This window comes from Streptomyces sp. NRRL S-37 (genome assembly GCF_000721605.1).
Taxonomy (GTDB): domain Bacteria; phylum Actinomycetota; class Actinomycetes; order Streptomycetales; family Streptomycetaceae; genus Streptomyces.
In genome coordinates, this window is the sequence record NZ_JOIZ01000024.1 from 1 (window position 1) to 56,064 (window position 56,064).

Sequence of the window (56,064 nt, forward strand, 5' to 3'; positions counted from 1 at the left end):
GCTCCGGCCTCAACAAGCCCGCCGCCGTGATCGTCGAGACCGTGCAGGGCGAGGGCGGCATCAACGTCGCCCGGCCCGAGTGGCTGCGCGCCCTGGCCGGGCTGTGCGAGCGCCAGGACATGCTGCTGATCGTCGACGACATCCAGATGGGCTGCGGCCGTACCGGCGCCTTCTTCTCCTTCGAGGAGGCCGGCATCACGCCCGACATCGTCACCGTCTCCAAGTCGATCAGCGGCTACGGACTGCCGATGGCGCTGACCCTGTTCAAGCCCGAACTGGACGTCTGGGAGCCGGGCGAGCACAACGGCACCTTCCGCGGCAACAACCCCGCCTTCGTCACCGCCACCGCGGCCCTGGACACGTACTGGGCCGACGACCAGCTGGAAAAGCAGACCAGGGCACGGGGCGAGCAGATCGAGCAGGCACTGCTGGCTCTCTGCGACGAGAACGCCGCCGACGGAGCGCGTTACCGGGGCCGCGGCCTGGTCTGGGGCGTGGAATTCACCCGCACGGAACGTGCGGCGGAAGTCTGCCGACGCGCCTTCGAGCTCGGACTGCTGCTGGAAACCTCCGGTCCGCAGGACGAAGTCGTCAAGCTTCTGCCGCCCCTCACCATCACCGTCGGTGAAGCAGACGAAGGACTGCGCATGCTCGCCCGGGCTGTCCGCGAGACCACCTGACCCACACACCACTCGGCTCTGATGGAGTCCCATGCCTGAGCAAACGTCTCTACGTGACACCGTACTCAGCCGCGCCGCACGCATCCTCGAAGTGGCGCCAGGCGAACTGCGCACCCAGCCCGCCCTGGACGCCCACCCCACCTTCAGCTCCTTCCGTATGGTCGACCTCGTCGAGGAGCTCGAACAGGACCTGGACGTCACATTCGACGCAGCCGACCTCACCATCGACAATCTGCGTCACCTCGACCGTCTGACGGACCTCGCCGCACGCGCCGTCGAAGCCCGCACCACACAGGCGGTCTGACATGGAGACGACACTGCTGCACCATCTGCTGGACCAGCCGCGGACGGCTGCCGCCCCACAGGCACTGACAGCCGGCAACAGCACACTCGGCTACGAGCAACTCATCGCGGCCAGCCACCGCATGGCCCACGTCCTGCAAGATCACGGCCTGCGGCGCGGGGACCGCATCGTTGTGACCGGCGCATGCGACGTGCACCTGCCGTCTCTCCTGTTCGCCGCCTCCCGGCTGGGAGCCGTCTTCTCGGTGATCCATGAGGAGGTACGCGGCGATGTTCTCGCGCACATCCTGAACGACAGCGACCCGCGACTGTTCGTCACCGACGACACCCGCAGTCGTGACCTGGCCACAGGCAAGGCCATCTCCACAGCGAGCCTGAGTCAACTGACGCGCGAGGCGACAGCCGCCCCTGGAACACCCGTCGCCGTGACGCCGTCCCTGCCCGTGGACCCGGTCTGCCTGATCTACACCTCGGGCACCACGGCCATGCCCAAAGCCGTCGTCTCCACGCATGAACAGGTCTCCTTCGTCACCCGCGCCATCGCCCGGCGCCTTCGCTACGCCTCCAGCGATGTCATCTACAGTCCGCTGCCGCTGTCCTTCGACTACGGCCTTTACCAGGTGTTCCTCGCCGCGGAAGCCGGCGCTCACCTGTATCTGGCGACGGCTGCGGAGACCGGCCCGGGATTCTCGAAGAACCTGAAGACGGCAGGCGCCACGGTGCTGCCTGCCGTGCCGCCCATGGCCGCAGGACTGCTGCGCCTCCTGCGGCGCCGGCCTCAGGAGCGGCCCGAACTCCGTCTGATGACCAACACCGGGGCAGCGATGCCCACGGAAGTGCTGGCCGGTCTCCGGGAGCTGCTGCCGGACCTGCGAGTTCAGTTGATGTACGGCCTGACGGAGTGCAAACGAGTCTCCATCCTCGAACCCGACGAGGACCTGCTGCGGCCCGGCACCGTCGGCCGGCCGCTGGACGGCACGGAGGTCTTCACCGTCGACGAGGACGGTGAGCGCCTGCCGGCCGGATGCCAGGGTGAGATCACGGTTCGCGGGCCCCACGTGATGGCCGGTTATTGGAAGCGCCCCGATCCCACGAGCGAGCGCTTCGTCCGCCGCGACGGGCTGTTCCCCGAACTGCGCACCGGTGACTACGGCTTCGTCGACAAGGACGGCTACCTCTACTTCGACGGACGCCGTGACGACGTCTACAAGCAACAGGGTTTTCGGGTGAGCGCCATCGAGGTCGAGGAGGCGGCCCGCCGGCTTCCCGGTGTCGACACGGCGGCGGTTCTCGTCCCTACGGCCGAGCGGCCCGATGCCCTCTTGGTCACCAGCGGAACGGCCGAACCGCACGAAGTCCTCCACATGCTGCGCGAGCACATCGAGGGATACAAAGTGCCCGGTTCCTGCCGCCGGATGGCGGCCCTGCCGACGAACGCGAACGGAAAGATCGACAAGAAGCGTCTCACCGAGCTGACAAGGGAGGCCGCGAGTGTCTGACCTCCCCGACGCAGCCGGCTACCAAGGACCCACCCCTGCCTACGTGTACGACGTGGCGGCGGTACGAGACGCGTGTGACCAGTTGCGGGCTCAGCTACCCGCCCCCAGCGTCCTCTACTACTCCCTCAAGGCCAACCCCCACCCGGCCGTGGTGTCCGCACTGCACGCACGCGGCTGCCGCGCGGAGATCAGCTCCGCAGGAGAGCTCGAGGACGCACTGGCCGCCGGCGTCCCACCGAAGGACATCCTGTTCTCCGGGCCCGGCAAGCGCGACTGCGACCTGGACGCGGCTCTCACCAAAGGGGTCCGGAACTTCTCCCTGGACTCGGCGCACGCCGCCCGCCAGCTGAACGCAGCCGCCCGGCGCAACGGAACCACCGCACGTTTCCTCCTCCGGGTGAACACCGAGGTCGCCGCTCCCGGAGCCGGACTGGCGATGACGGGACTGCCCTCGCCCTTCGGCGCCGACATCGCAGCCATCGAAGCGGACCCGGCCGCCTTCACCCAACAGTCCCACGCCCGCATGGAGGGACTGCATCTCTATCTCGCCACCAACCTCAGCGACGAAGACTCCTTGATGGAGCAGTTCACCGTCGCGATCGACACCGCGGAGCGTGTCCAAGACCTACTGGGCGCACCGCTACGGACGCTGGATCTGGGAGGCGGCTTCGGAGCCCCCTACGCGCATGAGGGCCGACTGCCCCTCTTCCCGACCCTGGCCGACCGGCTCGCTCGAAAACTCGACAGCGCCTTTCCCGGCTGGCGCCACGGGCAACCTGTCATCGCTTTCGAATCAGGACGCTACCTTGCCGCCACATGCGGCCGGCTGTACACCCGCGTCCTCGACGTCAAGCAGGCGCACGGTCAGCGTGTACTCGTCCTGGACACCGGTATCCACCACCTCGGCGGCATGTCGGGCCTGCGTCGCGTTCCGGCCATCCGGCCGCAACTGCACCACCATGGGGCCACGGGGCATGCGCCGCAGACGCCGGCCATGGTGTGCGGCCCCCTCTGTACTCCCTTGGACACCTGGGCCCGGTCCGCTCCGATGGACCAGATGACACCCGGCGACATCCTCAGCGTCCCCAACGTCGGCGCCTACGGTCTGCACGCGAGCCTCGTCCTGTTCCTGGGACATCCGCTCCCCGCCGAAGTCGTCATGGACGGCACGGCCCACGTGGACAGTAGCCGGCTGCGCGTACACCGCACCGCCACCCACTCACCCGTCTGAACCGTCACGAAAGGACTCCACCCATGGACAACTCCTTCACCGACCTCCTCCGCCGCCACCTGCGGTTCCTGCCCTCCGACCAGCCCCTTGAGGCGGACGCCTCCCTACGTGACCTCGGCCTGACCTCCATGCAGGCCATCGAAGTGCTGTTCGACATCGAGGACCTCTACGGCGTCAGCCTGGAGGACGATCAGCTCAACGACACGACCTTCTCCACGGCCGGGCACCTTTGGCAGGCCGTGGACGACGCCCGCACCCGCACGGCAGCGTCGACGCGATGACCACCATCGACCGGCCCGGCCACCTGGCCCAGGACGCCGCAGTGAAGCCGCCCGAGGCCATCTGCCTGGAAGCGGTCCTGGCCCGCGTCCGTGATCACGCTGCCCGGACAGACCACGAAGCGATCTTTCCAACCGCCGCCCTGGACGAACTCCGCCGGAGCCGTCTGCTGGGCCTCCTCATCCCCACCGCCTACGGCGGACTGGGCGGGACCCTGACGGACATGCTCGAGGCCGCCTCCCGCCTCTCGCGTGAGTGCATGTCCGTGGGCATGATCTTCGCCATGCACTGCCAGCAGGTCGCCGCCGTCCTGCACCACGGCTCCGAGCGCCTGCGCGACGAGTTGCTTCCCGCCATCGCCTGCGGCGACCTCTACCTGGCGTCCGTTACCACGGAAGCCGGCACCGGCGGGCACCTCCTCACCTCCGACACCCCCCTCACCGGCGACCTCGATCACCTCAGGATCGACCGGACGGCGCCAGTGGTCACAGGAGGGATGTACGCCGACGGCTTCCTGATCACCACCCAGGCCCCCGACGCGGCCTCACCCCACCAAGTGTCCCTCATCTACGCACACCGCTCACAGATCGATGTAGAGCCCACGGGCCGCTGGAACCCGCTCGGCATGCGCGGCACCGACAGCCGGCCAGTGCGTCTGCGGGGAGCCGTACCCGCTCACCAGGTCGTCGGGGACCACGGCGGCTTCCGTGACATCACGGTGCGCACCTTCGCTCCCCTCGCTCACCTGGGCTGGTCCTCCTGCTGGCTCGGCACGGCGTCCGGCGCCCTGGCCCGCACGGTGTCCTGGCTCCGCAGCCCCGCTGAACGGCGCCGACGGGACATGCGAAGTGAACTGTTGCTCAGCCGCCTTGCCACCGTCCGGCAGCGGCTGGAGACGACTCACGCCCTGATCCAGCACGCCGCGTGTGTCTACCAGGAGGCCGACCGTGACCCGGCGGCACCTGCCGTGCAAACGCTGCTGAACACTGTCAAGGTGACGGCCTCGGAACAGTGTTTCACGGCCGTGGATGAACTCGTCGAACTCGCTGGGCTGCGCCACGGGTACATGCGCGACGCGCCCCTGGGCCTGGAACGAGCCTGGCGTGACCTGCGCTCGGCCTCACTGAACTACGGCAACGACCGGCTCCGGCTGGCCAACGGCACCCTGACCCTCATGGACCAGGAAGTCACGTATGCCTGAGACGCCCTCTGCCACCGCGGCCCTTCAGGAGGCCCTGCTCCCCTTCGGCGCGGACGCCTGCCCACACGCACGGGACGTCTGGAAGACGCTCGCCGCCTCCGGCCTCGTCAGCGCCCTCTACAACGACCCCAGTCCGGACGCCCGTTGGGGACTCGACCCCGAGCGCCTGCGGACCACGCTGACCGCCCTGGACGCGGTGCTTCCCCTGGGCGTCACGCTTAGCTTCTGCGTCCAAGCCGCCACCGCTTTGCCCCTCCTGCTTGACGCACCGCCCGACAGCCTGGCCGGGCGCACAGCGGCAGAGGCAACGGCTGGCCAGCTCACTCTGGCCCTGGCCGCCACAGACAGCGACGCCGCCGGCTCGGACCTGACCGCCATGGGCACACGCCTCGAGCAGGAGGGCGACACACTCGTCCTCACCGGGGGCAAACGCTGGATCGTCAACGCGCTCACCGCCGACCAGGCCCTCGTTCTGGCACGCCGCCGGCCCGGCAAGCACTTCACCCACTTCTCCCTCCTGCTCGTTCCGCTCACCGCCTCCGGCGTACGGGTGGAACCGGCCGACACCCTGTGGTTCGACGGCGCCGGCATCGGCTCCCTCCACTTCGACGGAGTACGGCTGCCCACCGACCACCTCATCGGCTCCCCGTCACGAGGGCTCGCGGCCTTCGCCCGCCGCATCAACACCGAGCGCCTGGCAAGCGGCCTGTGGGCCAATGCCCTCGCCGCACGCGTCCTCTCCCAAACACGTCAGATGCTCACCCGGCGCCGTATCGCCGGAGCCCCGCAGTGGGACAACGCCGCGGTACGCCAGGAGTTCGCCACAGTCCTGCTCGACCAGCAACGTCTCGACGCCCTCTGCGAAAAGACGTACTCACCCGCACCGGACGCCCCTCCACCCGCCGCGGCCGCCGCGCTGCTCAAAGCGGCCGGAGCCGAAACCCTCGACCGGGTCCTGACCGTCTGTGCGCGCCTTCAGGGCGCTCAGGCCTTCGCACGCGACGGCCTGCACCACCTGCGGACCGAGGCGGCGATGTTCGGCATCGCCGGCGGCACCAGCCACACGCTCCGGGACCTGATCGCCGACCACGCCGAAACCCTGCTGGACACACGAAACACCGCATCATGATCACGCCGGTCAGCCCACGCCCAGGACTGCACTTCGCGGTCGCCTCAATGGAGGAGGCCCTCGACGTTCTGCAGCCTTCCGACATCAGCCCGGCGGCGCGCACCATGCCGGCGTGGCGGGCCAGGGAACACCTGGCGGGCCGTGCCCTCGCACGCTTCCTCCTCAACGACCTCGGGGTCGACCTGCTCGCCCCCCTGAGCACTCGGGCTACAGGGCAACCCCATGTGCCCGCACATCCGTGCCTGTCGGTCAGCATCTCCCACAGCGGGGACACGGTCGCTGCCGCTGTCGCCGATCACCCGGTCGGCATCGACGTACAGGTCCCCGTACCACCGAGCCGGGCACTCCTACGCCGGTGCTGCTCCCCTTCGGCCGCCACCGCACTGCGGCGTCTTCCCCGCGCTGAGCAAGCCCGGCAGTTCGCGTACATCTGGACGGCTCAGGAGGCGTGCAGCAAGGCCGCCGGCACCGGCATCGCCGGCGCACCGTGGCGGATCAGAGTCGAGGCCGGCGCACGGGAAGGACGCTGGCGAGATCTCACCTGGCGGCACCTCACCGGCACAGCCAGCCCGTATCCGATCTGTCTTGCTCATCCCAGCCGACCCGCATACAGGAAGGAGGAGACGTGGTCGACGGACATGACGACACGAGCTGTGGCGCGATGGCAGCCGGTGCAGGCTTGAGCTGCTACACCAGCGCTCTCCTGGCCTACCTGGCCGAAGAGGACCCCACCGCGCCCGCCCGTCTCGCGTACTCCGCACGTCTCGCGCTCCAGCCCGCCGCCCGACCTGAGCCACCCGCGTTCCGCCACCATGCCACCGCCCTCGACCAACTGCCGGATGGCACAGCGCTCCGACCGAAAGGCGCGGAACAGCTTGACACGGCACTGGAGGCACTCGCTGACGAGGTCGAGGCGCGTGGCCGGGTCCTGTTCACAGCCGACGCGGCCCGGCTTCCCTGGGCACCTCCGGGTCAGGAGCCAGCCCCTCACTTCCTGGTGGCGACCGGCCACCGGAACGGCGAACTCTGGCAGCTGCATGATCACTTCAGCGGCCTCTTCCCCAACGGACAGGAACAAGTCCCCTTCAGCGGTTGGGTGTCGTCCCCGGACATGGCGGCGCTGTTCACCACGGACGACGCCTTCAGTCCCGTGCAGCGCAGGCGCAGCCGTGAGGTGTTCGGGCATGTTGTGCCCGCCTCACCGGTCGGAACCCGTCAGTGGTTCACCCGGGTGCCGGCAGGGGACACCGACGACACGGCGGAAGACGGCGTGTGGATCACCGACCCGGACGACGTGAGCGGCTACCTGGTCGAGCACCTGGACGCCGTCTGTGCGCACGCGGACGAGCCTGCGGTTCTGGAAGACCTCTGGGCCGCCTCCCGTCATCACCAGTACAAATACCATCTTCTTCTCGCCTCCCCCTGCCCGGAGTGGCTCCCGCAGCGTGAACAAGCCCTGCGCCGTGCTCTTTCCTGCTGGTCCGGCCTGCCCAAGGCGCTGCGTTTCGCGGTGAACTCCGCCCGTCGCGGCCGGCCACGAACCTCCCTCATCGACACGGCCCTGCAGGGCCTGGCAGCGGCCGAAACCGAGGCTCGGAGCTTGCTCGGGCAGGAGGACAAGGAGCAACTGTGGCCACTCACCACCCCCTCCACGACCACTTCCGACGAGCAGCGCTCCACCACCCGGAACACGAGGCACTGCGCACCGGTCCGTACCGCCTGACCTACGCCCAACTGCAGGCTGCCGCGGAGTACATCGCTCAGACTCTTCGGGCCGAAGGGATGTCCCCCGGGGCGAGGATCGGGCTGCTGGCTGACCGGACCGTCACCAGCTACTCGGGCTACCTGGCCATCCAGATGGTCGGCGCCACCGTCATCCCCCTCAACCCGTCCTTCCCCGCCGCCCGCAACACCGCCATCGCCTCCGCTGCCGGCCTCAGCGCCGTGGTGGCGGACGGCACAGCAGGCGGCGAACAACGCCTGCCGGCCCCCGTCATCCACTTCAACAGCGAGTCCTTGTCCTCCACCACGCCCGGCGGGCCGTTCACGCCCGCGCCGGTTCGTCCTGACGACCTCGCGTACATCCTGTTCACCTCGGGCTCCACCGGCACGCCAAAGGGCGTCCCCATAAAGCACCGCAACGTCGCCTCCTACGTCCAGTACACGCGTGAACGCTACGGAATCGGGCCCGGAAGCCGGATCTCCCAGACCTTCGACCTGACCTTCGACCCGTCGGTGTTCGACATGTCCAGCGCCTGGACCACCGGGGCGACACTCGTCGTGCCCAGCCGCGAGGACGTGCTGGACCCTGTCCGCTTCGTCAACGATCAGGCGCTGAGCCACTGGTTCTCCGTACCGTCCCTGATCTCTCTCGCCTCGCGCCTGCGCAAGCTGACCCCGTCGGCCATGCCGACCCTGCGACACAGTTTGTTCGCGGGGGAAGCCCTGACCCTCACCCAGGCACGGGCCTGGCAGACCGCGGCGCCGCACAGCGAAATCACCAACCTGTACGGCCCCACCGAAATGACCGTCACCTGCACCGAGTACCGCCTGCCGGCCGACCCGGCCGAGTGGCCGATCACGCCCAACGGCACAGTGCCCATCGGCACCCCGCACCCCGGTCACGACATCGACATACTGGACCAGGACCTACGGCGTGCGGACGAAGGGGAACTTGTCATCCGCGGCCCTCAGCGTTTCCCCGGCTATCTCGACCCTACGGCCGACACAGGGCGCTTCGCCGACCCGAGCAGTGCTCGCCCCTTCCACTCCCAGCGGCATCAGGCGCCCGACAACAACTGGTACTACCGCACAGGGGACCGTGTTCGGTGGCACGACGGGGTGCTTCTCCATCTGGGCCGCCTCGATGAGCAAGTGAAGATCCACGGCTACCGGATCGAACTCGGGGAGATCGAGGCAGCGCTTCGCGAGCAGCCCGGGATCCACGACGCGATCGTGGTGAGCGTGAAAAGGTCTGCCGTGCGGACGGAGTTGCGTGCCGCCTATGTCGGAGAAGCCGACTCCTCGACCGCGACCGAGCGGCTACGGCAGCGACTGCCCGCCTACATGATGCCGTCGACCATGACACGGCTCGACGCCCTCCCGCTCAACGCCAACGGCAAGGTGGACCGCCGTGCGATCGCCGCAGCCCTGAACTCCGCTGCCTGAACGAGGGACAACGTGTGACTACTTCACTGCGCGAGCACGAACCGCTTCACATCGCGGCAGACTTCCGCTGCGCCATGGCCCATCTGCCCACCTCCGTCACCGTCATCACCACTACCACCGACACCGGCCCGGTCGGATGCACCGCCAGCGCCGTGCTCTCCCTGTCGATGGACCCTCCCAGCATGCTGGTCTCCCTGGCCGCCGACAGCCACACGGCCCAGCACATCGAGCGCCGGGGCGCCTTCGCCGTCAACGCACTCAGCTGGCAGCAGCGTGCCCTGACACAACAGTTCGCCGGCGGCGACCCTCACCACCGTTTCGACGGGGTGGCGCACACACTGCTCCACGGACAGCCCGTCCTGACCGACACCGCGGTAGGCGTGGTCTGCACGGTCGAAGCAGTCCAGCACGCTCTCGACCACCTCCTGCTGGTCGGCCGCGTCATCTGGAGCGATCACCACACCGAGCACACCCCGCTCGTTTATCACCAGCACCGCACGCACCCCGGCCCCTCGGCATCATGACCATCTCACGCCACTCATCCGGCGGCCAACGCGTTGATGTCACTGCGCGACGCGGCGGCTCGGCGCAACGCCGCGAGCCCGCGTGCCACTGCCGGCTGCCCGTGGCTGCCCTTGCGGATGCACGTCACCAGGCGCCTAACCGGTATGGGGGAGCCACGCAAGGGAACGCGTACGACCGGAACTCCCAACGGGACGGGAGCCAATCGGGGCAGCAGACTCACGCCGAAGCCATGCGCGACCAGCGACAGGATGGCGTTCCATTCCTGTGCCCGGTGCACGATGTGGGGCGAGAAGCCGGCCGCCTGGCACGCGGCCAGGATCAGCTGGTGCTGGTCGATGCTGCCCGGAGCGGCGATGAAGGCTTCAGTCGCCGCCTCCGCCAGCTCGATCGGGCCCCGGTCGGCCAGACGGTGCCCTTCGGGGACGATGAGGTCTTGTGGGTCATCGGCGAGCGGCTGCTGGTCGAAACGCTGGTCCATCGGTGTCGGACTGCCGGGCAGTGGTACGACCACCGCGATGTCGATGCGGTCGCCCAGCAGCAAGTCGAAGCATTCCGAGGACTCCGCCTCGCTCATCTCGACCCTGATCGCCGGATCCTCCTGCTGAATGGACAGCGCTGCCGGCACCAGCAACGCCGTCAACGCCGTCGGGAAGGCACTCATCCGGACCAGGCCGCCCGTGCCCCGCCCGTAGCCGGCGAGTTCGGCGGTGGCTTCCTCCCACTGGGCGTAGAGGACATCGGCGTGCCGCAGCAGCGCATGAGCGGCTTGCGTCAACCGCACCCGCCGCCCGTCGCGCTCCAGCAGAACGACCTGGAGATCTTTGGAGAGCGCCTGGATCTGCTGTGAGACAGCCGAAGGTGTCAGATGTAGTGCCGACGCCGCGTCCGTGACCGTCCCGTGCTGATGAACAGCCCGCAGAACCTGTAGCCGCCGCAAGTCGATCATGACTCCACTAGTACACGACCCTGGGCCAGGTCTCCAGACCGCTTCGCCCGCACATGGAGGACAACGTGACAACGACCACTCCGCGACGGACCGACCTCTACCCGACCCGCACCGTCGCCGAACCTCGGCCTCAGCGCCGTCAGGACCCGACCGTCTGGTCCACCGCCGAAGGCCCTCTCGACCGGGATCGGCTCGAACAGTACGACCGCGACGGCTACCTCGTCCTGGACAGCCTCCTCTCACCTGAGGAGGTGGAGCACTACCGTGCCGAACTGCGGCGCCTCAGCCAGGACACGAGCCTTCACGGAACCGACCGTGTAGTACGTGAACCGGACTCCAACGAGATCCGCTCGGTCTTCGAGGCGCAGAAGATCAGCCCTGTCTTCGCCGACCTCATCCACTCGCCACGGCTGGCCGACATCGCCAGGCAGGTACTCGGCTCGGATGTGTACGTGCACCAGAGCCGTGTCAACTACAAGCCCGCCTTCGGAGGAGCTGAGTTCGACTGGCACTCGGACTTCGAAACGTGGCACTCCGAGGACGGTATGCCCCGCCCCAGGGCCTTCAGCATCTCCATCGGCCTCACGGACAACTACGACTTCAATGGGCCTCTCATGGTCATGCCCGGGTCCCACAAGACGTTCATCCCGTCCGTCGGCGAAACCCCGCCCGACTACCACAAGGAATCCCTGCGGGTCCACCGTCTCACCGTGGGCTCGGTCGACCACGACAGTCTGACCCGCATGGCGAACGAGCACGGCATCCACCAGGTGACCGGCCCGGCGGGCTCCGCCGTCATGTTCGACTGCAACATCCTGCACGGCTCCAACGGCAACATCACCCCCTACCCGCGCTCCAATATCTTCATCGTCTACAACAGCACCGAAAACACCCTGGAAGAGCCCTACGCGGCCCCGCAGCCCCGGCCGCAGTACCTCGGCAACCGCGACTTCACTCCGATTCCTCGGTGAGCAGGTGACGGGCGTGCCCCCTCCCGGGGGCACGCCCGCGGCGTCCGCGACGCGGTACTTGCCGGGGCCGGTGACGTCGGGTTAGGCACGGTAGCAGCGCCGTCCGCGTCGTTGGGACGCCGAGAAAGACAGCTCACCGGCGTTTCACCGAGTGGTCGAAGACCACCAGGACGTGGGTGAAGCTCAACCGTCTGGTCCTCGGCGAACCCAGTTCCTGTGGTGAGCCCCGCTGCCTTATCGCTTCGATTTCTTCTGGGGCGTGCATACAGCGCCGATCGACGCAGCGACCACGCACGCGATGGCCACCCACTGCACTGCGGCGAGGATCTCACCCAGCACCACCGTTGCGGCCAGGCCCGCAACAGCCGGCTCCAGACTCTCCAGTACAGCTACGGTCCGCGGCGGCAGGCGCCGCAGGGCAGCCATGTCCAGGGTGTACGGAATCGCTGCCGACAGCAGCGCCACGCCCAGACCCGCCGCCAGCACCCACGGTTCGAGCAGTTCCGCGCCGCCCTCCCACACACCGGTCGGCAAGGAGAGAACAGCCGCCCACGCGACGGCATACGTCAGGTAGCTGCCATCGGATGTCCTCGTACCGGCCCTCTTGTTCAGCACCACATAGATCGCCATGGAGGCACCGGACACCAACGCGAAGATCGTCCCCGACACGGTGAGCTCGCTCCCACCACCGGGGTTCGTGAACAAGAAGACCCCGATCCACGCCAAGACGGCCCAGAAGAAGTCCATGAGGCGCCGCGAGCCGATCAGTGCCAGTGCCAGTGGTCCCAAGAACTGCAGCGTGACGGCTACCCCCACGTCAAGACGTTCTAGCGCCAAATAGATGACGTTCATACCGGCGATCGCGGTGCCCAGCGCCACGATCAGCCCCCGAGCCCGCCAGCTCTTGGGTAAAGCCGGCCGCCACACCAGACCGAGCACCACTGCGGTCAAAGCCAGCCTGAGGAAGACGACTCCCAAAGGACCAACGGCCCCGAACAGATGCTTTCCGCATGCCTGTCCGACTTGGATGCTCACGACGCTGCCCACCACGAGGAGCGGGGCCGGAACACGGGTGGTCATGGCCCGCTGAGGAAGTGCTGTGCTCACCGTGGGTTCGCGCTGCTCTTCTGGTGCCGTGTGTGTGCCCATACCAGCCGCGTCCCCGTGACGAGAGCTAAGGAATCTCTAAAGCTTCTAAACGGAAACGTTCAGTTTGATCTAAATCGTGCGGTGTCGCTGTGTCGGACTCCAGGACACGATCCGAACCCTGCGGGCTGTCTTCCCATGGTCGGGACACGGCGAGGGGAAGTACCTGTACTGCGGCTGGGCGTCCGACGAGGGACACTTCACCACGTTCACCGAGGCGGAGCCGGAGACGTACGGCATCACGTCGTACATGGTGGTGGGACCACCCCTCTCCGCCCTGCCAGGTGCCATCCGCCGGCTGGAGGAGACCGCCCTCGCCCGGGCGGCTCAGGATCTGTCCCGTCCCGCCGTGCAGTCCTTCCCCTCTCCCACGCCGCGAAGGCCCACCTGGCGCCGGAGACCCGGGCCACCATGGGCAAGGTGGTGCTGCGACCGGAGGCCGACAGCCGTCCGTGCCCCGTGCTCGTCGCATCAGGGCGCGAGCAGCGGCAGACCCGTCTGCTCGTGCTGCCACGGCCTTTCCTCAATGCGCGAGGTCGCGGTCGCCAGATGCCGGCGATAGGTGCTGTACGACATGCTCAACCGCCGCGCCGTCGCCTCCTGGGTCGGTGCCCCTCCAGAAACGCGAGGGTGGCGGCCTGGTGCGCCTTGTCGCCGCCACGCCTGGTGACAAGGCCGGCGATGGCGTTGGACAACACGTCCCGTAGGGGCATGCCGTGGTCGACGAAGAGTCGGCTGCGGCTGAGCGGGTTCGCTTCCAACGCCCGCGGTCGCCGCAGGTCGCGCGGGGCCGAGCGGACCGCGGCGGCGAACTCCGGCCGGGTCGTCATCGGCGGGGGCGGCGCGAGTGCCGGGAATCGGCCCTTGACGTAGGGGCCGGAGTTGCCGTCCGTTTCATGACCACTTGCGGTGCAGGGAGCACGAGCGGACGGTTCCTGTCTCATGTCCCTTGCGCCTCGGTGGCCTGTGTCTCCGCGCACCGTCGGGCGGAGCCGGCCGACAGTGCCGGGGGACGATCCCCTGCGTGGCTGAAGAGACAGGTGCAGATGCGGACGACGCTCGTGCACGGGATGAGCGGCTGGGCTGGGCGTTCGGGCTGACAGCGGATGATCCGGCTGCGAGGAGTGCGGCACGCGCTGGCCGTCGCCCTCGACCTGACCGCGTGCGCGGACCGACAGCGCACCCCGCGCTATGGCGACCTGACGCAACCTCGCGGTCGGCGCCCTGCGACTGAACGGCGCGGAGAACATCGCCTCCGGCCGTCGCCGCAATGCGCGTGACGCCCGCCGACCCCTCACACTTCTCCACTTCGCCTGAACGCGAAGTGGACGTGACTTGACCATGCCGAAGCCCTGAGTGCTGTCGCAGGACAACTTCAGGATTTGGTCTTGGTCAGGCGGGCTGTCTCGCGAGGTCATCGAGTGGAACGGCGCTTCGGCGTTCGTGAGTTGTTTTCCGACGGCTCCCTGGGTTGCTCAGGGGTCGACGGGGTCCGGAGCATCCGTTCTTGACGTTCCCTCAGGCCGAGACGAGGGGTAGCGCCTCCTCAGAGGGCGGTATGCGAGTTGTTAGGTGATTTGCCGTCACCTGAACGTGTGGGACTGCGGCATCTCAGCCGGTGGGCGTGCTCGGGCGTGCTGGGCTGAACACCGTGAGCGAGCGCAAGCCGTACAAGACCGACCTGTCCGACGAGCAGTGGGTGCTGGTTGAACCGGTGATCGCCGCCTGGAAGGCCGCACACCGCTCGGTCAGCGGCCATCAGGGCCGGTACGAGATGCGGGAGATCGTCAACGCGCTCCTCTACCAGGGCCGCACCGGATGCCAGTGGGACCTGCTTCCGCACGACCTGCCGCCACGTGGCGCGGTGATGTACTACTTCACCAAGTGGCGCGACGACGGCACCGACCGGACCATCCATGACCTGCTGCGCTGGCAGGTGCGGGAGAAAGCCCGACGGAAAGCGGACCCGAGCCTGGTGGTGCTCGACACCCAGAGCGTGCACGCGGCGGCCGGGGTGCCCGCACAGTCGACGGGGCGTGATGCGGCAAAAAAGTACCGGGCCGCAAGCGCGGCCTGGCCGTTGACGTGTTGGGCCTGGTGATCGCGGTCGTGGTGCTCGCCGTGTCCGTGCACGACAACGCCGCCGGCATCGCACTGCTGGACAAGGTCGCCGCCGACACCGACACCGTTCAGAAGGCCCTGGTCGACCAGGGCTTCAAGAACGCCGTCGTCGCGCACGGCCAGAAGGTGGGCATCGAGGTGGAGATCGTCGAGCGCAACCCTGCCCAGAGGGGGTTCGTGCCGATTCCCAAACGGTGGATCGTGGAGCGCGCCTACGGGATCTTGATGCTGCACCGCAGGCTGGTGCGCGACTACGAGCACCTGCCGCGCAGTTCGGAGTCACGGGTGTACTGGGCGATGACCGCGGTGATACTGCGCCGGCTGACCGGAACCACCGCCGCGGGTTGGCGCACCGCATGACCGGCGGAGAGCTGACCCTCGGGGCGGTGCTGGTGCGGCTGGAGGAGCGGGAGGGGGAGATCAGCGCGCAGGCCGATGCGACGAGAGAGCAGATCGCGCAGCTGACCGCACGGCTGGACGACCTCAGCCGGGCCGCCGAGGAGGTCCGGATCACCCGCAAGACACTGCTGGAGCTGCCCGATCCGCAGCCGCCTGCGCCGCCGGCCCCAGAACTACCGGACCATCCGGCCTACCAGCAGATCATGGCGGTGTTCGCCACGGCCGACGCGCCGCTGCGGGCGCGGCAGGTGTGCGAGGCGATGGACCTGGAGATCGCACCCAACAACATCAACAACACCCGCCTGAAGCTCAAACGGCTGGCCGAGCGCAGAATCCTGGTCGAGACCGAGCAGGGCTTGTTCACCCAGCCACGGCCGTAGCCGCCCGGCGACACCGCAGCCAGCGCCTCTACCCCTCCCGAAACAGCGAAACGGACATCAACTCACGTACCGCCCTCTCAGATCCCGTCGAGATCGTGCGTCGTACGGCCGAGGCAGACGACCGAGTCGTCCATCGGCGCGTCGATCTCCTCGAAGCCCATACGGTCGTAGAAGGCCCGGGCGGGCTTGTTGGCCGTCGCCATGACGAGGTGGACGGACGGCACTCCCCCGTCCCGCAGGGCCTCCAGGAAGGTCCGCATCAACCGCCGGCCGTACCCGCGCCCCTGCCAGTCGGGCAGCAGGTCGATGTGGAGGTGGGCCGGCCAGGGGGCCAGTTCCGGGACGATCATCCGTTCGGGGTGGTGCAGCAGCCAGGCGATGGCCTCGTCCGGGGTGGCCGGCGGCCCGGACGGCTCGGGGTGGCGGTCGCCGACCAGGGGCAGCCACGCGGCCCGGAAGGTCCTGGCGAAGCGGACGGTGTCGGCGGTACCGACGATGTAGCCGACCGCCCGGCCCCGGCCGTCGTCCAGCACGAACGCCAGCTCCGGCTCCAGATGGACGTACGGCGCGGCGAAGGTGTCGGGGAAGACGGTGGGGTCGGTGTAATGGGGGCGGCTGTCCTGGCCGTTGTGCGCGGTGCGGATGCAGATGTCGTCGAGGGCCTGCCGGTCCTCGCGACGGTACGGGCGGATCCTGGGGGACTCGGTCATGCCTGGCATCCTGCAACCTTGGGAGCGCTCCCACAACCCCTTTCCGGTCAGGTCGGGGCGCGGATCCCTGGCTTAGCCCTCCGGTCCCCGGTTACCCGAGGGGCATGAAGCTGCATATCCCGGGGCGGAACGACCGGCAGACCCATGAGAGCGCGACGGACGAGCCCCGTCCGGATCACCGGACCGACGCGGCGGACGAGCCCCGTCCGGGTCACGGGACCGACGTGACGGACGAGCCCGGTCCCAGCGACGAGGTGGAGCGGGCAGCACCGGACACGCCGGGCAAGCTGCCGAAGGGGGCGTGGGGCGCGGCGTTCAAAGGCAGTCTGCGCGAGTTCAAGGACGACGAGCTCACCGACCGGGCCGCCGCCCTGACCTACTACGGCGTGCTGGCGCTGTTCCCGGCGCTGCTGGCCCTGGTCTCGATCCTGGGCCTCACCGGCAGGTCCACCACGAACAAGGTGCTGGAGAACCTCCAGCAGCTCACCGCCCCCGGCGCGGCCCGCGACATCATCACCCAGGCGGTGCGGCAGCTGCAGGGCACCGCGGGCGTCGGCTCGATCGTGGCGGTGATCGGTCTGGTGCTGGCCGTCTGGTCGGCGTCGGGCTACGTGGCGGCGTTCATGCGCGCGGCGAACGCGGTCTACGACATCCCCGAGGGGCGTCCGGTGTGGAAGGTGCTGCCGGTACGGCTCGGGGTGACGGTCGCGCTGATGGTGATGGCTGTGATCAGCGCGCTGATCGTGGTGTTCACCGGCGGGCTGGCCCGTCAGGCCGGCGACCTGCTGGGTCTGGGCGACACCGCGCTGACCGTGTGGTCGATCGCCAAGTGGCCGGTGCTGGTCGTCCTGGTCACCGCCATGATCGCGCTGCTGTACTGGGCGGCCCCGAACGCCAAGGTCAAGGGGTTCCGGTGGATCACTCCGGGCAGTTTCCTGGCGCTGGTGATCTGGCTGGCCGCCTCCGCCGGGTTCGCCCTCTACGTCGCCAACTTCGGGTCGTACAACAAGACGTACGGCACGATGGCCGGTGTCATCGTGTTCCTGATCTGGCTGTGGATCACCAACCTGGCCATTCTGCTGGGGCTGGAGTTCGACGCGGAGATCGCCCGGCAGCGGGCCATCGCCGGGGGCCATCCGCCGGAGGCGGAGCCGTACACGCAGCCGCGCGACACCCGGGCCTGGGACGAGCAGGACCGACGGCGCATGGACGAGACCTGAGGGCGCCACGGTCGTCGGCGGGACTCAGTCCATCAGGCCCGCGGCGACCGTGGCGCCCAGCTCCCAGCACCGCTCGACGGCGGCCCGGTCCGGTTCGCCGGTGACGGTCACTCCGTCGGCGGCACGGCGCCAGCCGAGGCCCGTCGTGATCGACTCGATGCCCCGCACCGCGCCCGTGACGTCGTTCCCGCCGTGCACGTAGTACCCGAAGGGCCGGCCCCGGGTGGTGTCCAGGCACGGGTAGTAGACCTGGTCGAAGAAGTGCTTGAGCGCCCCTGACATGTAACCGAGGTTGGCCGGGGTGCCGAGGAGGTAGCCGTCGGCGTCCAGGACGTCGGCGGCGGTGGCGGAGAGCGCCGCGCGCCGCACCACCCGGACGCCCTCGATCTCCTCGGTGGTGGCGCCCGAGAGGACGGCCTCGAACATCGCCTGGCAGTTCGGCGAGGGCGTGTGGTGGACGATCAGCAGAGTCGGCACGCCCCCGACCCTGCCGTGCCGGTCCGCGTGCCCGCAAGCCGCCACGGCCGGTGTCCCGTTGTGGCGGCGGGGCGGGAGTGGCACGATGCCCCGCATCGGTACGCGACGGACGGGGTGCGTCTTGGTCGACGAGGATCACGGGTCACCGGCGGCGGCGGTGTTCGACGCGCTGGGCGGCGAGTACGAGAAGGCGTTCGCCTCCTCACCGGCGCACCGGGCGTCGCTGGACCGGCTGCTCGAGGGGCTGGCGCCCGGCAGCCGGGTGCTGGACGTGGGCAGCGGGACGGGCCGTCCCACGGCCGCCGCGCTCGCCGGGGCCGGCCACCGGGTGCTGGGCGTCGACGTGTCCCCGGTGATGGTGGGGATCGCCTCCCGGCAGGTGCCCGGGGCGGAGTTCCGGTGTGCCGACATCCGCCGGATGCCGCTCGAGGACGGTGCGTTCGACGCGGTCTGCGTGTACTTCGCGCTGCTGCAGATGACCCGGGCGGAGCAGTCGGACCTCGTGCGCCGGCTGGCGCGGGCGCTGCGGCCGGGCGGCCTGCTGGCGCTGGCCACCGTGCCGCTGGACGTCGAGGGGTTCGACGGCGTCTTCATGGGACAGGACGTGCGCGTCACCAGTTTCGCGGCCGAGGACGTCGTCGCCCTCGTGCACGGGGCGGGCCTGGCGGTGGAGTCGCAGGAGAGCGTGATGTTCGCCCCTGACCATCCCGACGCCCGGCCGGAACCGCAGCTCTTCCTGCACTGCCGCCGCGAGGAGGCGTGACCCCTCGGCCGGCCGGTGTGACGGATCGTCGGGAATGACCGGCGCGGAATCAGGTACTCGCATTCCGTTCCCCCATCGGAAAGCGAGGTAGCCGACGCATGTCACAGGTAGAGGAATCGATCGAGGTCGACGTCCCGGTCCGCACCGCCTACAACCAGTGGACCCAGTTCGAGAGCTTCCCGGAGTTCATGAGCGGGGTCGAACGCATCGAGCAGCGCGGTGACACGCTGACCCACTGGGTGACCAAGGTCGGGGGTGTGGAGCGGGAGTTCGACGCCGAGATCACCGAGCAGATACCGGACGAGCGGGTCGCCTGGACCACGGTCGACGGCGAGGCGCGGCAGGCCGGGGTCGTCACCTTCCACCGGGTGCGGGACACCACCACCAAGGTGATGCTGCAGATGGACTTCGACCCGCAGGGGATGGCCGAGAACGTGGGCGACAAGCTCGGCTTCGTCAAGCGGCAGGTCGGTGGTGACCTGAAGCGGTTCAAGGAGTTCATCGAGCGGCGCGGCCTGGAGACGGGCGCCTGGCGCGGCGAGGTCTGACCCCGGTGGGGGCGCGCCGCCCCCACCGGGTACGACGCCTTCGTGGTCCCGGCCCGCGGGCCGGGACCACCGTCGTCTACGGCAGCGGTTTCGGCCCGCCCTGTGCGGCCTGGAGGTCGGCGAGCAGTTCGGCCTGCCCCGCGAGCACGCCGGACAGGATGGTGCGCGCCACCCGCAGCAGCTCCGCCACGTGCGGGCTGGTCAGCGAGTAGTACACGGTAGAGCCCTCCTTGCGGCCGACCACCAGGTTCGCCCGTCGCAGCACCGCCAGCTGCTGCGAGAGGTGGGCCGGCTCGATGCCCACCTCGGGAAGCATCTCCCCGACCGCGTGCTCGCGCTCGCTGAGCAGTTCCAGCACGCGGATGCGGGCGGGATGGCCCAGTGTCTTGAAGAACTCGGCCTTCAGCTGGTACAGCGGCGTGGTCATCGTGCCGTCCCCTTTCCGGCGCGGCAGCGCGGCCCGGGCGGCCGGTCCTCGGTCCATCGCCTCGTCTGTTCGTCGGCGTCCGCCTCGACGCTTTCCGACATTAGCAACTCGGTACATCCCCGCCGCCGGGTGGTCGCGGGCGGCGGACTCACAGGGGGAGCGTGATCCAGACGCTCTTTCCCCGGCCGTCGTCGTCGCCCCGGACCACGGCGGTGCCGCCCAGCCCGTGGGTCAGTTCGACGACCGTGGCCAGGCCGCCCGTCCCGGCGCCGTCCGGCCCGGACAGGCGCGGCCGGTGGGGGTGGCGGTCGTGCACGGCGAACACCAGACAGTCGGCGCTCGCCGCGTAGACCACCGTCGTCTGCGGGGAGACCTCGGCCGCGTGCCGGACGCTGTTGGCGACCAGTTCGCTCAGGATCAGCAGGGCCGGGCCCACCACCGGGTGGTGCTCGCCGACGCCCCACTCCGCCAGGGCCCGCTCGGCCGTCTCGCGGGCGAGGCGCACGGCGCCGGGCCCGGTGGGCAGGGTGAGCACATGGCGGTGCGGCAGGGTGTGCGGCACGGAGGTCGTCACGACGTCTCCCGGGCGGGCGCGGGCACCGTGACCGGGGAGTCCGCCGCCCGCAGGACACCGTCGCGTTCCAGATGGTCGCGGGCGGCGCGGATCGCCTCGGGGGTCGTGGCGTACTCCCGGCCCTCGTGCCGCAGCAGTTCCAGAACGCCCACGGAGTCGAGGGCCCGGCGGTGCGCCGGGCGGACGCCGGACACCATCACGGTGATGCCGCGCCGCCTCAGCTTCGTCACCGCGTCCTTGAGGACCAGGGCCCCGGTGGCGTCGACCACGCTCACATGGGACATGCGCAGGACGACCACGCGTACGTCGGCGAGTTCGGTCAGCTCCAGCAGGAAGCGGTGGGCGGCGGCGAAGAACAGGGGGCCGTCGAGGCGGTAGGCGACGATGTGCTCGGCCAGCAGTTCGTGCTCCTCGTCCGTGTGGTCGCCCCGGTCGAGCGGCAGCGGGGCGAGCCGGGCCTGCCGGGCGACGGCGCGCAGGGCGAGGACGCCGGCGACGACCAGGCCGATGATCACCGCCTGGACGAGGTCGAGCGCGAGCGTGGCGACGGCGGTCAGGACGAGGATCAGCGCGTCGGAACGGGTGGCGCGGGCCATCGCGCGCAGCGAGCCGACCTCGACCATGCGGACCGCGGTGGCCAGCAGTACGCCGGCGAGGGCGGCGAGCGGGATCCGCGACACCAGCGGGGCGGCCGCGAAGACGATCACGGCGAGGACGGCGGCGTGCGTGAGCGAGGCCAGCCGGGAGGTCGCGCCGGTGCGGACGTTGACGGCGGTGCGGGCGATGGCGCCGGTCGCGGGGACGCCGCCGAACAGCGGGGCGGCGATGTTGGCGAGGCCCTGGCCGAACAGTTCGCGGTCGGGGTCGTGCCGCTGTCCGACGGTCATGCCGTCGGCGACGGAGGCGGACAGCAGCGACTCCAGGGCGGCCAGCGCCGCCACGGCCAGGGCGGGCGCGAGCAGGCCGCCCAGGGCGCCGGTGTCGACGAAGGAGAGCGAGGGGGCGGGCAGGCCCGGGGGCAGGTCGCCGATCGGACGCACCCCGTCCAGGCCGGCCGCCTCCGTCACGACGGTGGCCGCGATCACCGCCAGGACGGAGAAGGGGACGGTCGGCTTCCAGCGCGCCCCGAGCAGCATCACGGCCGCCACGGCGAGCGCCAGGGCCGGGGCCGTCCAGCCGGGGTCGCGGACGAATTCCCCGCCCGCCCGCCAGGCCACCACCAGGACCCGCTCCCCCTCGGGCACGGGCACACCGAGGGCGTTCGGGATCTGCTGCAGTCCGATCACGCACGCGATGCCGAGGGTGAAGCCCTCCACCACCGGCGCGGGCACGTACCGCATGCTTCCCCCGGCCCGCAGCAGCGCCAGCGCGACCAGGATCACGCCCGCCATCAGACCGACGGTGAGCACGCCCGCGGGTCCGTGGTCGGCGACGATGGGCACCAGGACCACGGTCATCGCCCCGGTCGGCCCGCTCACCTGCAGGTTGGAGCCGCCGAACACGGCCGCCAGGGCCCCGGCGACCACGGCGGTGGCCAGCCCCGCCTCGGCGCCGAGCCCGGAGGAGACACCGAAACCGAGCGCGAGCGGCAGCGCGACGACCGCGACGGTCAGGCCGGCGAGCAGGTCCCGGCGGGGATGGCGCCGCACCTGGTCCGCGTCGGCGCGGGTGGGCAGCAGCGAGGTGATCCGGGACCGGATTCCGGCCTGCGGCAGCGGTACGGACACGGATACGAACCCTCGGCTTCGGATGCGACTGTATGACGGATACAGCATGTAGCCAATTGCTAAATTTTGCAATTCCGCAGGTCAATGGGGGTCCGGCCGCTGAGTCGCTCCGTCCTCAGCCCGTCATGCGCCTGCGCCACGACGGTTCGACCCGGCGCCACTCGGTCTCCCAGGCGTCCAGGCGCCGCAGTCGCAGCCGGGCGCGGACGAGCCATCCGCCGAACAGGACCGCTCCCCCGGCGGCGACGGCGACCGTGATCCCGGCCATGACGGTCTGGAACCGCGCCTCCGCGCCCTCGGGCGGTGCGGGGACCAGCCGGCCCGCGGGATCCGTCCACACGATGACCCCGGTGCCCGCCGGGCTCCCCGGGTCGACCTCGGCCCGGCCCGTGCGGCCGGTGCCGTCGGGGGCGGTCCACCGCACCTCGGCCCATACGCCGCCGTCCCCGCCCCCGTTCTCCGTCACCGCCGCGGACGGCCCGGCGGCGTCCTCGGCCAGTACGGCGGGGACGGGGACGGCCCGCTCCCGGCGCTCGGCGAGCGACCCGTCCACGGCCCCGGCCGCCGTCAGGCCGCAGAGCGCCCCGAGCAGCAGGGCGAGGACGACCGCGGCGAGCCCCAGCCAGGCCTCGGCCAGATCGCTGCGGCGGCGCAGCGGATTCCTCCGCCACCGCCACAGCCGCACCCTTCGCGGCCTCGCACCCTGCGTCCTCGCCATCGGAGGTCACCTCCTCGCGTGGGTGACGAACGGCGCCTCACTCCAGGGTGGACCCGGCCGCCCCGCTTCCGCACGGGCCGGACGGCCCGGTCCTCCGGTCCGTCCGTCAGACCGTCGGGTGCACGGGCACCACCTCGTGCCGCGGAACGCCGAGGACGACCTTGAGCGCCCCGGTCTCGGCGGCGTTGCCGAAGACGTCGTAGGCCTCCTGCATGTGGTCGAGCGGGAACGTGTGGGTGACCAGCCGGCGGGTGGGCAGCCGGCCGGCGGCCGCCATCCGCAGCAGGGTGGGGGTGGAGCGGGTGTCGACGAGTCCGGTGGTGATGGTGATGTTCTTGATCCACAGGTCCTCGAGGTGGAGTGTGGCGGGCGCGCCGTGCACGCCGACGTTGGCCAGGTGTCCGCCGGGCCGCACCATACGGGCGCACAGCTCGAAGGTCTCGGGGACGCCCACCGCCTCGATGACCACGTCCGCGCCGAGCTCGCCGGTGAGATCCGCGACGAGCTGCTCGGGGCCCTCGCCCGCGTCGGCGACGACATCGGCGCCGAACTCCTTCGCGGCCTGGAGCCGGGAGGCGGCCACATCCACGGCGACGACGCGTTCGGGACCGAACAGCCGGGCGGTGGCGATCGCGGCGAGTCCGACGGGTCCGGCGCCGACCACGACGACGGTGTCGCCGGGACGGACCCGCCCGTTGAGCACGCCCACCTCGTAGGCGGTGGGGAAGATGTCGGCCAGCAGCACGGCGTCCTCGTTGTCGACGGCGCCGGGCAGCGGGTACACCGAGAGATCCGCGTACGGGACCCGTACGTACTCGGCCTGGGTGCCGTCGATCAAGTGTCCGAGGACCCAGCCCCCGCCGCCCCGGCACTGGCCGTACACGCTCTCGCGGCAGTAGGCGCAGCGCCCGCAGGCGGAGACGCAGGAGACCAGGACGCGGTCCCCGGGACGTACGGTGCGGACGTCGCCGCCGGTCTCGACGATCTCGCCGACCGCCTCGTGGCCGAGGACGGTGCCCGGACGGACCTCGGGCACATCGCCCTTGAGGATGTGCAGGTCCGTGCCGCAGATGGTGACGGCGTCGACGCGCACGATGGCGTCGCCGGGTTCCTTGACGGCCGGGTCGGGGACCTCCTCCCAGGCGGACTGCCCGGGGCCGTGGAAGACGTAGCCCTTCATGCCGATCCTCACCCCTTCTCGCTGCTGCGGCGGGTTTCGGCGCCGGGTGCGGTGGCCCGTGCGTCGGCGGGGTGCCGGGTGGGTGCGGCGGGGCGCCCCGCACTTCCAGTCTGGGCGCGGGGCGGCGGATTCGCTCGGGGCGGTTCTCCGTCGGGCGGGCGGCGCCCCCTTGTCGTTCCGCCTCGCGCGCCGTCGGGGTGGGCGGGTCTTTTTTCGCCCCCGCCGCCCCTTCCCTTCCCGTTCCTGGGGGCTTCGCCCCCAGACCCCCTTTGCGCAGTTCCCCGCGCCCCTTTGGGCTGATCCCCCTTTTCACGTCCCAGGGGGTCAGGCCACCGGGCGGGCGATGCCGTCGGTCAGGAGGTGGCGGGTTCGCCTCGCGGAGTCGCCCAGGAGTGGGGCGAGGCGGGAGACGAGGTCGTACAGGTGGCGTACCGCTTCGAGGCGTTCCAGGCGGGGGGCGAGGGCCGACAGGGTGATGGCCAGGGCGACGCCCGCCCAGGCGACGGGGCCGAGCGGGGCGCAGCCGAAGAAGTGGCTGACACCCGGGGTCTGGACGAGGGCGGCGAGCACGGCGGCGGAGCCCAGGGCCGTCACCCACACCAGGGGGCTGTGGCGGCGCCCGGAGAGGGTCTGCACCAGCTGGGCGCCGACCACCCCGCACAGGGCCATCGTGGTGGAGCGGCGTTCGGTGCCGGGGGTGAGGCGGCCGATCAGATAGGCGGTGACCGCGCCGAGGCAGGTGGTGACGCCCCGGCGCCGGATGGAGCGCAGCAGGGGCGCGCCGAGGACGTCGAGGCCCATCGGGCCGGTCGCGGCGTGCGCCGCCGTCGACGGGTCGTCGCTCGGGGTCACCGCCACCGCCATGGCGGGGAACATGTCGGTGAGCAGGTTGACCAGGAGGAGCTGACGGGTCGACAGCGGGGAGGAGCCGGCGAGCAGGGTGCCCAGCACACTGAAGCCGACCTCGCCCGCGTTGCCGCCGATGAGGATGCTGACCGCGTCGGCGACACTGCGCCACAGCGCGCGGCCCTCGCCGACGGCGTCCACCAGGACGGACAGGTCGCCGGTGGTGAGCACCAGGTCGGCGGCGTTGCGGGCGGCGGCGGAGCCGCGGGCCTCGATGCCCACACCCACGTCGGCGGCGCGGATGGCGGCGGCGTCGTTGGCGCCGTCGCCCGCCATCGCCACCACCCGGCCGGCCTGCTGCAGGGCCTCCACGACGTGCAGTTTCTGCTCGGGGGCGACGCGGGCGACGACTCCGGCGCCGTGCAGCGCGCGCACCCGCTCCGAGCGGCCCATGGCGACCAGGTCGTCCCCGGTGACCACCTCCGTCTCCTCGGGCCAGCCCAGTTGCAGGGCGATGGCGCGGGCGGTCTCCGGATGGTCGCCGGTGAGCATGACGGGCAGGATGCCGGCCCGGCGCAGTGCGGCGAGCAGCTCCCGCGAGGTGTCGCGCGGTACGTCGGCGAAGGCGATCAGTCCGGCGAACTCCAGGTCGGCGAGGTCCGCGTCGAGTTCGGCGTCCGCGTCGGCTCCCCGGCACGGGCGCCGGGCGACGGCGAGGACGCGCAGCCCCTGGCCCGCCAGGGTGTGGGCGGTGCCGGCCGCCTCCTCGGGGAGGTCCCGGCAGGCGGGGAGGACCGTCTCGGGGGCGCCCTTGACGACGAGGAGCGCGGCCTCGCCGTCCCGGCCGACGGCCGCCGCGTAGCCGCGGCTGGCCTCGAAGGCCAGTTCGCCGTCGGCGGTCCAGCCGGTGTCGGGCGGGGCGACGTCGAGGACGGCCTCGTCGGTGGCGTGGGCGACCCGGCGCCCCTCGCCGGTCTCCTCCTGCGGGCAGGCGCGCGCGGCGAGCCGTACGACCGGTACGGCGTCATCGGCGTCCGGGGCGAGGACGGTGCCGTCGGCGGTGGCCACCCGGACCAGGCGGAGCCGGTTCTCGGTGAGGGTGCCGGTCTTGTCGAAGCAGACGGTGTCGACCCGGCCGAGCGCCTCCAGGGTGCGCGGGGTGCGGACCAGCACGCCCCGCCGGGAGAGCCGGCGGGCGGCGGCCATCTGGGCGACGGTCGCGACCAGCGGCAGCCCTTCGGGGACGGCGGCGACGGCCACGGCGACGCCGCCGCTGACGGCACGCCGCAGGGGGCTGCCGCGCAGCAGGGACAGGCCGGTGACCAGCGCGCCGCCGGTGAGGGTCACCGGGAGGGCCTTGCGGGTCAGTTCCTGCAGGCGGGCCTGGACCCCGGCGGGCGGCGGGACGCGGGCGGCCAGGGCGACGGCGCGGCCCGCCTCGGTGCGGTCCCCGGTGTCCACGACGAGCGCGTCGGCGCGGCCGGCCACGACGGTGGTGCCCTCGAAGACCATGCAGGTCCGCCGGGCGACCGGGGCGCCGGGGGTCGCCTCCACGGCCTTGGCCACGGGCAGCGACTCGCCGGTGAGGGACGACTCGTCGACCTCAAGGCCGTCCGTCTCCAGCAGCCGTGCGTCCGCCGGTACGACGTCGCCGGCGCCGAGGCTGATCCGGTCCCCCGGCCGCAGCCGGGCGGCGTCGACGGTGACCGTGCGCCGGGAGGTGTCCTGCCGGCGGGCCTTGGGCCGCTGGTGGGCGGCGAGCCGGGCGAGCGCCCGTTCGGCGCGCAGCCGCTGGAGGCCGCCGGCGACCGCGTTGATGTCCATGGCGCCGACGACGAGCAGCGCGTCGACGAGCGAGCCGAGCAGCGCGGAGGCGACCGCCCCGGTGGCCAGGACGGGGGTGAGCGGGTCGTCGAGCTCGCGGCGGACGGCGCCGGCCGCCTGCCAGGTCCAGCGGGCGGGGGCGGCCGCGGGCGTGCGGGTGAGCCGTGCGGCCCGCCGCCGGGAGCGTTCGGCGAGCAGGGCGAGTCCGGTGGGCTCGGTGGGTCCGGCGTCGGTGCGGGTGCCGCGCAGCAGCTCGTACGCCTCGTGCGGTTCCAGGGCGTGCCAGGGCACGTGCAGCCGGGGTTCGGGCGGCGTGGCGCGGGCCACGCGCAGGCCTTCCGTCCAGCCGGTGAGCAGGGCGCCCGCCGCCGCGATGTTCACGGGGGCGTGCCGGGTGAGCCGCTGCCACAGCCGGCCGCCGGGTGTGCCGCCGCGGGCCACCATCAGCCCGGACAGGGCGGCGCCGGCCCGGGCCAGGGTCTGCGAGCGGCGGCCGACCCGGCGGGCCGCCGGGACGGCCGTCAGCAGGCGCCAGACGTCGGCCAGTCCGTTCGGGGCGAGCGCGTCGGCGCCCCAGGCGAGTGCCGAGCGCGCGTCCGTGAGGGCGATCGCCACATCGCCCGCGGGCAGTCCGTCCGCCACGTCGTCGTCGCCGTGCGCGGCCACGCGGGCGACGCTCACCACGATGTGCCCGTCGTTCTGCAGCGCCCGTACGACGTCGCCGAACCGCAGATCGGCGGGGGCGGCCTCGTCGGCGAGGCGGGTGATGTCCTTCAGGTCGGAGCCGCCGGTGACCACGACGTGCAGTCCGGCCCGGCGGGCCGCGTCGAGGACGGCCTCGGCGCAGGGGTCGACGGGGTCCTCGAACAGCGCGGGCTCTCCGCCGGCGTGCCGCGTCCGGCCGCGCAGGGCGTCGGCGTGCAGGACCAGGGAGTCGGCGATCTCCAGTTGCCGCAGCCGCTCGGCGCTGCGGACCAGGACGCCGGACCGGGCGAGGTGGGTGCCGAGGACCGCGCCGAAGGCGGCGGGGCCGTAGCGCGCCGCCTTGGGGGAACCGGCGAGGACGGCTTCGGCCGCCTCCCGGGTGTCGTGGGTGACGAGGAGGGTGGCGGCGGCGCCCGCGACGCTGCCGGTGCCGGCGTGGGCCGCGTACGCCTGGGCCGGCGTCACCCGCAGGGGCGGGCGGATGCCGGCGGGGCCGGGGATGCTGGTGCGCCGTTCGAGGCAGACGTCGTCGTGCAGGGCCTCGAAGGCGGCGACCCGGGCGGCCGCCTCGGTCAGCTGGCCGGTGCGCACCAGTGCGTCGAGCACCAGGGACGCCGGGGACTGTCCGGCGCCGTGCGCGGCGGCGTTGGCGGCGGCGAGGAGGAGTTCCATGCCGCCACGGCCGAACCGCTGCCGCAGCAGGGCGCGGAAGCGGGGGTTCTCGCGCAGCAGGGTGACGGCGGCGGTGACCGCCTTGGGGCTGCGGGGCAGGCCCAGCGACCGGCCGGCCAGGGCGCCGGCCGCGCCGGCGGCGTCCAGCAGCAGCGCGGTGGCGGCGACCCGCACCTCGCGGGGGTCGCCGGGGTGGGCCGGGCCGTCCTCGTCCTCCTCCTCGGGGCCGGCGTCCTCGGTCAGTCCGAGGCGGGCGGCGAGCGCGACGGCACGCTCGGTCACGCGGTCGCCGGCCGCGTCCGTCACGGCGGTCACCACGAGCCGGGACAGTCCCTCGTCCCAGTACGCCGTCAGCACGTCGGGGTGATCGAGCAGTTCGGCGGCGACCTTGCGGGCGAGCGGGGCGGCGGCGCCGTCCGGGTGGCGCAGGGCCAGGTGGACGCGGTGTCCGGCCCGCCAGTGCCGGCCGCCGCCGAGGGCGTTGCGGGCGACGTGGCCGAGGCGGCGCGTCGTGCCGTGGAAGGACGTCATGCCCTGTGCGGTGCCGCGGGCGGCGCCTGCGGCGACTCCCGCCACGGCCCCGGCGAGGGGGGCGACGTCGAAGCGTGTGAGCATCTGCGGGGTCCCGTTGGTCGTGGCTCAGCCGGTGTGGCGGGCGTCGCGCGACCGCCCGGGGGCGTTGTCCCGGTCCGGGCCGGGGCCGGGGTGCGTGCCGTGGTGCCGGGCGGCACCGGCGGACCGCCCGGCGCCGCCGCCCGCCTCGGCGGGCTGTTCGCGCGCGGGGGACTCCGCCCGGCCGTCCCGGTCGCGGGAGGGGTCGGGGTGCGTGCCGTGGTGGCGGGTGGCGTCGGCGACCTGTTTGAGGGCCGAGGCGGTGGTGGTGTCGCCCACCTTGGCGGGCTGCTCGCGCACGGGGCGCTCCGTGCGGCCGGTGCGGTCGCGGGAGGGGGTGAGCCGGTCGCCGGGGCCCGCGGGCGGGCGGTCGGCCGGTGTTCCGTGCCGTCCGTCCGCGTCGGCCGGCGCCTCCGCGTCCGGCGCGTCGTCGAGCCGTCGTGCGGGGTCTTCGCCGTCGGGACGCCGGGCGGGGCGCGGCTGGGTGAGCCAGGCGACGGCCGCGCCGGTCAGCGCCACCGGCCATTCGACGACACCGGCCACGCCGAGCACCCCGGCTCCGGCGTAGACGGCCATCCGGCGTCCGCGCGGGGAGACCGCGCCGATCGCGTCCAGGGCGCCACCGGTCACCCTCCCCACCTGCTCCGCGCCCGGCAGATGCCGCAGGCCCGAGGCGACGGCCCGCAGGGGCTGCGGAAGATCGGACGGACGGGACGTGTCCTGCTCCATGTCGGCCTCCACGGGCGAGTCCCTCACGGGCACTCCTCACCTTCCCTGCCTTCTCCCCCATATTCGGCCGTTACCGGACAAAGCGCCTTTCCTGTACGCCCTCGGCGGCGAGGACGCCGCCTTTCCCCGCGCCCGTGTCGGAACGGGCGCGCCGGGTACTAGGTGCAGGCACACAGCGGACGTGCGGACCGTCCGGCCGGCGAAGGGAGTGGTCATGACGGAGAACGGCGAGGACGCCGCGCTCGCCCGGCCCCCGGGGGCCCGGGAGCTCCGTCTGGCCACGGACGCCCCGGGACCGGTGCCGGCGCACACCGTGCGCGGCGGCGCACGGGATCAGGAGGACGACCCCGAGCTGCCCCGCGACCGCAATCAGGCGATCCTGGAGGCGGCCAAGCGGGTCGGCGCGGTGCTCAAGCGGGGCGGGCACCTGTTCGCCCTGGCCGGCAGTGTCGCCGTGCACGCCCACGGCGGCAGCGGGAACCTCCAGCACGACGTCGACTTCTGTGTCCGGCCCGAGGACGCCGAGTCGGTGGCGGCCACGCTCCGCGAGGCCGGGCTGACGGTGTACACCCCGCCCGAGGACTGGCTGATCAAGGCCACCTGCTTCGGCCAGGACGTCGACATCATCTTCGAGCTGGCGCACCGGCCCGTCTCCACCGAGATGCTCCGACGGGCGTCGGAACTGCCGGTGGAGTCGGTGCGCATGCCGGTCCTGGCGCCCACCGATCTGCTGACCGGCCTGCTGGCCGCCTTCTCGGAGCACCACTGCGACTTCGGGGCCGTCCTGCCCATCGCCCGTGCCCTGCGCGAGAAGGTCGACTGGGAGCGGGTGCGGCGCGACTGCGGGGACGAGCCCATGCCGGCCGCCTTCTTCTTCCTCCTGGAACGCCTGAACGTCATCTGAACGTCCGCGGAAGGGAACACTCATGAACACCCACGACGCCGGATCCGCAGGCGGCACACCGGCGGCGGCGAGCCCGGAATACCGCGTCGCCCACCTCCAGGACCGTCTCGCCTCCGGCGAGCTCGGCGAACTCGGTGTGCGGGTCGAGGTCCGCGGCAAGGACGTCCTGGTCACCGGGACCGTCCCCTCCGCCCGGTGCCGCGAGGACGTCCTGAGCACCGTACGGGAGGAGCTCGCCGGGCTCGAGGTGCACTGCGACGTCGTGATCAGCGAGACCTCGTCCCCCGACCACGCGGAGGAACTGTCATGATCCGGATCGCCGCCGTCGGCGACATCCACATGGGGCCCGACACCCGGGGCACGCTCCGTCCCGCGTTCGACACCCTGCCCGAGTGCGCCGACCTCCTGCTGCTGGCCGGGGACCTCACCCGGCACGGCACCGTCGAGGAGGCCCGCGTGGTGGCCGACGAGATCCGGGACCTGGGCGTCCCCGTGGTCGCTGTGCTCGGCAACCACGACCACCACGACGACCGGCAGGACGAGGTCACGGCCGTCCTGCGGGACGCCGGCGCCCATGTCCTGGAAGGGGAGTCGGCGGTCGTACGGGCCGGTGACGCGCGCGTCGGGGTGGCCGGCACCAAGGGGTTCGGCGGCGGTTTCGTCGGGGCGAGCGCCGGGGAGTTCGGCGAGCCGGTGATGAAGGAGTTCGTGCGCCTCTCCCGCCGGTGCGCCGACGGCCTGCGGGCCTCGCTGGAGAAGCTGGACGAGGAGGGCTGCGACGTCCGGATCGCCCTCACCCACTACTCCCCCGTGCCGGAGACCCTGGCCGGGGAGCCGCTGGAGATCTATCCGTTCCTGGGCAGCTATCTGCTGGCCGAGGCGATCGACACGGCCGGCGCCGATCTCGCCGTGCACGGGCACGCGCACGCCGGCAGCGAGCACGGCATGACGACGGGGGGCGTGAAGGTGCGCAACGTCGCCCAGCCGGTCATCGGCCGCGCCTTCCACGTCTACCACCTGCCGGTCCGCGACCGTGTGGGCGCCGGCACGGGGGCGGCCACCGCCTGAGCCCGCCCGCCGACCCAGCGCCGCCGGCCGCACCGGCGGCGCTTTTCTGCGCTCCGGTGCCGGTCCGTACGGGTCCTCTCGTGTGAACACCCCGCCCGGCGCGCACCTTTTGCGCATTTTGTCTGCTTACCATGCCGGCTCCGTGTCCCGTGATCCGCGTCGCCCGCACGCGCCCGGGGCCCGGTCGCGCTCGCCTGCCCGCGTCACCGCCGGCCTGCGCCTCGCGTCCGTCCCCGCCCGCCCCGTACGAGAGGACACCCCATGGCGCTGTCGGGCCGTACCGGACCGTCGTCCGCACTCGCCCTCACCCCGCACGACGCCGAACTGCGCGCCGCCGCACGGCACCCGGTCCGCCGCCGCTTCCTCACCCTCACCGCCGCGGCCGCCGCCCTCGCCTTCACCACCAACCTCCCCGCGCGCGGCGCCTTCGCCGCGCCCCGGCTCGACGCGGCCCGCATCACCGAGGACCCGTTCACGCTCGGCGTCGCCTCCGGGGATCCGCTGCCCGACTCGGTGCTCATCTGGACCCGGCTGGCCCCGGCTCCCTTCGAACCGGACGGAGGGCTCGGGCAGCAGCGGGTGGAGGTCTCCTGGGAAGTGGCGCTCGACGAGTCCTTCGCCCTGGTCGTGCGGCGGGGCACCGCCCTCGCGTATCCCGAGTACGCCCACAGCGTGCGCGTCGACGTGAAGGGCCTGGAGGCGGACAGCCACTACTACTACCGGTTCCGCACGGGCACCTGGATCAGTCCCGCAGGCCGCACCCGTACCGCTCCCCCGGCCGGCGCCGACACCGCGGGCCTGAGACTGGCGGCGGTCGCCTGCCAGGCGTACCACGACGGCTACTACACGGTACACCGGCACCTCGCGCGGGAGGACGTCGACGTGGTGTTCCACCTCGGCGACTACCTGTACGAGTACGCCGTGAACTCCGCGGGCGGCGCCCGCGGTTACACCGACGTCGTACTGCCGGCCGTGTTCAACCGCGAGACGACGACCCTGGCGGACTACCGGATGCGCTACGCGCTCTACAAGAGCGACCCCGACCTGCGGGCCGTGCACGCCGCCCACCCGTTCGTCGTCACCTGGGACGACCACGAGACCGAGAACAACTACGCGGGCGCGGTCGACGAGAACGGCAGCGACCCGGCGCTGTTCCTGACCCGCCGCGCCGCCGCCTACCGCGCCTACTGGGAGAACCAGCCGCTGCGCGCCGACCAGCTCCCCGAGGGCCCCGACGCCCAGCTGTTCCGCCGGCTGCACTGGGGCACCCTCGCCCAGTTCGACGTCCTCGACACCCGCCAGTACCGCTCCGACCAGGCCTACGGCGACACCCCGCACGTGCCAGGACCCGAGTCGGACGACCCGGCGCGCACCCTCACCGGGGACGCCCAGGAGCGCTGGCTGCTCGACGGGTGGGGCACGTCGACGGCGCTGTGGAACGTGATGCCCCAACAGGTGTGCTTCTCCCAGCGCAGACTGGACCTGAACGCCGAGGCGAAGGTCTCCATGGACGCCTGGGACGGCTACCGCGCCGGCCGCGGCCGGCTGGTCGCGGGCGCGAAGGCGGCCGGTGTCGCCAACTGGCTGGTCCTCACCGGTGACGTCCACGTCGCGTACGCCTTCGACATCAAGGACGACTTCGACGACCCCGGCTCCGCCACTCTGGGCACGGAGCTGACCTGCACCTCCGTCGCCAGCGGCCGCGACGGCGCGGAGCACCCGGCCAACTGGGACACCTATATGCGGGCCAATCCGCACCTGAGGTTCTACGACGGCCGGCGCGGCTATGTGCGCGTCGAGCTGGGCCGGGAGAACGCGCGGGCCGATTTCCGCGTCGTGCCGGTCGTGACGTCGCCGGGCGCCGCCGTCTCCACGGCCGCCTCCTTCGTCACCGAGGCGGGCTCGCCGGGACTGACGCCGGCGTGACCCGTCCGGGTGACCGCCGGCGCACGCCGGTACTGCACTCGGGTCCGTCCGGGTCACCGATGCGGTGAATCCGGCGTGTCCCGGCATCGTGCCGGGTGTCCCGGGCAAAGTCTGAGTCGCCTCCGCAGCTCCGCCACCCTCGAAGGAGACGTACCGCATGGTCCTCAGACACGCCCGGGCCGCACGCCGGTCGGCGTTCACGGCGCTCGGCGCCCTCGTCCTCGCCGGCCTCCCCTGTGTCGCGGCGGCCGACGCCACGCCCGCGGCGGGGCCGACGCCCGGCGCCGCCCAGACCCTGGGCGCCGACCGGCCGTCGCCCCATCTGCTCGCCGCCCTCCGGCGCGACCTGAGGCTGAACGAGGCCCAGGCCTCCGAGCGGCTGGTCAACGAGGCCGAGGCGGGTTCCCGGGCGGGCCGGCTGCGCAACGCGCTCGGCGACCGGTTCGCCGGTGCCTGGGTGCGCGGCGTCACGGCCGAGGAGCTCACGGTCGCGACCACCGACGCCAAGGACGTGCCGGCCATCGAGGCCCAGGGCGCCACGGCCAAGGTGGTCCGGCGGACGCTGGCCGCCCTGGAGGCGGACAAGGCGAAGCTGGACGCGGCGGCCGGGCGCGTCCCGACCCTCGACACGCCCGTCTGGTACGTCGACGTACCGGAGAACCGGATCATGGTGCAGGCGACGAGTCAGGAGGCCGGCAATGCCCTCGTCAAGGCCGCGGGGCTCGAGGGCGCGGACGTCGGCATCCGGATGTCGACGGCACGGCCGCGCCTGCTGCAGGACATCACCGGCGGCGACGCCTTCTACATCGACGACTCCGCGCGCTGCTCGGTCGGCTTCTCCGTCACCCGGGGCGAGCAGCCGGGCTTCGTCACCGCCGGTCACTGCGGCAGGGCCGGAGCGACCACGACCGGGTACGACCGCACCCCGCAGGGCACCTTCCAGGCCTCCGTCTTCCCCGGCGAGGACATGGCGTGGGTGGCGACCAACGCCCAGTGGACGCCCACGCCCGACGTCAAGGCGCAGGACGGCCAGGAGGTGCAGGTCACCGGTTCGGCGCAGGCGCTCGTCGGGGCGTCGGTGTGCCGCTCCGGCTCGACCACCGGATGGCACTGCGGGACCATCGAGCAGCACGACACCAGCGTCAGCTACCCCCAGGGCAGGGTCGACGGGCTGACCCGGACGACGGTGTGCGCCGAGCCGGGCGACTCCGGCGGTCCGTATGTCGCGGGCGCGCAGGCGCAGGGGGTCACCTCCGGCGGTTCCGGTGACTGCACCAGTGGCGGTACGACGTTCTACCAGCCGGTCAACCCGATCCTCGGCGACTTCGGGCTCACCCTGACCACCGCCGCCGCGCAGACGGCGCCGGAGCAGCAGGAGGGCGGCGCCCAGGCGTGGACCGCGGGCCGGGTCTACGAGGTGGGCGCCACCGTGACCCGTGACGGTGTGACGTACCAGTGCCTGCAGACCCACCAGGCGCAGGGCGCGTGGGCGCCCGCCGGCACCCCGGCGCTGTGGCAGCGGCTGTGACGGCATGACCGTACGGCGCCGGCGCCGGCCCTGTGCCGTTCCCGGGCGCGGCCGGGGCCGTATTCCCTCGACGGGCCGCAGGGGTACGGCATCACGAGGAGACGGCGGGCGGGCGTACGCCGGACAGGAGCACGCCGCTGTGCGGGCGGGTCGGGACCCGGTGCAGTGGTATCGCGAGATTCTGTTCCGGCACCGTGTACTCCATCCGGGCGAGCCGCACCGCGAGCGCCTCCAGCACGCCGACGGTGACGCCCTCGCCGGGGCAGCGGTGGCCGGCGGCCGGGTCGCCGCCGCCCTGCGGGATCAATTCGTCGCGCTCCACGGGCCGTTCGAGGAAGCGCCGCGGGCGGAAGGCGTACGGATCGCCCCACAGTGACTCGTCGTGGTTCTGGCCGTACACGTCGAGCACCACCAGTCCGCCGGCCGGGACCCACTCGCCCCGCCAGTACAGGTCCCGGGCGGCCAGACCGCCGAGGAACGGCACGAACGGGTAGAAGCGGCGCACCTCGTGGGCGAACGCGGCGGTGAACGGGACGTCCCCGTCCGCCAGCGGCGCCCGGTGCTCGGGCCATTTGTGCAGGGCGTGCGCGGTGAAGGCGACGAACCAGGCGACGGCGGTCGTCGGGCGGACGACGTTGAGCAGTTCCACCGCGGCCGTCTTCTCGTCGAGCGGCCCGCCGTCCGCGTCGCGGTGCCGGCACACCAGGTCGAGGACCGAGTCCTCGGGGGCGGTGACCGTGCCGGACCGCACGTCCCGCACCAGCCGGCCCAGCCGGTCCTCCTGCCGGGCGCGGGCGCGCCGGGCCCTCAGGTGGCGCGGTCCGGCGGTGGCGAAGCCGTCGACCATGGCGATCATGTCGCGGGCCGTCGCCTCGGCGCCGGCGTCGTCCAACGGTATGCCGGCCCACCGGTGGACCCCGGTGGTGAGCACCGCGGACGCCTCGTCGAACAGGACGACGGAGCCGCGCCGGCCCCAGGCGGGTACGGCCTCGTCCCAGGCCCCGGTCACGTGATCGACGAGGCCGGCGATCCGGCCGGGGGCGAGCAGCGGCAGGAACAGGGACTTGCGGGTGCGGTGGGCGACGCCGTCGAGGGTGTGCACCGCCTCGTGGCCGAACAGGGTGGCGAGCACGGGTTCGGGGATGGCGCGGTGCCGGTGCACGTTCCGCTCGTCGTAGAAGAACCGCACCGCTTCGGGGCCGCGCAGGGCGAGGGCGGGCCGGCCCAGGATCCGGGTGCGGACCACGGGGCCGGGGGTGTCGCGCATCCGGTTGGGCAGCCAGGCGTAGCCCTCGGCCAGCAGAGGCAGGGTGCGGTCGAGCAGGGGGCGGCTGAGTACGTCCATCGCCGTCGGGTGCCCCGGGGGGACGGCGGGACACTCCGGGCGGGGCGGGGTCACCCGTTCGGATGTGGCCGAGGCCACGTGCCGAAGGAGGCCGGGGTCATATCGGGACGGGTGGGGCGGCGGCTAGCGTTCCGCGCGGTCCTTTCACCCCAGCAGCTCGGGCGGCCCGGCAGTGCAAGCAGATCTCTCACCGGTCATCGCGGCGACGGCGCAGTGGCTGACGTGTTCCTTTCCCGCGCCCGGCGGGGCGCTGGCCGCCGCGCTGTGCGAGGCGCAGGCGCGGCAGGCGGTGACCGTCGCGGCGCGGCTGCGGTATCCCACGGAGATGGACGCCGCCCTGGTCGGACTGGCGGGGCCCGGGGGGTCGGGGCGGCTCGACTGGGTGACCGGGGCGGATGCGGAGGGCTCGGGCGAGGCGTGGCGTACGTGGGTCGACGAGGTGGTGGCGAGCTGGGCGGTGTGCCTGCTGGCCGATGCCGAGCTGGCCGGTCTCGCGGTGGCCGCGCTCGCGGAGGGGCCTGTGGTTGTCGAGTTCCGTCGGCTGGTGGCGCCCGATGAGGCGGATCGCCGGGCGGCGGCGTTGCTGCGGCATCCGGATCTGGTGGCTCCGGTGGCGGGGCTTCACCGGTCGGGGCTGCTGAGCCGGCTGGATCCGGATGCCACGCTGGTGAGGTGAGGCGGGGGCTTCCTGCCGGGTTCCGCGTGTGCGGGGGTTTCGCGTGGCCCGGTGCTTTGTGGGTGCCCGGTGTGGGGGCGGGCCGGGGGTTGATTGCGCTGCCCAGCGCTTGCGGGGTGCCGTCGCGCCCACCCGTGCCGCCCCAGCGGCACGACTGCCCGCGGATTGCGCGGCGTGCGGCTGGCGCGGCTGGCGACTGTCCGCGGATGGCGCGGCGTGCGGCTGTCCGCGGATGACGCGGCAGGCGGCTGTCCGCGGATGGCGCGGCGCGCGGCTGTCCGCGGGACGGACGGTGGTGTGCGGGTTGCGTTCTGTTGTTCACTCGATTGCATCAGGTGGCCGTGCCGGGGGGCGGGGGCGGGGTCAGGGTGGGCGGTATGAGTACCGTCATATCGCGGAAGTGGGAGCACGCCGTCGTCACCGGTGGGGCGGGGTTCGTCGGGTCCCATCTGTGTGCCGCCCTGCTCGACGCGGGCGCGGCCGTCACCTGCGTGGACGACCTCAGCACTGGCCGCCCGGAGAACATCGCCCCGCTGCTCGAACGGCCCGGGTTCACGCTCGTACGGGCCAACGTGGCGCAGGAACTGCCGGTCGACCGGCCCACCGACCTGGTGCTGCACTTCGCCTCCCCCGCCTCCCCGGCGGACTACCTTCGGCTGCCGCTGCACACCCTGGAGACGGGCAGTCTCGGCACCCGCAACGCCCTGAGGCTCGCCCAGGACGCCGAGGCCCGCTTCGTCCTCGCCTCCACCTCGGAGGTCTACGGCGACCCCCAGCAGAACCCGCAGGACGAACGGTACTGGGGCCACGTCAACCCGGTCGGCCCGCGCAGTGTCTACGACGAGGCCAAGCGCTTCGGCGAGGCGCTGACCACCGCCCACGCGGAGGCCCGCGGCACGGACACCTGCATCGTGCGGCTGTTCAACACCTACGGTCCGCGGATGCGCGGCCACGACGGCCGCGCCGTACCGACCTTCGTGCGGCAGGCCCTGGCCGGCGAACCCCTCACCGTGACCGGTGACGGACTGCAGACCCGCTCGCTGTGCTACGTCGACGACACGGTGGCCGGCGTCCTCGCGGCGGCCGCCCACGGCATGCGCGGCCCCGTCAACATCGGCAACCCCGGCGAGATCACCATGCTGGGCCTGGCCCGTCTCGTCATCGCGCTCGCGGGGTCCCGTTCGGAGGTCCGCTACATCGAACGCCCGGTGGACGACCCCGCCGTGCGCTGCCCGGACATCACCCTGGCCCGCGACAAGCTCGGCTGGGAACCCCAGGTGGCCGCCGAGGAGGGGCTGCGCCGCACGATCGACTGGTTCCGCGCCGAAGCACGCCGCTGAGCGAAAGGCCCGTCCGCCATGCGCATCCTCGGAATCAACGCCCTCTTCCACGACCCCGCGGCCGCCCTGGTGATCGACGGGCGGACCGTCGCCGCCGCGGAGGAGGAGAGGTTCTCCCGGCGCAAGCACGGCAAGCGCCCGCTGCCGTTCTCCGCCTGGGAGCTGCCCGAGCGGGCCGCCGCCTGGTGTCTGAAGCGGGCCGGGCTGCGCCCGGAGGACCTCGACGCGGTCGCCTACTCCTTCGACCCGGCGTTGGCCCGCCCCGCCGACGCCATGGGCCTGCACGACCCGTGGGACCACCTGCGGCTCACCTACGCGCGGGAGGCACCCGGCTTCCTGCGGACCGCGCTGCCCGGACTCGACCCCGGTCTCGTCCGCTTCGTACCGCACCACATGGCGCACGCCGCCTCCGGTGCCTTCGCCGCGCCGGACGCCGGGGACTGCTCCGTGCTGGTGCTGGACGGCCGCGGCGAACGCGCCTCGCACCTCGCCGCCCGCCGGGTGGGCGACCGGCTCGAACCCCTGCGCGCCCAGGACCTCCCCCACTCGCTCGGCCTCGTCTACGAGGAACTCACCGAGCACCTCGGCTTCCTGCGCTCCTCCGACGAATTCAAGGTGATGGCCCTCGCCTCCCACGGCACCCCGCGCATGCTGCCCGAACTGCGCCGGTACGTGTATCCGACCGGCGACGGCGGCTTCCACGCCACCGGCGTGCCCTGGCACGACCTGTGCGCGCCGCGCGGCCCGGACGAACCGTGGACCCGGGACCACGCCGACGTCGCCGCGAGCACGCAGGCGGTCCTGGAGGAGACCCTGCTGGACCTGGTGCGCTGGCTGCACGGCCGTACCCACGGCTCGGTGCTCACCCTCGCCGGGGGCGTGGCCCTGAACTGCGTCGCCAACTCCCGTATCGCCCGCGAGGGTCCGTTCTCCCGGGTGTGGGTGCAGCCCGCGGCCGGGGACGCGGGCACCGCGCTCGGCGGCGCCCTGCTGCTGTCCGCCGGCGCCGGTGACGAGCCCGAGCCGATGACCGGCGCCGACCTCGGCCGGGACTGGTCCGACGCGGAGCTGGGGGCGTGGCTGAAGACGGCCGCCGTACCCTTCGAACGGCCGGCGGACATCGCCGCCACCGTGGCCCGGACGCTGGCCGGCAACGGCATCGTCGCCTGGTTCCAGGGGCGCAGCGAGTACGGCCCCCGGGCGCTCGGCCACCGCTCGCTGCTGGCCCACCCCGGACACGCGGGCAATCTGGAGCGGCTCAACGACGTCAAGGGGCGCGAGCAGTTCCGGCCGGTGGCACCGATGGTGCTCGCCGAACGGGCCGCCGAAATCTTCGACGGGCCGCTGCCCAGCCCGTACATGCTGTTCGTGCACGACGTGGCGCCCGCCTGGAGGGACCGCGTCCCGGCCGTGGTGCACGTCGACGGCACCGCCCGCATCCAGACGGTCGATCCTGCGCGCGAGCCCCTGGTGGCACGGATGCTGGGCGAGTTCGAGCGGCTGACCGGGCTGCCCGTGGTCGTCAACACCAGTCTCAACACGGCGGGCCGGCCGATGGTGGACGATCCGCGCGACGCCCTGGAGTGCTTCGGCTCCTCCCCCGTCGACCTCCTGGCCATCGGCCCGTACGCGATCCGGCGCGGCGACCTGTTCCGCTCCGGCGACGGCGAGGTCCCCCGGTGACCGGCCCCGCCGCCCCGGACGGGGAGTACGCGGTGGTGGTGCCGACGCTCGGCCGGCCCGGACTCGGCCGGTGCCTGCGGGCGCTGGCCGAGGCGGACGGGCCCGGCCCGGTACGGGTCGTGGTGGTCGACGACCGCCCGGACGCGGCCGGTGCGCCGCTGACCGCCGCCGTCCCGCCGTCGCTGCGCTCGCGCACCCTCGTCGTGCCCGGCGGGGCGCGGGGCCCGGCCGCCGCCCGCAACACCGGGTGGCGGGCCGCCGGGGACGCGCCGTGGATCGTCTTCCTCGACGACGACGTGGTACCCGGCCCCACCTGGGCCGACGACCTGGCGCTCGACCTCGCGGGGGCGAGCGTCGCGACCGCCGGGATCGCCGCCCGGATCGAGGTGCCGCTGCCGCCGGACCGGCCGCCCACCGACTGGGAACGGAACACCGCCGGACTGGCCCGGGCCCGCTGGATCACCGCCGACATGGCGTACCGGCGCCGGGCGCTGGAGGCCGTCGGCGGCTTCGACGAACGGTTCCGCAGGGCCTTCCGGGAGGACGCGGACCTGGCGCTGCGGATGCTCGACGCCGGCTGGGTCCTGTCCGAGGGCCGCCGCACCACCACCCACCCGGTCCGGCCGGCCGGGCGCTGGATCTCCGTACGGCTCCAGGCGGGCAACGCCGACGACGTGCTGATGACCAGGCTGCACGGACGTGGCTGGTGGCGGCGGGCACAGGCGCCGCGGGGCCGGCTGCCCGCGCATCTGGCGCTGACCGCGGCGGGCCTGGCGGCAGCGGGCTGTCTGCTGTCCGGCCGGCCGCGCACGGCGGCGGCGTGTGCCCTCGGGTGGCTGGCGGGGACCGCCGAGTTCGCCCTCGCCCGGATCCTGCCGGGCCCGCGCACCCGCGAGGAGATCGTCACCATGTCCCTCACCAGCGTGTTGGTCCCGCCCGCCGCGACCTGGCACTGGCTGCGCGGCCACGCCCTGCACCGCGCGGCGCGGTCCCGCCCGCACCGGGCCGGTCCCCCCGCCGCCGCGTACTCCCCGTCGGCCGGCGAACGGCTCCCCTCGTGACCCGCCCGTCCCGCCGGCCGCCCCCGGTCGCGGCCCTCCGCGACGGTACCGCCGTCCCCGCCGGGGCCGCGTCCCGGCCGACGGGAGCCACGGCCTCCCCTCCGGCGGGCCTCCGCACCCTAGTCGTACGGCCGCGGGGAGAGAGGCGCCCGGCCCGCCCGCCGTGCGGCCGGCGGGCCCGTCCGCTCCGGCGGGCGGCCGGTGTCCGGCCGTGGCGGTGGGCCGGGGTGCCCAGGAACATTCCGCCGCGGCCCGTGCCGCGACCGATCACGGAGGTGCGCCCATGACCCCCGCTTCCGGCCCGCTCGCCCCGGGCGTGCTGTCCGTCGCCCTGGTCTCGGAGCACGCGAGCCCGCTCGCCACCCTCGGCGGGGTGGACGCCGGCGGGCAGAACGTCCACGTCGCCGCCCTGGCCGGGGCGCTCGCCGACCGCGGCCACCGCGTCACCGTGCACACCCGCCGCGACGCGCCCGGCCTGCCCGACCGGGTGACGCTGCGCGAGGGCGTCGAGGTGCACCACGTCCCGGCGGGCCCCGCCGAGCCGGTCCCCAAGGACCGGCTGCTGCCGTACATGGACGAGTTCGGGCGCCTGCTGGCCCGGGAGTGGCGGGCGCGCACCCCGGACGTGGTGCACTCGCACTACTGGATGTCGGGGCTGGCCTCGCTGGGGGCGGCCCGGGAGCTGGGGCTGCCGCTGCTGCACACGTATCACGCGCTGGGCACGGTGAAGCGCCGGCACCAAGGGCTCGCCGACACCAGCCCGCCGGAGCGGATCGGCTGCGAGACCGAGGTGGGGCTGGGCTGCGACCGGATCGTCGCCACCTGCCGGGACGAGGTCGCCGAACTGGTCCGGATGGGTGTGCCGGCGTACCGGATCGGGGTCGTGCCGTGCGGGGTCGACACGGACCGGTTCACGCCGGTGGGTCCCGTCGCGCCGCGCGGCCCGTTCCGGTACCGGCTGGTGCAGCTCGGGCGGCTGGTGCCGCGCAAGGGCGCCGCGGTGTCGGTGGCCGCGCTGGCGCGGCTGCCCGGTACGGAGCTGCTGGTGGTCGGCGGGCCTCCGCCGGAACTCCTCGACGACGACCCGGAGGTTCGGCGGCTGCGCGGCATCGCGCGGGACGCCGGGGTCGCCGGCCGGGTCCGGTTCACCGGCGGGGTGGACGCCGGACGGGTGCCGGCGCTGCTGCGCTCCGCCGACGTGGTGCTGTGCCCCGCCGACTACGAGCCCTTCGGGATCGTCCCGCTGGAGGCCATGGCCTGCGGCCGTCCGGTGGTGGCCACCGCGGTCGGCGGCCAGCTCGACACGGTCGCCGATCCGGCCACCGGCCGGCTGGTGCCGCCCGGCGACCCCGGGGCACTGGCCGGGGCCGTGGCCGGCCTGCTCGCCGATCCGGCGGCCCGGCAGGCGTGCGGGGCGGCCGGCCGTCGCCGGGTGCTCAGCCGCTACGGCTGGGCGCGGATCGCCGCGGCCACCGAGGCGGCGTACTGCGAGGTCCTCGACGCCGAGCCCGCCGCGACCGGAACCGGCTGAGCCGCCGGCGTCCGACGTTGGAAGGAGGTGCGGGTGCCGCCGTCCCCCGAGGCGGCGCGCCCGAGACACCATGACCGAAGACTCCGCCCTCGAAGCCGCCCGGCTGCACTGCCGGTCGCTCCAGGAGGCCCTCGACGGCTTCCGCCGAACCGGTCTGCCCCGGATCGCCGACTGGGGCGGACGCCTCGCCGGCGTGCTCACCGGCGGCGGGCGGCTGCTGGCCGCCGGCAACGGCGGCAGCGCCGCCCAGGCCCAGCACCTGACCGCCGAGCTGGTCGGCCGCTACCGGCGGGAGCGGCGCGCCTATTCGGCGCTCGCCCTGCACGCGGAGACCTCCAGCGTCACCGCCATCGGCAACGACTACGGCTTCGACCACGTCTACGCCCGCCAGGTGGCCGCCCACGGGCGTCCCGGCGATGTGCTGATGCTGCTGTCCACCTCGGGACGCAGCGCCAATCTGATCGCGGCGGCGGTGACGGGCCGGCGGGCCGGGCTGCGGGTCTGGGCGCTCACCGGGCCCGGCCCGAACCCGCTGGCGGAGGCCGCGGACGACGCGCTGTGCGTGGCGGCGGGCAGCGCCGCGACCGTCCAGGAGACGCATCTGGTCGCCGTACACCTGCTCTGCGAGTGTTTCGACGCCGCCGTGGCCGCGCCCCTCGCGCGCGGTGCGGCGGCCGTCCCCGGGAGGATGTCATGACCGTTCCGAAGCCGCTGGTGGTGGTGGGGGACGTCCTGCTCGACGAGGACATCGAGGGGGTCGCGACCCGGCTGGCCCCGGACGCGCCCGCCCCGGTCGTCGACGTCACCGGTGACCGCCGGCATCCGGGCGGGGCCGGGCTGGCCGCCGCGCTCGCGGCCCGCGGCGGCCGGGACGTGGTACTGGTGACCGCGCTCGGTGACGACCCGGCCAGCGAGGCCGTGCGCCGGGAGCTCGACGGCCGGGTCCGGCTCCTCGAGCTGCCGCTGCACGGCACGCTGCCGGTGAAGACGCGGGTGCTGGCGGGCGGGCGGCCCGTGGTGCGCATCGACCGGGGCGGCGGGACGCCGGGCGAGCCGGACGACGCGGTGCGCGAGGCGCTCGCGGGCGCGCACGCCGTCCTCGTCGCGGACTACGGACGGCACACCGCGGGGGCCGTGCGTCCGCAGCTGGAGGACGCGGCCCGGCACACGCCGCTGGTGTGGGACCCGCATCCCCAGGGCGACCCGCCGGTGCCGGGGGCGCGCCTGGTCACGCCCAACGCGGCGGAGGCGGTCGCGCTGTGCGCCGGTTCGCCGGGGGTGCCGGGGGCTTCGGGGGCGTCGTTGGGTGCCTTCGCCGCGCGCGGGACGGAACTGGCGGAGCGCTGGCGGGCGGCGGGTGTCGCGGTGACGCTCGGCGAGCGCGGGGTGCTGCTGACCCGGCCGGGCGGGGGTACGCCGATGCTGATCCCGGCGCCGTTCCGGGCGGACGGGGATCCGTGCGGCGCGGGTGACTGCTTCGCCGCGACGACGGTCGCCGCGCTGGCCGACGGGCTGCTGCCGGAGGAGGCGCTGCAGCGGGCGGTCGCCGAGGCGGCGGCGTTCGTCGCGGCGGGCGGGGCGGGGAACCCGGACCTGTGGCACGCGCCGGCCGTGCCCGGTCCCGCGCACGGGGCCGCCGCCGCGGACGCGTTCGAGCTGGCGGAGGAGGTGCGGGCGCGCGGGGGGACGGTGGTCGCCACGGGGGGCTGCTTCGATCTGCTGCACGCGGGGCACGTCGGGCTGCTGGAGAGCGCGCGGCGGGTCGGGGACTGTCTGATCGTGTGCCTGAACTCCGACGCGTCGGTCGCCCGGCGGAAGGGGGCGGGGCGGCCGCTGACGCCGGTGGCGGACCGGGCGAGGGTGCTGGCGGCGCTGGGGAGCGTGGACGCGGTGGTGGTGTTCGAGGAGGACACGCCCGAGGTGGTGCTGGGGCGGCTGCGGCCGGATGTGTGGGTGAAGGGCGGGGACTACTCCGTGCAGGAGCTGCCGGAGGCGGAGGTGGTGCGGGCCTGGGGCGGGCAGGCGGTGGTGCTGCCGTATCTGGACGGGCGGTCCACGACGTTGCTGGCCCGGCGGGCGGCGCGGGCGGTGGTCGCCCTTCGGGCGGCGGACGGGTGAGCCGGGGTCGCCCTTCGGGCGGCGGACGGGGGGGTGGGCGGGGAGGTTTTTTCGCCCCCGCCGCCCCTTCCCTTCCCGTCCCTGGGGGCTGCGCCCCCAGACCCCCTATCGGCCCTTCGGGCCTCGTCCTCAAACGCCGGACGGGCTGTGGTTACGCCGCTGTTTCCAGGGCTTCGGGGCGGAGAACCGCCGGGGGCCGGGTGCGGTGGGTGTGGAGGAGGTGGCCTGCCGCTATCGAGCCGGCGATGATCAGGCCGCCGGTGATCAGGGCGCCGCGGGGGCCGGCCAGTTCCATGAGGAGGCCCAGGGCGGGCGGGCCGCCCAGGCTCCACACGGTGCCGACGCTGCCCCACACGCCGAGCACGCGTCCGCGCAGGTGGGCGGGCGGGTCGGTCTGCAGGACGGACGTTCCCGCGGTGTCGGAGACGGACTCCACGACGGCCATGGGCAGCACCAGCACCAGCAGCACCGCCAGCGACGGCGACATCCCCGCCACCACCTGCAGCAGCGCCCCCGTCGCCGCGAGGGCCCCGACCAGCCGCACGGACGGCCGGCGCAGCCGCGCGCCGAGCACCGCGCCGAGGATGCCGCCGGCCGCGAGGACGGTGGACACCGTGCCGAACGCCCCGGCGCCGCCCGCGAGCGGCCCGGTGACCAGGACGGCGAGGGTGAGCCCGTAGTTACGGCCAAAGACCGCGCTGACGCCGGTCACCCCGGCGAGCGCGAGCAGCCGCGGCCGGCGGGCGAAGAAGGCGATCCCCTCGCGGACGGTCATGGCGTTCCGCGGGCGCTCGCCCTTCCCGCCCTTCTCGACGACGTGCCGGACCGCTCCCGCCGCCGGGCGCAGGAAGGGGATGACCGCGGTCACGAACAGGAAGGAGAAGCCGTTGGCGAAGTAGGCGGCGGCGGTGCCGAGGAACCCGACCGTCACCCCGGCGAGCGCGGCGCCCGCGAGCCGGCCCGCGTTGAAGACCAGCGCGCCCACGCCGATGGCGGAGGGCACGTCCTCGGCGGGGACCAGGTCGTTGCCCAGCAGGGCGCACGCCGGGTTGTCGACGGTGGCGATCATGCCGGTGACGGCGGCCAGCACCATCAGGGACGTCATGTCGAGCCGGTCCAGCGCCACCAGGGTGGCCGTGGTGAACGCGATCACGGCCAGCAGCGCCTGGCTGACGGCGGCCGTCAGCTTCCGCGGCCAGCGGTCGACCGCCGCGCCGCCGAGGACGCTCATGAGCAGGGCCGGGGCGGCCTGTACGGACATGGACAGACCCGTGGCGGCGGCGGACCCGGTGATCTGGAGGACCAGCAGGTTCTGCACCGTGAGCTGCATCCACGTACCGGCGTTGGACACGAAGTTCGCGACGGACCACCAGCGCATGCTGCGGTGCCGCAGGGAGCGCCAGGGCGAGCGGGACCCGGACTGGGCAGGGGGGAGCGAGGAAGACACAGGCGCGCTACTCGGGGGGACGAGTCCGAGGACTCAGCGGAGGGGCGCGGGAAGCGGAACGCCGGCTGCGCTGCGCGGCGGCTCCCGTCGCCCGGAAGGGCGCGGCCCATCGTGGCAGAAGGGACCGCCGAGTCGGTTCCGAGCAGCCGGTGATCAGGGGGACGTGGGAGTCAAACGCGCTCTCGTGCGGGGGACTTGGGCCGTGAGTGCGGTTGCTCACAGAGGGCGGGGACATGGAGGGAGGGGCCCGTCACCTGTGTGACGGGCCCCTCCCTCCGGGTCCTCGCGCGTGCCTGGCGTCAGCCGAGCTTGCCGCGTCCGCTCAGCGCGTCCCGGATCCGGTCCACCATGCCGGCACCCGGTGCCAGCAGCTTGTTCGCCGGGGGCTTGTCCGGGGCGGACGGGTGCGGCCGGGTCGGGGCCGTCTTCTTCGCCTGCCGGACCTTCTCGCCGAGCCGGTCGAGTGCCTCCGGGGAGCAGGAGGCGCGCAGCATCGGGAACAGGTTCCGCTCCTCGTCGGCGATGTGCTCGCGGATCTCGCTCATCAGCGCGCCGACGAGCCGGTCGAACTCGGGGTCGCCGGCGTCGCAGCCCTCCAGGTCCTTCATCGTCCGCTCGGCCGTGGCGTGGTCCTCGAGCTCACGGTCGGCCAGCGCGTCCCCGTTCTCCACGTGCTCGCGCACGGCCGGGTAGAGGTACGCCTCCTCGGCGACCGAGTGCCGGACCAGCTCGATGGTGACCTGGTCGGCGTACGTCTTGCGGTCCTTGTGGCCGGGCGGCAGTGCCTCGATCTTGCCGAAGAGCTCCTCGACCTCCCGGTGATCGGTCACCAGTTCGTCGATGACGTTGCCTCCGTGTCCCATGTCCTTCTCACCTCCGGTTCGTGGTGGCACCCGGCCGGGTCCACCCGCCGACGAGTCCCCCCGGCTCCGGGAAGCTAACGCGGTCCGCGCGTCAGCGGGACAGCTTGGCCCGGACCCGGCCGGCCGCCGCGGCGGGGACGGCCCCGGCCCGGACGGACCGGCGTACGAGGTGGGCGTCGCGGCGCAGATCGTGGGCGGCGTGCCGGCTCCGCCAGAGCAGCGAGGGGGCGGCGCCGGTGTCGTCGGCGGCGATCAGCAGGCCGCCGAGCATCGACAGGTTCTTCAGGAAGTGGATGCGCTGCTGCATGCGCTGACCGGGGTCCTCCTCCTCCCAGAAGCGGTGGGCGGCCAGCGTCGTGGGCACGAGCGTGGCGGCGACCGCGAGCGCGGCCGGGCGGGACAGGCGTCCGGTGGCCAGCAGCAGCCCGCCCACCACCTGGACGGCGCCGCTGAGGCGCACGGCGTCCTCGGTGCTGTCCGGCAGCACCGCGACGCGGTCGGTGACGGGCTTGACGACGGACTCGGCGATCGGGGCGACGTTCTGGGGGTTGCGGACGGAGTCCAGTCCGCCCGCGACGAACATCGACGCCAGCATCGGCCGGCCGAGGACGCGCAACAGACTCATGCCTTCTCCTGGAGGTGTGGACGGTGGGGGTGCGCCGGGTTCCCCGCGGGGCGGGGACCATGCGGCGCGCCCTCACCAGAAGCGGGTGGTGAGCGCGGGCCGGTGGACGGCCTGGACGGCGTCGCGCAGGCGCAGGGCGACGCCGATGGTGGTGCGCAGGGCCGAGGGCCGTACGGTCTGGGCGGTCTCCGTGGCCAGGACCAGCAGGCAGCCCGCCGCCTGTTCCACCACGGACACCGGGAAGGTGTAGTCGCTGTCGGCGGCCGCGCGGAACGCCTTCAGCGGGATTCCGGCACCGTCCACGGTCCGCCGGGCGGCCTGCTCCAGATGGTGGGCGGCCTGTTCGCACAGCGTGGCGGGCAGGGTGAGAGTGCGCTGGAACGATGAACTCGTCATGCTCCGAGTGGTCCCCCGGCGCGGTTTCCTTCGATCGGCGGCGGCCGGGATTTCACCGTCCCGCGTGACCGGCCGGCGGCGGACGCGAGTGCGCGGGGGCTCCTACCCTGGGCACGACCGTTCGCCCGCGCACCCCGTACGTGAGGAGTCCGCCCATGAACTTCCCTCCCGGTCCGGCCGCCCCGGACGGCGACGGGCCCGGTGCCGTGGCGGCCCGGTTCACCGGACGGGCGGTGACCGGTGTGCGTACGCTGTCCGGCTCACTGGCCGAGGCCGTCCTCGACGACGGCCGGGTGGTGGTCGTCAAGAGCGCCGACGGGGCGGGGGCCGCGCGCGCCGAGGCGGCGGGGCTGCGCTGGCTGGCCGGGGCCGGGACGGTGCGGGTGCCGGTGGTGCACGGTCATGACGCGCGCCGGCTGGTCGTCGACCGGGTGGCGCAGGGCCCGCCCGGACGGGAGGCGGCGCTGCGGTTCGGCCGGGGGCTGGCGGCGCTGCACGCCGCCGGCGCGCCGGCCTTCGGGGCGCCGCCGCCCGGCGGCCCGGTGGAGGCGTACATCGGGCTCGCCCCGATGCGCAACGTCACCGGCGGCGACTGGCCCGGCTGGTACGCCGAGCACCGGGTGCTGCCGTATCTGCGCCGGGCGGTCGACGACGGCACCGTCACCGCCGGTGAGGCGGGTGTCGTCGAGCGGGTCTGTGCGCGGCTGCCGGAGCTCGCCGGGCCCGCCGAGCCGCCCGCGCGGCTCCACGGCGACCTGTGGAACGGCAATGTGCTCTGGGGCGCCGACGGGCACGTCCACCTGATCGACCCGGCCGCCCACGGCGGGCACCGGGAGACCGATCTCGCGATGCTCGCCCTGTTCGGCTGCCCCCATCTGGAGGCGGTGCTGGACGGCTACCGGGAGGCGGCGCCGCTCGCCGACGGGTGGCAAACGCGCGTCGGCGTGCACCAGCTCTTCCCGCTGCTGGTGCACGCCGTACTGTTCGGGCGCGGTTACGCCGGGCAGGCGCTCGCGGTGGCGCGGTCGGCCGGGTGACTCACCGGGTCACCACGTGCCGTTCGTCGGGGACGCAGTGGGTCATGGTGAGTCCCTGCACGTCACGGGGCGGGTTGTCGCCGAGGTTCGCCAGCCGCTTGCGGTCCTCGTCGGTGAGGTCCTGGCTCGCCAGGGGCTCCAGGTGGGCGACGTCCTCCGGCATGATCCCGAGGCCCTCGCCGACCCTGCGGCCGAGGTCGGTCTCGACCAGCAGGAAGTGCCACACCATGCGCTCCTGCACCTCCCGGTCGCACTGGGAGATCAGGGTGACGAAGTTCTTCACCAGGTCGTCGCGCTCCCAGTCCTCCATCAGGCAGTACCGCTGGCCCGCCTGGAGGTAGTCGTTGGTGCGCTCGATGCGCTTGCGGGTGAGCCGGCCCACGATCTCGGGGCCCTGGTCGTCGTGGGTCGGGTACTGGGCCTCGCGCAGACCGCCGGTGATCGACGGCTCGTAGTTGACGTGCGGGTTCTCCCCGCCGTTGTCCTGGAAGTACGCCATCTGGCCGTCGCGCTGGTTGGTGCGCACGTCCGCGTGCTTGGCCTGGTTGACCGGGAGCTGGAGGTAGTTCGGGCCGACCCGGTGGCGCTGGGTGTCGCTGTAGGAGAAGGTCCGGCCGACGAGCATCTTGTCGTCGGAGAAGTCCAGGCCGTCGACGAGGACGCCGGTGCCGAAGGAGATCTGCTCGTTCTCGGCGAAGAAGTTGTCCGGCATCCGGTTCAGCACCATGCGGCCCACCGGCTTGGGCGGGAAGTCCTGCTCCGGCCAGGTCTTGGTGTCGTCCAGCGGGTCGAAGTCCAGTTCCGGGTGGTCGTGGTCGTCCATCATCTGGACGAGCAGTTCCCACTCCGGGTACTCGCCGCGCTCCACCGCCTCGTACAGGTCCTTGGTGGCGTGGCCGAGCGACTCGGCCTGGACGTTCGCCGCGTCCTCGACGGTCATGCTGCGCACGCCCTGCTTGGGCATCCAGTGGTACTTGACCAGCTTGGTGTTGCCCTCGGCGTCGACCCACTTGTAGGTGTTCACGCCGAAGCCCTGCATGTGGCGGTAGTCCGCCGGGATGCCGCGCGGGCTGAACAGGTTGACCAGCATGTGCATCGACTCGGGCGTCTGCGACATGAAGTCGAAGATGCGGCGCGGCTGCTGTTCGAAGGTGACCGGGTCGGGCTTGAGGGCGTGGATGACGTCCGGGAACTTGATGGCGTCCCGGATGAAGAAGACGCCCAGGTTGTTGCCGACGAGGTCCCAGTTGCCGTCCTCGGTGTAGAACTTCACCGCGAAGCCGCGGGGGTCGCGGGCGGCCTCGGAGGAGTCGCGTCCGCCGATGACGGTGGAGAAGCGGACGGCGACGTCCGTGCGCTTGCCCTGCTCCTGGAAGAGCTTGGCGCGGGTGTAGCGGGAGACGGGCTCGTCGCCCCACTTCCCGTACGCCTCGAAGTATCCGTAGGCGGTGACGCCGCGGGCGTGCACCACGCGTTCGGGGATGCGTTCCCGGTCGAAGTGGCTGATCTTCTCCAGGAACTGGTAGTTCTCCAGCGTGGCCGGGCCGCGGGAGCCGACGGTGCGCTGGTTCTGGTTGTCGTAGACCGGGTGGCCCTGCCGGTTGGTGAGTACCTTGCGGTCGTCGCCCGGAGCGGGGCCCCGGCTCGAAACGTCCGTCATGATCGTGGGCTCCTTGCGCTGCTCGACGTCCCTGGGATGCCGTCCGTACGAGGGTCATGCTGCCCCGCGTCACCACGGTCGGCGACTCGGGAGCGGCCGGTTGCGCCAGGCCGGGTGAGGAAGCGGTGCCCCGGGACGGCGGGGGCCCGGCCGCCGTGGTCGTACGCGGTGGCCGGGCCTTGCGAGGCGGTGTGCTCAGCCGCCGTTCAGGCGTGCGCGCAGCAGCCCCTTGCCGAGTTCCGCGCCCTTGCGGCTGTCCGCCTGGGCCTTGCGGAACAGGTCGGCGACCTCGGTGTCCTTGGCGCGTTCGGCGTCCTGGATGTAGCTCTCCAGGCGCAGTGCGTTGCTCAGGCACGCCTCGACGTACCAGATCAGGTTGTAGTCCTTGTCCTGCGTGCCGGTGACGCCGCCGGTCTCCGTCTCACTGGTCATCCGGGCCTCCTCGTCGCGGTGCTCGTTACGGGCCCGTCCGTCCCGGCGCGCGATGCCGGGGGCGGGCCTCCACAGCGGCGGCCGGGTACCCGTCCGCGCCGGAGGCACACAGCGGTGAGAGGCGGGGGCGCGACCGGTCCCCCGTTCCGGTCGTGCCCCCGCCGTGTTGCCGAAACTATGCGCAGCGGGCGGGCGTGTGTACCGCACCGGTGCCCGCTGCGGCCGCCGGAGGACTCATCCGTGCACAACCGAGTCCGAAAAGCCCGGTTCACCCGTCCGTGAGGACCGGCTGTTCCAGGTCACCCACCGCCAGATGGGCCAGGACGACCTCGTACAGGTCGGTCCCGGCGGCCAGCAGCTGGCGTTCCAGGACCGGTTCGGCGCTGCGTACGTGCTCGCGCACGGTCTGGGCGTGCACGCCCAGGCTCCGCGCGGCCCGCTCGGCGTTGCCCCCGGCGGCGATCCAGGCGCACAGGGTGCGGCGCACGTTCCGGGTGTCCCCCTCCAGCCGTCCCAGCAGTTCCCGTGCCCAGCCGCCGACGGCGGGGCCGGCCAGCAGGCCGGCGAGGCCCGGTGAGGGCGCCGCGGGGTCGCCGGCCGCCTGCCCGTCCAGGAGGTTGATCTGGGTGTGGAGCGCCAGGTGCACCACGGCGCGGGTGGTGACGTCGTCGAAGTCCGCGCCGAGCATGGTCTCGACGCGTTCCATGCGGGCCCGTACGGTGTTGCGGCTGACGCCGAGGACCTTGGCGGTGTTCACGGCGGTGAACTCCAGGCCGAGACGGGTGGTGGCGAGGAGTTCGGCGCGGGTGTGGTGCGGCAGCGCGTCGAGCGGGCGCAGCACCCGGGCCGCCCAGCCGCGCAGCGCGGCGGGGTCCATCAGCCGCTCCGGGTGGGTGCGTTCGGCGTACACGGCCGTCTTGTCGGCGCGGAAGCGCGCCACCGCCAGGGCGCTGACGGCCTGCCCGTACGCGGTGGCGGTACGGGCGAGGCTCTGCCACACGCTGCCGCCGAGGAAGGTGTCCGGGTGCCGTTCGACCAGCGACCGCAGCTCGCCGGCGGTGGCCTCGCGGGGGCTGACGACGATCACGTGCCCGTCCATCGCCGGGCAGCGCACGACCAGCGCCTCCTCCCGCGTGGCGTCCAGGCACTCCGCGGCGAGCCGGTCGCGCAGGGCGGGCGCGGACTCGACGACGTAGACGCAGGCCGTGTCGGCGTCGAGCAGGCCGGGCCAGAGTCCGGCGGCGACCCGGCGGGCGGCGACGGTGTCCTCGACCATCAGCAGCTGCAGGATCGCCAGACGCAGATCGGCGGTGGCCCGCCGCAGCCGGTGTCCGGCGGTGGCGGTCTCGTGTGCGGTCAGCAGGAGTTCGATCACCTGGGCGGTGTGCGTGACGACGTCGGAGGTGTGCCGGTCGAAGGGGGTCTCGCGGGAGACGGCCAGCACGCGGGCCCCCGAGGGGTGCCCGATCCGCACCAGGCGCACATGGCGCCCCTCCCCCTCCCAGGCGGCGGAGGCGATCCGGCCGGAGCCGAGGTCGGCGACGAGGGACTCGTCCAGCGGCAGCCGGGTCCCGGCGAGCAGCGTCCCCGCGGCGTCCTGGAGGGACGCCTCCGCGTCCGCGGTGGCGGCCAGCCAGTCGACGACCCGGCGGACGTCCCGCCCGCCCGGACGCAAGTGTCCGAGCAGCTCCCGCGCCCACGCCGGATGCTCCCCGGCCTCCCGCTGCGCCTGCCGGATTCCGTCCCTGTGGCCTGTCACCTCGGCCTTCCCCTCGTCCGTTCGTCGTCCCCGGCCCAGGCCGGGGACGTTACCCCACCCGTGCGCGCGGCTCATCCCGGCGCGTCGGCGCACCGGCCCCGGGGGCGGCGTGCGGGGTCCCGGCGCGCGGGCGGCATAAGCTCGGTGAATGGCGAAGTACTTCGACGTGCACCCCGACAACCCCCAGCCGCGCACCATCGCGCAGGTCGCCGAGAGCATCCGCTCCGACGCCCTGATCGCGTATCCCACGGACTCCTGCTACGCACTCGGCTGCCGTCTGGGCAGCCGCTCGGGCATCGACCGGATCCGTACGATCCGCAAGCTGGACGACCGGCACCACTTCACCCTGATGTGCCGGGACTTCGCGCAGCTCGGCCAGTTCGTACGGATCGACAACGACGTGTTCCGCGCGGTGAAGGCGTCGACCCCGGGCAGTTACACGTTCATCCTGCCCGCGACGAAGGAGGTGCCGCGGATGCTGATGCACCCCAAGAAGAAGACGGTCGGTGTGCGCATCCCGGACCACGTGGTCACCCAGGCCCTGCTGGCGGAGCTCGGTGAGCCCCTGCTGTCCAGCACCCTGCTGCTGCCCGGCGAGGACGAGCCGATGACCCAGGGCTGGGAGATCAAGGACCTGCTCGACCACCAGGTGGACGCGGTGCTCGACTCCGGCGACTGCGGCACCGAGCCGACCACGGTGATCGACTTCTCGGGCGGCGAGGCGGAGATCGTACGCCGGGGCGCGGGCGACGTCACCCGGTTCGAGTGAGGGAACCGGGCCGTCCGGCGCGTACGGCGGCCGTGTGACGATGGGGGTGATCCACACCCGTCGAGAGGCAGCATCATCATGACCGCCGTACAGGGAACGACCGTCGACATCCCCACCGGGGACGGCACCGCCGACGCGTATCTGACGCATCCCGCCGACGGGGGTCCCCGGCCGGGGGTGCTGCTCTACATGGACGCCTTCGGTGTGCGGCCGCGGCTGCGGGAGATGGCGGACCGGCTGGCGGCGGCCGGTTACACGGTCCTGGTGCCGAACCTGTTCCACCGGCACGGACGCGCCCCGGTGCTCGAGCTGCCCGAGTTCATCGACCCGGGGGCGCGGCCGGAGCTCTTCGAGCGGCTCGGGCCGGTCATGCGGGAGCTGACGCCCGAGCGGGCGATGCGGGACGCCGACGCGTATCTGCGGTGGCTCGCGGCGTGCCCGGCGGTGGCGGACGGCCCGGTGGCGGTGACCGGTTACTGCATGGGCGCGGCCCTGTCGCTGCGCACGGCCGGGACCTACCCGGAGCGGGTGGCGGCCGCGGCCGGGTTCCACGGCGGCCGGCTGGCGACGGACGCGCCGGACAGTCCGCACCTGGCGGCCGGCCGGATCACCGCCGAGGTGTACTTCGGCCACGCCGACCAGGACCACTCGCTGCCCGAGGAGCAGATCGAGCGGCTGGAGCGGGCGCTGACGGAAGCCGGTGTCCGGCACCGCTGCGAGGTGTACACCGGGGCGCCGCACGGCTACACCCAGTCCGACACGGCGGCGTACGACAAGGAGGCGGACGAGCGTCACTGGGCGGCGCTGCTCGGCCTGTTGGCGCGCACCTTCTGACCACTGCCCCCAACTCGGTTCCGTACGAAGGGGATTCGGTGGCACCCCGCTCTCCGGACGTCCGCCGCACCGTTGTTACGGTGCACTGGTGTCCGAATCCTCACGTGATACCGCCGAGGGCGCCGGCTGGGGCGCCGCCGAGCACGGTACGTACCGGCGGCTGATGCCGCACCGGGCCGAGAAGATCTCCTGGCTCGACCCGCGCATGCTGTGGGCCGCCCGCAACGGGGTCCTGGCCTCCTGGTTCGGTGACCCCACGGGAGACACCCGCGCCCGCTGGGTGGCCCGGCGGGAGGCGGCCGGCGCCCCCGCCGACAAGGTGATCCGGCGTGACGATCCGGACCGGTTCTCGTTCCTGGTGATCGGCGACACGGGTGAGGGCGGCGAGCCCCAGTACGCGGTGGTGCCCGGGCTGCTCCAGGAGGGCCGGGACACCGCCTTCGCCGTGCTCGCCAGTGATGTGATCTACCCGGTGGGCAGCGCCGACGACTACGGCACCAAGTTCTTCCGCCCGTACCGGGACTACCAAGCCCCGGTCTACGCGATACCGGGCAACCACGACTGGTACGAGGACCTCGGCGGGTTCATGCGCGTCTTCTGCGACGACGCCCCGCCGCTGCCGCCCGCGCCCCGGCCGCGCCCGCTCACCCGCGCCTGGCTGCGCTCCCTGCTGTGGCACCGGCCGCGCGCCGGGGACGGCGGGCGCCTGGACGAGGCACGGAAGCTGCGGTCCGCGCCCGGGCAGCAGGCCGTGCAGCCGGGGCCGTACTGGGCGGTCGACGCCGGGCCGGTGCGGATCGTCGGCATCGACACGGGGCTGCTGGGCACGGTCGACGCCGAGCAGGGCGCGTGGCTGCGCGAGGTCTCCCGCGGTCCGCGCCCGAAGATCCTCGTCACGGGCTCGCCCCTGTACGTGGACGGCGAGTATCACCCGTGCCCGATCGAGGGCGGCGGCACCGTCGACGACATCGTCCGCGACCCGGCGCACCACTACGTGGCCGCGATCGGCGGCGACATCCACAACTACCAGCGCTACCCGGTACGGCTGGACGACGGCCGCACCCTGCAGTACGTGGTGGCGGGCGGCGGCGGGGCGTTCACGCACGCCACCCACACCATCCCCCGGGTGGACGTCGCCGGTGTCACCGAGCGGGACTTCCGCTGCTATCCGCTGCGCGGCGACTCCCTCGCCTTCTACAGCGCGCTCTACGGGCGCCGGCTGCGGCTGCGCCGTCTCCTCACCCTCACCGACGCCGAGGCGATGGCCGTGATCGCCGAACGCCTCGGCATCGGACCCACCCGTGCGCCCGGCGCGCCGGCCCGGGTCACCTGCCGGACGCGGCTGGTCGCCG

52 protein-coding genes and 1 pseudogene (1 of these 53 only partly in view) are annotated in these 56,064 nt (G+C 73.0%); 33 read left to right on the forward strand and 20 right to left on the reverse strand.

Going from position 1 to position 56,064, the window contains the following annotated elements; genetic code table 11:
- The 11 genes from IH50_RS0130460 to IH50_RS0130515 all read left to right on the forward strand — a co-directional run.
- Positions 1–680: aminotransferase class III-fold pyridoxal phosphate-dependent enzyme (locus IH50_RS0130460; protein ID WP_030869436.1), on the forward strand; the 680-nt coding region annotated here is incomplete at its 5' end.
- Positions 681–711: 31 nt separating this feature from the next.
- Positions 712–984, forward strand: coding sequence for a hypothetical protein (locus IH50_RS0130465; protein WP_158801327.1), 273 nt, complete (start codon positions 712–714; stop codon positions 982–984).
- A gap of 1 nt (position 985) precedes the next feature.
- The gene (locus tag IH50_RS0130470) at positions 986–2,482 is read left to right on the forward strand and encodes a class I adenylate-forming enzyme family protein (protein ID WP_030869442.1); all 1,497 of its coding nucleotides are present in this window, start codon (positions 986–988) and stop codon (positions 2,480–2,482) included.
- Positions 2,475–3,713, forward strand: coding sequence for an alanine racemase (locus IH50_RS0130475; protein WP_030869445.1), 1,239 nt, complete (start codon positions 2,475–2,477; stop codon positions 3,711–3,713). Before IH50_RS0130470 ends, IH50_RS0130475 begins: the two co-directional genes overlap by 8 nt.
- Before the next feature lie 23 nt (positions 3,714–3,736).
- Positions 3,737–3,994, forward strand: a complete 258-nt coding sequence (locus IH50_RS0130480; RefSeq protein ID WP_030869448.1) for a phosphopantetheine-binding protein — start codon at positions 3,737–3,739, stop codon at positions 3,992–3,994.
- A complete protein-coding gene (locus IH50_RS0130485) occupies positions 3,991–5,193 on the forward strand; it encodes an acyl-CoA dehydrogenase family protein (protein ID WP_078914144.1) in 1,203 nt (400 codons plus the stop codon). The genes IH50_RS0130480 and IH50_RS0130485 overlap by 4 nt, the downstream gene beginning before the upstream one ends.
- Positions 5,186–6,322 (forward strand): acyl-CoA dehydrogenase family protein, encoded by a 1,137-nt coding sequence (locus IH50_RS0130490; protein ID WP_030869454.1) that lies wholly within the window; start codon positions 5,186–5,188, stop codon positions 6,320–6,322. The genes IH50_RS0130485 and IH50_RS0130490 overlap by 8 nt, the downstream gene beginning before the upstream one ends.
- 104 nt (positions 6,323–6,426) lie before the next feature.
- Complete coding sequence (locus IH50_RS43615) at positions 6,427–7,005, forward strand: 4'-phosphopantetheinyl transferase family protein (protein ID WP_420709147.1); 579 nt, start codon at positions 6,427–6,429, stop codon at positions 7,003–7,005.
- The gene (locus tag IH50_RS0130505; RefSeq protein WP_158801329.1) at positions 6,948–8,045 is read left to right on the forward strand and encodes a hypothetical protein; all 1,098 of its coding nucleotides are present in this window, start codon (positions 6,948–6,950) and stop codon (positions 8,043–8,045) included. The genes IH50_RS43615 and IH50_RS0130505 overlap by 58 nt, the downstream gene beginning before the upstream one ends.
- On the forward strand, positions 7,952–9,490 hold the full coding sequence (locus IH50_RS0130510; RefSeq protein WP_030869466.1) for an amino acid adenylation domain-containing protein: 1,539 nt from the start codon (positions 7,952–7,954) through the stop codon (positions 9,488–9,490). Before IH50_RS0130505 ends, IH50_RS0130510 begins: the two co-directional genes overlap by 94 nt.
- Positions 9,491–9,504: 14 nt before the next feature.
- Positions 9,505–10,014 (forward strand): flavin reductase family protein, encoded by a 510-nt coding sequence (locus tag IH50_RS0130515; protein WP_158801331.1) that lies wholly within the window; start codon positions 9,505–9,507, stop codon positions 10,012–10,014.
- A 14-nt stretch (positions 10,015–10,028) separates the two neighbouring features.
- On the opposite strand, the gene IH50_RS0130520 is transcribed toward IH50_RS0130515, so the two are convergent.
- Positions 10,029–10,961 carry a LysR family transcriptional regulator gene (locus IH50_RS0130520; protein ID WP_030869470.1) on the reverse strand — a complete coding sequence of 311 codons (933 nt, stop codon included), beginning with the start codon at positions 10,959–10,961 and terminating at the stop codon, positions 10,029–10,031.
- Positions 10,962–11,026: 65 nt separating this feature from the next.
- On the opposite strand from IH50_RS0130520, the gene thpD reads away from it, so the two are divergent.
- On the forward strand, positions 11,027–11,932 hold the full coding sequence (gene thpD, locus IH50_RS0130525) for an ectoine hydroxylase (protein WP_199822167.1): 906 nt from the start codon (positions 11,027–11,029) through the stop codon (positions 11,930–11,932).
- 234 nt (positions 11,933–12,166) lie between these two features.
- Here the strand turns inward: thpD and IH50_RS43365 are convergent, their stop codons facing one another.
- Both IH50_RS43365 and IH50_RS0130540 read right to left on the reverse strand, forming a co-directional pair.
- Positions 12,167–13,012 (reverse strand): EamA family transporter, encoded by an 846-nt coding sequence (locus tag IH50_RS43365; RefSeq protein WP_078914146.1) that lies wholly within the window; start codon positions 13,010–13,012, stop codon positions 12,167–12,169.
- Between the two features lie 644 nt (positions 13,013–13,656).
- Positions 13,657–14,022 carry a hypothetical protein gene (locus IH50_RS0130540; RefSeq protein ID WP_158801333.1) on the reverse strand — a complete coding sequence of 122 codons (366 nt, stop codon included), beginning with the start codon at positions 14,020–14,022 and terminating at the stop codon, positions 13,657–13,659.
- Between the two features lie 707 nt (positions 14,023–14,729).
- On the opposite strand from IH50_RS0130540, the pseudogene IH50_RS41220 reads away from it, so the two are divergent.
- Both IH50_RS41220 and IH50_RS0130555 read left to right on the forward strand, forming a co-directional pair.
- Positions 14,730–15,559 (forward strand): annotated as a pseudogene (locus IH50_RS41220) (IS5 family transposase).
- The gene (locus IH50_RS0130555) at positions 15,556–15,978 is read left to right on the forward strand and encodes a hypothetical protein (RefSeq protein ID WP_030869481.1); all 423 of its coding nucleotides are present in this window, start codon (positions 15,556–15,558) and stop codon (positions 15,976–15,978) included. Before IH50_RS41220 ends, IH50_RS0130555 begins: the two are co-directional and overlap by 4 nt.
- 77 nt (positions 15,979–16,055) lie before the next feature.
- Here the strand turns inward: IH50_RS0130555 and IH50_RS0130560 are convergent, their stop codons facing one another.
- Entirely contained in the window at positions 16,056–16,688 is a 633-nt protein-coding gene (locus IH50_RS0130560; RefSeq protein ID WP_030869483.1) for a GNAT family N-acetyltransferase, read from the reverse strand.
- Between the two features lie 104 nt (positions 16,689–16,792).
- Between IH50_RS0130560 and IH50_RS0130565 the strand changes: the two genes are divergently transcribed.
- A complete protein-coding gene (locus IH50_RS0130565) occupies positions 16,793–17,908 on the forward strand; it encodes a YihY/virulence factor BrkB family protein (RefSeq protein ID WP_030869486.1) in 1,116 nt (371 codons plus the stop codon).
- Positions 17,909–17,932: 24 nt separating this feature from the next.
- Here the strand turns inward: IH50_RS0130565 and IH50_RS0130570 are convergent, their stop codons facing one another.
- Positions 17,933–18,385, reverse strand: coding sequence for a flavodoxin family protein (locus IH50_RS0130570; RefSeq protein ID WP_030869489.1), 453 nt, complete (start codon positions 18,383–18,385; stop codon positions 17,933–17,935).
- Positions 18,386–18,470: 85 nt separating this feature from the next.
- On the opposite strand from IH50_RS0130570, the gene IH50_RS0130575 reads away from it, so the two are divergent.
- Together IH50_RS0130575 and IH50_RS0130580 are read left to right on the forward strand one after the other, a co-directional pair.
- Positions 18,471–19,148: a class I SAM-dependent methyltransferase gene (locus IH50_RS0130575; RefSeq protein WP_037873167.1), complete on the forward strand. Its 678-nt coding sequence runs from the start codon at positions 18,471–18,473 to the stop codon at positions 19,146–19,148.
- A gap of 98 nt (positions 19,149–19,246) precedes the next feature.
- Positions 19,247–19,696 carry an SRPBCC family protein gene (locus tag IH50_RS0130580; protein WP_030869494.1) on the forward strand — a complete coding sequence of 150 codons (450 nt, stop codon included), beginning with the start codon at positions 19,247–19,249 and terminating at the stop codon, positions 19,694–19,696.
- A gap of 76 nt (positions 19,697–19,772) precedes the next feature.
- Here the strand turns inward: IH50_RS0130580 and IH50_RS0130585 are convergent, their stop codons facing one another.
- The 7 genes from IH50_RS0130585 to IH50_RS43620 all read right to left on the reverse strand — a co-directional run bounded on the left by IH50_RS0130585 (position 19,773) and on the right by IH50_RS43620 (position 29,737).
- Positions 19,773–20,123, reverse strand: a complete 351-nt coding sequence (locus IH50_RS0130585) for an ArsR/SmtB family transcription factor (RefSeq protein WP_030869497.1) — start codon at positions 20,121–20,123, stop codon at positions 19,773–19,775.
- Between the two features lie 148 nt (positions 20,124–20,271).
- Positions 20,272–20,697: an ATP-binding protein gene (locus tag IH50_RS0130590; RefSeq protein WP_030869500.1), complete on the reverse strand. Its 426-nt coding sequence runs from the start codon at positions 20,695–20,697 to the stop codon at positions 20,272–20,274.
- The gene (locus IH50_RS0130595; RefSeq protein ID WP_030869502.1) at positions 20,694–22,424 is read right to left on the reverse strand and encodes a SulP family inorganic anion transporter; all 1,731 of its coding nucleotides are present in this window, start codon (positions 22,422–22,424) and stop codon (positions 20,694–20,696) included. The genes IH50_RS0130590 and IH50_RS0130595 overlap by 4 nt, the downstream gene beginning before the upstream one ends.
- Before the next feature lie 115 nt (positions 22,425–22,539).
- Positions 22,540–23,142 carry a hypothetical protein gene (locus IH50_RS0130600; protein WP_030869504.1) on the reverse strand — a complete coding sequence of 201 codons (603 nt, stop codon included), beginning with the start codon at positions 23,140–23,142 and terminating at the stop codon, positions 22,540–22,542.
- 106 nt (positions 23,143–23,248) lie between these two features.
- Positions 23,249–24,322, reverse strand: coding sequence for a zinc-binding dehydrogenase (locus IH50_RS0130605; RefSeq protein ID WP_030869506.1), 1,074 nt, complete (start codon positions 24,320–24,322; stop codon positions 23,249–23,251).
- Between the two features lie 324 nt (positions 24,323–24,646).
- On the reverse strand, positions 24,647–28,984 hold the full coding sequence (locus IH50_RS0130610; RefSeq protein WP_030869508.1) for a cation-translocating P-type ATPase: 4,338 nt from the start codon (positions 28,982–28,984) through the stop codon (positions 24,647–24,649).
- 24 nt (positions 28,985–29,008) lie between these two features.
- On the reverse strand, positions 29,009–29,737 hold the full coding sequence (locus tag IH50_RS43620; protein WP_420709145.1) for a hypothetical protein: 729 nt from the start codon (positions 29,735–29,737) through the stop codon (positions 29,009–29,011).
- Between the two features lie 187 nt (positions 29,738–29,924).
- Between IH50_RS43620 and IH50_RS0130620 the strand changes: the two genes are divergently transcribed.
- The 5 genes from IH50_RS0130620 to IH50_RS0130640 all read left to right on the forward strand — a co-directional run bounded on the left by IH50_RS0130620 (position 29,925) and on the right by IH50_RS0130640 (position 35,136).
- Positions 29,925–30,614, forward strand: coding sequence for a nucleotidyltransferase family protein (locus tag IH50_RS0130620; protein ID WP_030869513.1), 690 nt, complete (start codon positions 29,925–29,927; stop codon positions 30,612–30,614).
- A 22-nt stretch (positions 30,615–30,636) separates the two neighbouring features.
- The gene (locus IH50_RS0130625; RefSeq protein WP_030869516.1) at positions 30,637–30,924 is read left to right on the forward strand and encodes a BON domain-containing protein; all 288 of its coding nucleotides are present in this window, start codon (positions 30,637–30,639) and stop codon (positions 30,922–30,924) included.
- Positions 30,921–31,682, forward strand: a complete 762-nt coding sequence (locus IH50_RS0130630) for a metallophosphoesterase family protein (protein WP_030869519.1) — start codon at positions 30,921–30,923, stop codon at positions 31,680–31,682. The genes IH50_RS0130625 and IH50_RS0130630 overlap by 4 nt, the downstream gene beginning before the upstream one ends.
- Before the next feature lie 261 nt (positions 31,683–31,943).
- Complete coding sequence (locus tag IH50_RS0130635) at positions 31,944–33,608, forward strand: alkaline phosphatase D family protein (RefSeq protein ID WP_030869523.1); 1,665 nt, start codon at positions 31,944–31,946, stop codon at positions 33,606–33,608.
- A 157-nt stretch (positions 33,609–33,765) separates the two neighbouring features.
- The gene (locus IH50_RS0130640; RefSeq protein WP_030869525.1) at positions 33,766–35,136 is read left to right on the forward strand and encodes a trypsin-like serine protease; all 1,371 of its coding nucleotides are present in this window, start codon (positions 33,766–33,768) and stop codon (positions 35,134–35,136) included.
- Positions 35,137–35,227: 91 nt separating this feature from the next.
- Here IH50_RS0130640 and IH50_RS0130645 read toward each other — a convergent pair whose 3' ends face one another.
- On the reverse strand, positions 35,228–36,481 hold the full coding sequence (locus tag IH50_RS0130645) for a cytochrome P450 (RefSeq protein WP_030869527.1): 1,254 nt from the start codon (positions 36,479–36,481) through the stop codon (positions 35,228–35,230).
- Between the two features lie 172 nt (positions 36,482–36,653).
- On the opposite strand from IH50_RS0130645, the gene IH50_RS0130650 reads away from it, so the two are divergent.
- The 7 genes from IH50_RS0130650 (at position 36,654) to rfaE2 (ending at position 44,890) form a co-directional block, all read left to right on the forward strand.
- A complete protein-coding gene (locus tag IH50_RS0130650; RefSeq protein WP_030869529.1) occupies positions 36,654–37,157 on the forward strand; it encodes a hypothetical protein in 504 nt (167 codons plus the stop codon).
- A 377-nt stretch (positions 37,158–37,534) separates the two neighbouring features.
- Positions 37,535–38,497, forward strand: coding sequence for an NAD-dependent epimerase/dehydratase family protein (locus IH50_RS0130655; protein WP_030869531.1), 963 nt, complete (start codon positions 37,535–37,537; stop codon positions 38,495–38,497).
- An 18-nt stretch (positions 38,498–38,515) separates the two neighbouring features.
- The gene (locus IH50_RS0130660; RefSeq protein WP_030869533.1) at positions 38,516–40,180 is read left to right on the forward strand and encodes a carbamoyltransferase; all 1,665 of its coding nucleotides are present in this window, start codon (positions 38,516–38,518) and stop codon (positions 40,178–40,180) included.
- Complete coding sequence (locus IH50_RS0130665) at positions 40,177–41,241, forward strand: glycosyltransferase family 2 protein (RefSeq protein WP_030869535.1); 1,065 nt, start codon at positions 40,177–40,179, stop codon at positions 41,239–41,241. Before IH50_RS0130660 ends, IH50_RS0130665 begins: the two co-directional genes overlap by 4 nt.
- 283 nt (positions 41,242–41,524) lie before the next feature.
- Positions 41,525–42,772: a glycosyltransferase gene (locus IH50_RS0130670; RefSeq protein WP_030869538.1), complete on the forward strand. Its 1,248-nt coding sequence runs from the start codon at positions 41,525–41,527 to the stop codon at positions 42,770–42,772.
- Between the two features lie 70 nt (positions 42,773–42,842).
- On the forward strand, positions 42,843–43,469 hold the full coding sequence (locus IH50_RS0130675) for a D-sedoheptulose-7-phosphate isomerase (protein WP_030869541.1): 627 nt from the start codon (positions 42,843–42,845) through the stop codon (positions 43,467–43,469).
- On the forward strand, positions 43,466–44,890 hold the full coding sequence (gene rfaE2, locus IH50_RS0130680; protein WP_030869544.1) for a D-glycero-beta-D-manno-heptose 1-phosphate adenylyltransferase: 1,425 nt from the start codon (positions 43,466–43,468) through the stop codon (positions 44,888–44,890). The genes IH50_RS0130675 and rfaE2 overlap by 4 nt, the downstream gene beginning before the upstream one ends.
- A 151-nt stretch (positions 44,891–45,041) precedes the next feature.
- Here rfaE2 and IH50_RS0130685 read toward each other — a convergent pair whose 3' ends face one another.
- The 4 genes from IH50_RS0130685 to IH50_RS0130700 form a co-directional block, all read right to left on the reverse strand.
- Positions 45,042–46,268 carry an MFS transporter gene (locus IH50_RS0130685; protein WP_030869547.1) on the reverse strand — a complete coding sequence of 409 codons (1,227 nt, stop codon included), beginning with the start codon at positions 46,266–46,268 and terminating at the stop codon, positions 45,042–45,044.
- A gap of 368 nt (positions 46,269–46,636) precedes the next feature.
- A complete protein-coding gene (locus tag IH50_RS0130690; RefSeq protein WP_030869548.1) occupies positions 46,637–47,200 on the reverse strand; it encodes a hemerythrin domain-containing protein in 564 nt (187 codons plus the stop codon).
- A gap of 91 nt (positions 47,201–47,291) precedes the next feature.
- Complete coding sequence (locus IH50_RS0130695; RefSeq protein WP_030869549.1) at positions 47,292–47,825, reverse strand: DoxX family protein; 534 nt, start codon at positions 47,823–47,825, stop codon at positions 47,292–47,294.
- A gap of 72 nt (positions 47,826–47,897) precedes the next feature.
- Positions 47,898–48,221, reverse strand: coding sequence for a hypothetical protein (locus IH50_RS0130700; RefSeq protein ID WP_030869550.1), 324 nt, complete (start codon positions 48,219–48,221; stop codon positions 47,898–47,900).
- A gap of 155 nt (positions 48,222–48,376) precedes the next feature.
- Here IH50_RS0130700 and IH50_RS0130705 point away from each other — a divergent pair, with 155 nt between their 5' ends.
- Entirely contained in the window at positions 48,377–49,258 is an 882-nt protein-coding gene (locus IH50_RS0130705) for a fructosamine kinase family protein (RefSeq protein ID WP_030869553.1), read from the forward strand.
- 1 nt (position 49,259) lies between these two features.
- Here IH50_RS0130705 and IH50_RS0130710 read toward each other — a convergent pair whose 3' ends face one another.
- The 3 genes from IH50_RS0130710 to IH50_RS0130720 form a co-directional block, all read right to left on the reverse strand.
- Positions 49,260–50,918, reverse strand: coding sequence for a catalase (locus IH50_RS0130710; RefSeq protein ID WP_030869556.1), 1,659 nt, complete (start codon positions 50,916–50,918; stop codon positions 49,260–49,262).
- A gap of 195 nt (positions 50,919–51,113) precedes the next feature.
- Entirely contained in the window at positions 51,114–51,350 is a 237-nt protein-coding gene (locus IH50_RS0130715; protein WP_030869562.1) for a hypothetical protein, read from the reverse strand.
- Between the two features lie 268 nt (positions 51,351–51,618).
- Positions 51,619–53,109 (reverse strand): helix-turn-helix domain-containing protein, encoded by a 1,491-nt coding sequence (locus tag IH50_RS0130720; RefSeq protein WP_030869564.1) that lies wholly within the window; start codon positions 53,107–53,109, stop codon positions 51,619–51,621.
- Between the two features lie 148 nt (positions 53,110–53,257).
- Here IH50_RS0130720 and IH50_RS0130725 point away from each other — a divergent pair, with 148 nt between their 5' ends.
- The 3 genes from IH50_RS0130725 to IH50_RS0130735 form a co-directional block, all read left to right on the forward strand.
- The gene (locus IH50_RS0130725) at positions 53,258–53,878 is read left to right on the forward strand and encodes an L-threonylcarbamoyladenylate synthase (protein WP_030869568.1); all 621 of its coding nucleotides are present in this window, start codon (positions 53,258–53,260) and stop codon (positions 53,876–53,878) included.
- Positions 53,879–53,956: 78 nt separating this feature from the next.
- A complete protein-coding gene (locus tag IH50_RS0130730) occupies positions 53,957–54,712 on the forward strand; it encodes a dienelactone hydrolase family protein (protein ID WP_030869570.1) in 756 nt (251 codons plus the stop codon).
- Between the two features lie 88 nt (positions 54,713–54,800).
- A protein-coding gene (locus tag IH50_RS0130735) for a metallophosphoesterase family protein (protein ID WP_030869572.1) crosses the window boundary here: on the forward strand, positions 54,801–56,064 show its 5' portion. It continues 242 nt past the right edge of the window; the window shows 1,264 of its 1,506 coding nt (coding positions 1–1,264); its start codon is at positions 54,801–54,803; its stop codon lies beyond the right edge, outside the window.

Excerpts from the sequence above, each read along its gene's own strand:
- IH50_RS0130465 (WP_158801327.1), top strand. The coding sequence starts at position 712 with ATGCCTGAGCAAACGTCTCTACGTGACACCGTACTCAGCCGCGCCGCA.
- IH50_RS0130470 (WP_030869442.1), top strand. The coding sequence starts at position 986 with ATGGAGACGACACTGCTGCACCATCTGCTGGACCAGCCGCGGACGGCT.
- IH50_RS0130480 (WP_030869448.1), top strand. The coding sequence starts at position 3,737 with ATGGACAACTCCTTCACCGACCTCCTCCGCCGCCACCTGCGGTTCCTG.
- IH50_RS0130485 (WP_078914144.1), top strand. The coding sequence starts at position 3,991 with ATGACCACCATCGACCGGCCCGGCCACCTGGCCCAGGACGCCGCAGTG.
- IH50_RS0130490 (WP_030869454.1), top strand. The coding sequence starts at position 5,186 with ATGCCTGAGACGCCCTCTGCCACCGCGGCCCTTCAGGAGGCCCTGCTC.
- IH50_RS43615 (WP_420709147.1), top strand. The coding sequence starts at position 6,427 with ATGCCGGCGTGGCGGGCCAGGGAACACCTGGCGGGCCGTGCCCTCGCA.
- IH50_RS0130520 (WP_030869470.1), bottom strand. The coding sequence starts at position 10,961 with ATGATCGACTTGCGGCGGCTACAGGTTCTGCGGGCTGTTCATCAGCAC.
- IH50_RS43365 (WP_078914146.1), bottom strand. The coding sequence starts at position 13,012 with ATGACCACCCGTGTTCCGGCCCCGCTCCTCGTGGTGGGCAGCGTCGTG.
- IH50_RS0130540 (WP_158801333.1), bottom strand. The coding sequence starts at position 14,022 with ATGAGACAGGAACCGTCCGCTCGTGCTCCCTGCACCGCAAGTGGTCAT.
- IH50_RS0130555 (WP_030869481.1), top strand. The coding sequence starts at position 15,556 with ATGACCGGCGGAGAGCTGACCCTCGGGGCGGTGCTGGTGCGGCTGGAG.
- IH50_RS0130560 (WP_030869483.1), bottom strand. The coding sequence starts at position 16,688 with ATGACCGAGTCCCCCAGGATCCGCCCGTACCGTCGCGAGGACCGGCAG.
- IH50_RS0130565 (WP_030869486.1), top strand. The coding sequence starts at position 16,793 with ATGAAGCTGCATATCCCGGGGCGGAACGACCGGCAGACCCATGAGAGC.
- IH50_RS0130575 (WP_037873167.1), top strand. The coding sequence starts at position 18,471 with ATGCCCCGCATCGGTACGCGACGGACGGGGTGCGTCTTGGTCGACGAG.
- IH50_RS0130580 (WP_030869494.1), top strand. The coding sequence starts at position 19,247 with ATGTCACAGGTAGAGGAATCGATCGAGGTCGACGTCCCGGTCCGCACC.
- IH50_RS0130585 (WP_030869497.1), bottom strand. The coding sequence starts at position 20,123 with ATGACCACGCCGCTGTACCAGCTGAAGGCCGAGTTCTTCAAGACACTG.
- IH50_RS0130600 (WP_030869504.1), bottom strand. The coding sequence starts at position 23,142 with ATGGCGAGGACGCAGGGTGCGAGGCCGCGAAGGGTGCGGCTGTGGCGG.
- IH50_RS0130605 (WP_030869506.1), bottom strand. The coding sequence starts at position 24,322 with ATGAAGGGCTACGTCTTCCACGGCCCCGGGCAGTCCGCCTGGGAGGAG.
- IH50_RS0130610 (WP_030869508.1), bottom strand. The coding sequence starts at position 28,984 with ATGCTCACACGCTTCGACGTCGCCCCCCTCGCCGGGGCCGTGGCGGGA.
- IH50_RS0130620 (WP_030869513.1), top strand. The coding sequence starts at position 29,925 with ATGACGGAGAACGGCGAGGACGCCGCGCTCGCCCGGCCCCCGGGGGCC.
- IH50_RS0130625 (WP_030869516.1), top strand. The coding sequence starts at position 30,637 with ATGAACACCCACGACGCCGGATCCGCAGGCGGCACACCGGCGGCGGCG.
- IH50_RS0130630 (WP_030869519.1), top strand. The coding sequence starts at position 30,921 with ATGATCCGGATCGCCGCCGTCGGCGACATCCACATGGGGCCCGACACC.
- IH50_RS0130635 (WP_030869523.1), top strand. The coding sequence starts at position 31,944 with ATGGCGCTGTCGGGCCGTACCGGACCGTCGTCCGCACTCGCCCTCACC.
- IH50_RS0130640 (WP_030869525.1), top strand. The coding sequence starts at position 33,766 with ATGGTCCTCAGACACGCCCGGGCCGCACGCCGGTCGGCGTTCACGGCG.
- IH50_RS0130645 (WP_030869527.1), bottom strand. The coding sequence starts at position 36,481 with ATGGACGTACTCAGCCGCCCCCTGCTCGACCGCACCCTGCCTCTGCTG.
- IH50_RS0130655 (WP_030869531.1), top strand. The coding sequence starts at position 37,535 with ATGAGTACCGTCATATCGCGGAAGTGGGAGCACGCCGTCGTCACCGGT.
- IH50_RS0130660 (WP_030869533.1), top strand. The coding sequence starts at position 38,516 with ATGCGCATCCTCGGAATCAACGCCCTCTTCCACGACCCCGCGGCCGCC.
- IH50_RS0130670 (WP_030869538.1), top strand. The coding sequence starts at position 41,525 with ATGACCCCCGCTTCCGGCCCGCTCGCCCCGGGCGTGCTGTCCGTCGCC.
- IH50_RS0130675 (WP_030869541.1), top strand. The coding sequence starts at position 42,843 with ATGACCGAAGACTCCGCCCTCGAAGCCGCCCGGCTGCACTGCCGGTCG.
- rfaE2 (WP_030869544.1), top strand. The coding sequence starts at position 43,466 with ATGACCGTTCCGAAGCCGCTGGTGGTGGTGGGGGACGTCCTGCTCGAC.
- IH50_RS0130685 (WP_030869547.1), bottom strand. The coding sequence starts at position 46,268 with ATGCGCTGGTGGTCCGTCGCGAACTTCGTGTCCAACGCCGGTACGTGG.
- IH50_RS0130690 (WP_030869548.1), bottom strand. The coding sequence starts at position 47,200 with ATGGGACACGGAGGCAACGTCATCGACGAACTGGTGACCGATCACCGG.
- IH50_RS0130695 (WP_030869549.1), bottom strand. The coding sequence starts at position 47,825 with ATGAGTCTGTTGCGCGTCCTCGGCCGGCCGATGCTGGCGTCGATGTTC.
- IH50_RS0130700 (WP_030869550.1), bottom strand. The coding sequence starts at position 48,221 with ATGACGAGTTCATCGTTCCAGCGCACTCTCACCCTGCCCGCCACGCTG.
- IH50_RS0130705 (WP_030869553.1), top strand. The coding sequence starts at position 48,377 with ATGAACTTCCCTCCCGGTCCGGCCGCCCCGGACGGCGACGGGCCCGGT.
- IH50_RS0130710 (WP_030869556.1), bottom strand. The coding sequence starts at position 50,918 with ATGACGGACGTTTCGAGCCGGGGCCCCGCTCCGGGCGACGACCGCAAG.
- IH50_RS0130715 (WP_030869562.1), bottom strand. The coding sequence starts at position 51,350 with ATGACCAGTGAGACGGAGACCGGCGGCGTCACCGGCACGCAGGACAAG.
- IH50_RS0130725 (WP_030869568.1), top strand. The coding sequence starts at position 53,258 with ATGGCGAAGTACTTCGACGTGCACCCCGACAACCCCCAGCCGCGCACC.
- IH50_RS0130730 (WP_030869570.1), top strand. The coding sequence starts at position 53,957 with ATGACCGCCGTACAGGGAACGACCGTCGACATCCCCACCGGGGACGGC.